This is a genomic window from Pantoea graminicola (genome assembly GCF_048452665.1).
Classification (GTDB): domain Bacteria; phylum Pseudomonadota; class Gammaproteobacteria; order Enterobacterales; family Enterobacteriaceae; genus Pantoea.
Genome location: NZ_JBLWSJ010000009.1, coordinates 170,055 through 226,269 on the forward strand (window position 1 = coordinate 170,055; position 56,215 = coordinate 226,269).

The 56,215-nt window shown below is 59.3% G+C and carries 49 protein-coding genes, 1 tRNA gene and 1 riboswitch (1 of these 51 running past the window's edge); of the genes, 20 read left to right on the plus strand and 30 right to left on the minus strand.

Annotated elements, in window-relative coordinates:
- On the minus strand, window positions 1-867 hold the 5' portion of the coding sequence (locus ACNY69_RS18905; RefSeq protein WP_293773212.1) for a cation:proton antiporter. 480 nt of this gene lie to the left of the window's left edge; the window shows 867 of its 1,347 coding nt (coding positions 1-867); it begins with the start codon at window positions 865-867; its stop codon lies off the left edge, out of view.
- 62 nt (window positions 868-929) lie between these two features.
- A complete protein-coding gene (locus ACNY69_RS18910; RefSeq protein ID WP_418799540.1) occupies window positions 930-2,132 on the minus strand; it encodes an MFS transporter in 1,203 nt (400 codons plus the stop codon).
- Window positions 2,133-2,226: 94 nt separating this feature from the next.
- Between ACNY69_RS18910 and ACNY69_RS18915 the strand changes: the two genes are divergently transcribed.
- Window positions 2,227-3,165, plus strand: coding sequence for a LysR family transcriptional regulator (locus tag ACNY69_RS18915; protein ID WP_367395907.1), 939 nt, complete (start codon window positions 2,227-2,229; stop codon window positions 3,163-3,165).
- Between the two features lie 73 nt (window positions 3,166-3,238).
- On the opposite strand, the gene ACNY69_RS18920 is transcribed toward ACNY69_RS18915, so the two are convergent.
- The 7 genes from ACNY69_RS18920 to ACNY69_RS18950 form a co-directional block, all read right to left on the minus strand.
- On the minus strand, window positions 3,239-3,736 hold the full coding sequence (locus ACNY69_RS18920) for a TIGR00645 family protein (RefSeq protein ID WP_111139303.1): 498 nt from the start codon (window positions 3,734-3,736) through the stop codon (window positions 3,239-3,241).
- Window positions 3,737-3,790: 54 nt separating this feature from the next.
- Window positions 3,791-6,466, minus strand: a complete 2,676-nt coding sequence (kdpD, locus tag ACNY69_RS18925) for a two-component system sensor histidine kinase KdpD (RefSeq protein ID WP_111139304.1) — start codon at window positions 6,464-6,466, stop codon at window positions 3,791-3,793.
- Window positions 6,467-6,482: 16 nt separating this feature from the next.
- Window positions 6,483-7,049: a potassium-transporting ATPase subunit KdpC gene (gene kdpC, locus ACNY69_RS18930; RefSeq protein ID WP_293773199.1), complete on the minus strand. Its 567-nt coding sequence runs from the start codon at window positions 7,047-7,049 to the stop codon at window positions 6,483-6,485.
- 10 nt (window positions 7,050-7,059) lie between these two features.
- A complete protein-coding gene (gene kdpB / locus ACNY69_RS18935) occupies window positions 7,060-9,108 on the minus strand; it encodes a potassium-transporting ATPase subunit KdpB (protein WP_111139306.1) in 2,049 nt (682 codons plus the stop codon).
- A complete protein-coding gene (gene kdpA / locus ACNY69_RS18940; protein ID WP_111139307.1) occupies window positions 9,105-10,793 on the minus strand; it encodes a potassium-transporting ATPase subunit KdpA in 1,689 nt (562 codons plus the stop codon). Before kdpA ends, kdpB begins: the two co-directional genes overlap by 4 nt.
- The gene (kdpF, locus tag ACNY69_RS18945) at window positions 10,793-10,882 is read right to left on the minus strand and encodes a K(+)-transporting ATPase subunit F (protein WP_010253443.1); all 90 of its coding nucleotides are present in this window, start codon (window positions 10,880-10,882) and stop codon (window positions 10,793-10,795) included. The genes kdpA and kdpF overlap by 1 nt, the downstream gene beginning before the upstream one ends.
- A 108-nt stretch (window positions 10,883-10,990) precedes the next feature.
- Window positions 10,991-12,157: an HD-GYP domain-containing protein gene (locus ACNY69_RS18950; RefSeq protein ID WP_111139308.1), complete on the minus strand. Its 1,167-nt coding sequence runs from the start codon at window positions 12,155-12,157 to the stop codon at window positions 10,991-10,993.
- Between the two features lie 253 nt (window positions 12,158-12,410).
- Between ACNY69_RS18950 and ACNY69_RS18955 the strand changes: the two genes are divergently transcribed.
- Entirely contained in the window at window positions 12,411-13,421 is a 1,011-nt protein-coding gene (locus ACNY69_RS18955) for a hypothetical protein (protein ID WP_418799546.1), read from the plus strand.
- 499 nt (window positions 13,422-13,920) lie between these two features.
- Here the strand turns inward: ACNY69_RS18955 and ACNY69_RS18960 are convergent, their stop codons facing one another.
- Window positions 13,921-14,421 carry a GNAT family N-acetyltransferase gene (locus tag ACNY69_RS18960; protein WP_111139310.1) on the minus strand — a complete coding sequence of 167 codons (501 nt, stop codon included), beginning with the start codon at window positions 14,419-14,421 and terminating at the stop codon, window positions 13,921-13,923.
- A 72-nt stretch (window positions 14,422-14,493) separates the two neighbouring features.
- Here ACNY69_RS18960 and ACNY69_RS18965 point away from each other — a divergent pair, with 72 nt between their 5' ends.
- Complete coding sequence (locus ACNY69_RS18965; protein ID WP_367395911.1) at window positions 14,494-16,326, plus strand: ABC transporter ATP-binding protein; 1,833 nt, start codon at window positions 14,494-14,496, stop codon at window positions 16,324-16,326.
- On the opposite strand, the gene ACNY69_RS18970 is transcribed toward ACNY69_RS18965, so the two are convergent.
- Window positions 16,323-17,447, minus strand: coding sequence for a GNAT family N-acetyltransferase (locus ACNY69_RS18970; RefSeq protein ID WP_293773182.1), 1,125 nt, complete (start codon window positions 17,445-17,447; stop codon window positions 16,323-16,325). The genes ACNY69_RS18965 and ACNY69_RS18970 overlap by 4 nt on opposite strands.
- Before the next feature lie 141 nt (window positions 17,448-17,588).
- Between ACNY69_RS18970 and ACNY69_RS18975 the strand changes: the two genes are divergently transcribed.
- The 3 genes from ACNY69_RS18975 to ACNY69_RS18985 all read left to right on the plus strand — a co-directional run bounded on the left by ACNY69_RS18975 (window position 17,589) and on the right by ACNY69_RS18985 (window position 20,150).
- Window positions 17,589-18,494 carry a LysR family transcriptional regulator gene (locus tag ACNY69_RS18975; protein WP_111139313.1) on the plus strand — a complete coding sequence of 302 codons (906 nt, stop codon included), beginning with the start codon at window positions 17,589-17,591 and terminating at the stop codon, window positions 18,492-18,494.
- 98 nt (window positions 18,495-18,592) lie between these two features.
- Window positions 18,593-19,534, plus strand: coding sequence for a glutathione S-transferase family protein (locus ACNY69_RS18980; protein ID WP_418799551.1), 942 nt, complete (start codon window positions 18,593-18,595; stop codon window positions 19,532-19,534).
- Between the two features lie 10 nt (window positions 19,535-19,544).
- Window positions 19,545-20,150 (plus strand): alpha/beta hydrolase, encoded by a 606-nt coding sequence (locus tag ACNY69_RS18985; RefSeq protein ID WP_293773178.1) that lies wholly within the window; start codon window positions 19,545-19,547, stop codon window positions 20,148-20,150.
- On the opposite strand, the gene ACNY69_RS18990 is transcribed toward ACNY69_RS18985, so the two are convergent.
- Together ACNY69_RS18990 and crcB are read right to left on the minus strand one after the other, a co-directional pair.
- The gene (locus ACNY69_RS18990; protein ID WP_418799554.1) at window positions 20,147-20,962 is read right to left on the minus strand and encodes a sugar phosphate isomerase/epimerase family protein; all 816 of its coding nucleotides are present in this window, start codon (window positions 20,960-20,962) and stop codon (window positions 20,147-20,149) included. The two genes, ACNY69_RS18985 and ACNY69_RS18990, sit on opposite strands and share 4 nt — an antisense overlap.
- Window positions 20,963-21,070: 108 nt before the next feature.
- Complete coding sequence (gene crcB, locus ACNY69_RS18995) at window positions 21,071-21,448, minus strand: fluoride efflux transporter CrcB (RefSeq protein ID WP_111142119.1); 378 nt, start codon at window positions 21,446-21,448, stop codon at window positions 21,071-21,073.
- Between the two features lie 87 nt (window positions 21,449-21,535).
- Window positions 21,536-21,611, minus strand: a riboswitch (Fluoride riboswitch).
- Window positions 21,612-21,728: 117 nt separating this feature from the next.
- Between crcB and ACNY69_RS19000 the strand changes: the two genes are divergently transcribed.
- Window positions 21,729-22,643 (plus strand): nucleoside hydrolase, encoded by a 915-nt coding sequence (locus ACNY69_RS19000; protein WP_418799557.1) that lies wholly within the window; start codon window positions 21,729-21,731, stop codon window positions 22,641-22,643.
- 6 nt (window positions 22,644-22,649) lie between these two features.
- On the opposite strand, the gene ACNY69_RS19005 is transcribed toward ACNY69_RS19000, so the two are convergent.
- Window positions 22,650-23,678: a zinc-binding alcohol dehydrogenase family protein gene (locus ACNY69_RS19005; protein WP_111142121.1), complete on the minus strand. Its 1,029-nt coding sequence runs from the start codon at window positions 23,676-23,678 to the stop codon at window positions 22,650-22,652.
- Window positions 23,679-23,815: 137 nt separating this feature from the next.
- On the opposite strand from ACNY69_RS19005, the gene ACNY69_RS19010 reads away from it, so the two are divergent.
- Complete coding sequence (locus ACNY69_RS19010) at window positions 23,816-24,718, plus strand: GntR family transcriptional regulator (protein ID WP_418799560.1); 903 nt, start codon at window positions 23,816-23,818, stop codon at window positions 24,716-24,718.
- 169 nt (window positions 24,719-24,887) lie between these two features.
- Window positions 24,888-26,240 (plus strand): MFS transporter, encoded by a 1,353-nt coding sequence (locus tag ACNY69_RS19015; protein ID WP_111142123.1) that lies wholly within the window; start codon window positions 24,888-24,890, stop codon window positions 26,238-26,240.
- Window positions 26,241-26,260: 20 nt separating this feature from the next.
- Here the strand turns inward: ACNY69_RS19015 and ACNY69_RS19020 are convergent, their stop codons facing one another.
- From ACNY69_RS19020 to mntP, 4 genes are all read right to left on the minus strand, one after another.
- Complete coding sequence (locus ACNY69_RS19020) at window positions 26,261-27,652, minus strand: hypothetical protein (protein WP_111142124.1); 1,392 nt, start codon at window positions 27,650-27,652, stop codon at window positions 26,261-26,263.
- Window positions 27,645-28,556 carry an alpha/beta fold hydrolase gene (locus ACNY69_RS19025; RefSeq protein ID WP_418799564.1) on the minus strand — a complete coding sequence of 304 codons (912 nt, stop codon included), beginning with the start codon at window positions 28,554-28,556 and terminating at the stop codon, window positions 27,645-27,647. The genes ACNY69_RS19020 and ACNY69_RS19025 overlap by 8 nt, the downstream gene beginning before the upstream one ends.
- Window positions 28,557-28,981: 425 nt before the next feature.
- The gene (azuC, locus tag ACNY69_RS19030) at window positions 28,982-29,059 is read right to left on the minus strand and encodes a stress response protein AzuC (protein WP_367396309.1); all 78 of its coding nucleotides are present in this window, start codon (window positions 29,057-29,059) and stop codon (window positions 28,982-28,984) included.
- Window positions 29,060-29,174: 115 nt separating this feature from the next.
- Window positions 29,175-29,750 carry a manganese efflux pump MntP gene (gene mntP, locus ACNY69_RS19035; protein WP_111142258.1) on the minus strand — a complete coding sequence of 192 codons (576 nt, stop codon included), beginning with the start codon at window positions 29,748-29,750 and terminating at the stop codon, window positions 29,175-29,177.
- A 315-nt stretch (window positions 29,751-30,065) separates the two neighbouring features.
- Here mntP and ACNY69_RS19040 point away from each other — a divergent pair, with 315 nt between their 5' ends.
- From ACNY69_RS19040 to ACNY69_RS19050, 3 genes are all read left to right on the plus strand, one after another.
- Window positions 30,066-30,308 carry a DUF1158 domain-containing protein gene (locus tag ACNY69_RS19040; RefSeq protein ID WP_111142257.1) on the plus strand — a complete coding sequence of 81 codons (243 nt, stop codon included), beginning with the start codon at window positions 30,066-30,068 and terminating at the stop codon, window positions 30,306-30,308.
- Window positions 30,309-31,056: 748 nt separating this feature from the next.
- Complete coding sequence (mqo, locus tag ACNY69_RS19045) at window positions 31,057-32,670, plus strand: malate dehydrogenase (quinone) (protein ID WP_111141126.1); 1,614 nt, start codon at window positions 31,057-31,059, stop codon at window positions 32,668-32,670.
- A gap of 126 nt (window positions 32,671-32,796) precedes the next feature.
- The gene (locus ACNY69_RS19050) at window positions 32,797-35,181 is read left to right on the plus strand and encodes a phosphoketolase family protein (RefSeq protein ID WP_418799568.1); all 2,385 of its coding nucleotides are present in this window, start codon (window positions 32,797-32,799) and stop codon (window positions 35,179-35,181) included.
- Here ACNY69_RS19050 and ACNY69_RS19055 read toward each other — a convergent pair.
- Window positions 35,178-35,765, minus strand: a complete 588-nt coding sequence (locus ACNY69_RS19055; protein WP_418799570.1) for a LysE family translocator — start codon at window positions 35,763-35,765, stop codon at window positions 35,178-35,180. The two genes, ACNY69_RS19050 and ACNY69_RS19055, sit on opposite strands and share 4 nt — an antisense overlap.
- 135 nt (window positions 35,766-35,900) lie before the next feature.
- On the opposite strand from ACNY69_RS19055, the gene ACNY69_RS19060 reads away from it, so the two are divergent.
- On the plus strand, window positions 35,901-37,388 hold the full coding sequence (locus ACNY69_RS19060; protein WP_111141120.1) for an aminotransferase-like domain-containing protein: 1,488 nt from the start codon (window positions 35,901-35,903) through the stop codon (window positions 37,386-37,388).
- Here the strand turns inward: ACNY69_RS19060 and ACNY69_RS19065 are convergent.
- Window positions 37,355-37,978 (minus strand): glutathione S-transferase family protein, encoded by a 624-nt coding sequence (locus ACNY69_RS19065; RefSeq protein ID WP_111141119.1) that lies wholly within the window; start codon window positions 37,976-37,978, stop codon window positions 37,355-37,357. The two genes, ACNY69_RS19060 and ACNY69_RS19065, sit on opposite strands and share 34 nt — an antisense overlap.
- A gap of 106 nt (window positions 37,979-38,084) precedes the next feature.
- Between ACNY69_RS19065 and ACNY69_RS19070 the strand changes: the two genes are divergently transcribed.
- Complete coding sequence (locus ACNY69_RS19070) at window positions 38,085-38,933, plus strand: PhzF family phenazine biosynthesis protein (protein ID WP_111141117.1); 849 nt, start codon at window positions 38,085-38,087, stop codon at window positions 38,931-38,933.
- A 45-nt stretch (window positions 38,934-38,978) separates the two neighbouring features.
- Here ACNY69_RS19070 and ACNY69_RS19075 read toward each other — a convergent pair whose 3' ends face one another.
- Entirely contained in the window at window positions 38,979-39,737 is a 759-nt protein-coding gene (locus ACNY69_RS19075; protein WP_418799574.1) for an SDR family NAD(P)-dependent oxidoreductase, read from the minus strand.
- Window positions 39,738-39,852: 115 nt separating this feature from the next.
- On the opposite strand from ACNY69_RS19075, the gene ACNY69_RS19080 reads away from it, so the two are divergent.
- From ACNY69_RS19080 to ACNY69_RS19090, 3 genes are all read left to right on the plus strand, one after another.
- On the plus strand, window positions 39,853-40,752 hold the full coding sequence (locus ACNY69_RS19080) for a LysR family transcriptional regulator (RefSeq protein ID WP_111141113.1): 900 nt from the start codon (window positions 39,853-39,855) through the stop codon (window positions 40,750-40,752).
- 45 nt (window positions 40,753-40,797) lie between these two features.
- Window positions 40,798-41,814 (plus strand): inner membrane protein YhjD, encoded by a 1,017-nt coding sequence (gene yhjD / locus ACNY69_RS19085; RefSeq protein WP_111141111.1) that lies wholly within the window; start codon window positions 40,798-40,800, stop codon window positions 41,812-41,814.
- Between the two features lie 272 nt (window positions 41,815-42,086).
- Window positions 42,087-43,418 (plus strand): MFS transporter, encoded by a 1,332-nt coding sequence (locus tag ACNY69_RS19090; protein WP_111141109.1) that lies wholly within the window; start codon window positions 42,087-42,089, stop codon window positions 43,416-43,418.
- Window positions 43,419-43,775: 357 nt separating this feature from the next.
- Here ACNY69_RS19090 and ilvC read toward each other — a convergent pair whose 3' ends face one another.
- Window positions 43,776-45,251, minus strand: coding sequence for a ketol-acid reductoisomerase (gene ilvC, locus ACNY69_RS19095; protein WP_111141107.1), 1,476 nt, complete (start codon window positions 45,249-45,251; stop codon window positions 43,776-43,778).
- A 162-nt stretch (window positions 45,252-45,413) separates the two neighbouring features.
- Between ilvC and ilvY the strand changes: the two genes are divergently transcribed.
- On the plus strand, window positions 45,414-46,295 hold the full coding sequence (gene ilvY / locus ACNY69_RS19100; RefSeq protein ID WP_111141105.1) for an HTH-type transcriptional activator IlvY: 882 nt from the start codon (window positions 45,414-45,416) through the stop codon (window positions 46,293-46,295).
- On the opposite strand, the gene ilvA is transcribed toward ilvY, so the two are convergent.
- The 6 genes from ilvA to ilvL form a co-directional block, all read right to left on the minus strand.
- The gene (ilvA, locus tag ACNY69_RS19105) at window positions 46,296-47,843 is read right to left on the minus strand and encodes a threonine ammonia-lyase, biosynthetic (protein WP_111141103.1); all 1,548 of its coding nucleotides are present in this window, start codon (window positions 47,841-47,843) and stop codon (window positions 46,296-46,298) included. It abuts the gene before it with no gap.
- 2 nt (window positions 47,844-47,845) lie between these two features.
- Window positions 47,846-49,696, minus strand: coding sequence for a dihydroxy-acid dehydratase (ilvD, locus tag ACNY69_RS19110; RefSeq protein WP_111141101.1), 1,851 nt, complete (start codon window positions 49,694-49,696; stop codon window positions 47,846-47,848).
- Between the two features lie 60 nt (window positions 49,697-49,756).
- Complete coding sequence (locus tag ACNY69_RS19115) at window positions 49,757-50,686, minus strand: branched-chain amino acid transaminase (protein WP_111141100.1); 930 nt, start codon at window positions 50,684-50,686, stop codon at window positions 49,757-49,759.
- 18 nt (window positions 50,687-50,704) lie between these two features.
- A complete protein-coding gene (gene ilvM, locus ACNY69_RS19120; RefSeq protein ID WP_008926359.1) occupies window positions 50,705-50,962 on the minus strand; it encodes an acetolactate synthase 2 small subunit in 258 nt (85 codons plus the stop codon).
- Window positions 50,959-52,605, minus strand: a complete 1,647-nt coding sequence (gene ilvG, locus ACNY69_RS19125; RefSeq protein ID WP_418799581.1) for an acetolactate synthase 2 catalytic subunit — start codon at window positions 52,603-52,605, stop codon at window positions 50,959-50,961. The genes ilvM and ilvG overlap by 4 nt, the downstream gene beginning before the upstream one ends.
- Before the next feature lie 150 nt (window positions 52,606-52,755).
- A complete protein-coding gene (gene ilvL / locus ACNY69_RS19130; RefSeq protein WP_072101316.1) occupies window positions 52,756-52,854 on the minus strand; it encodes an ilv operon leader peptide in 99 nt (32 codons plus the stop codon).
- A gap of 330 nt (window positions 52,855-53,184) precedes the next feature.
- On the opposite strand from ilvL, the gene ACNY69_RS19135 reads away from it, so the two are divergent.
- Window positions 53,185-54,705 (plus strand): YifB family Mg chelatase-like AAA ATPase, encoded by a 1,521-nt coding sequence (locus ACNY69_RS19135; protein WP_418799584.1) that lies wholly within the window; start codon window positions 53,185-53,187, stop codon window positions 54,703-54,705.
- 25 nt (window positions 54,706-54,730) lie between these two features.
- Here the strand turns inward: ACNY69_RS19135 and ACNY69_RS19140 are convergent, their stop codons facing one another.
- Window positions 54,731-55,069, minus strand: coding sequence for a MaoP family protein (locus ACNY69_RS19140; protein WP_111141094.1), 339 nt, complete (start codon window positions 55,067-55,069; stop codon window positions 54,731-54,733).
- Window positions 55,070-55,189: 120 nt separating this feature from the next.
- Here ACNY69_RS19140 and hdfR point away from each other — a divergent pair, with 120 nt between their 5' ends.
- Window positions 55,190-56,023, plus strand: a complete 834-nt coding sequence (gene hdfR / locus ACNY69_RS19145) for an HTH-type transcriptional regulator HdfR (protein WP_111141092.1) — start codon at window positions 55,190-55,192, stop codon at window positions 56,021-56,023.
- A gap of 110 nt (window positions 56,024-56,133) precedes the next feature.
- Here hdfR and ACNY69_RS19150 read toward each other — a convergent pair.
- Window positions 56,134-56,209: transfer RNA gene (locus ACNY69_RS19150), tRNA-Trp, on the minus strand.
- Window positions 56,210-56,215: the final 6 nt, after the last annotated feature.

Genomic DNA, 56,215 nt, shown 5'->3' on the forward strand with positions numbered 1-56,215 from the left:
CTCAGAGGGGAGCACCCGCTCGTCGTCGGAGAGATCGTCGGGCTGATGACGCCGGAAAACGCCCAGCTCCGCCCGGCGCAGCCCCAGCCCGGCGGCAAAGGCGGCCAGGAAGCCGGAGGCACCCAGCCACTCCACCAACGAATAGCTCAGCGCGATCAGCGCCAGCGCCAGGAAATCGTTGGGGGCGACATCGCCATTGGCATTGCGCAGACGGGTCGCCAGCACGCCAATCAACTGCCCCAGCACAAACCCGATGATCAGCCCGCCGCCAATCGCCCAGATCACCTCGACCGCGCCCCAGTGCGCCAGCATCGCGCCGCTCAGGCTCTCGCCATTGAACAGCAGCAGCGCCAGCATCAGCAGCGGCAGCGCGGAGCCATCATTCATGCCCGCTTCGCTGGAGATCGCCACCCGCAGCGAATCATCATCCTGCGCATCATTCACCGAGATTAAGCTCGCCAGCACCGGATCGGTGGGCGCGACGATCGCCCCAAATGCCAGCGCAATCGGCCACGCTAATCCCACCACGTAGTGCGCCAGCAGGGTCATCGCCGCCACCGTCAGCAGCATGGCGGGAAATGCCAGCTTCAGTCCGGTGTGCCAGCAGTGATTCTGCAGCGGCAGGCGCAGCTTAAGGCCAGTAATGAACAGCGAGGCGGCCATGGTGATCTCGGTGATGTGCGCCACGGCTTCAGAGTGGGTAACGATATCGATATGGATAAGGTCAAAGCCCCACGGCCCGCAGAGTATCCCGGCGATAAGAAACAGGCCAAATGAGGTCACGGGTCCCCGGTGAATCCATCCGGAAGCCAGTGACATCAGCAGCAGAAGGCCGCCCGTCGCTGCTGTCCAGGCTAAAAAGTTCATAACACTCCAGATTATTTCGGGTTTATGAATAAGCCTGGCACATTTTTTGACGGGCGAGACGATCAGTTTTTCAGGTGGCGACTGGCGAAACGCACCGCCAGACTGGCGGCGCCGGCCAGGGTGGCGAGCGCAACCACTCCATTCCAGCCCCCGTGCGCCAGCGCCAGACTCCCGAGCGCGGCACCGCTGGCCATCCCGATAAACACTACGGTAAACAGCAGCGCGTTGAGACGGCTGCGTGCCTCAGGCGCCAGACCATAGACCAGCGTCTGATGTGCCACCAGCGTAGCCTGCACCCCTAAATCAAACCCGATGGCCGACAGGACGATCAGCGCCAGTTGCGCCGGCACCGGCAGCAGCGGCAGCAGAAACATCAGCGCAAAGGAGAGCGTCACCAGCCCTGCACCCACCAGCGTCACCCGCGCCGGGCCGATGCGGTCAGCGACACTGCCCGCCAGCGGTGCCGCCATTGCACCTGCTGCGCCCGCCAGGCCAAAGGCTCCGGCGATGGCACTGTCGAGATGAAAACGGTCGCTGAGCATCAGCGCCAGCGTCGACCAGAAGGCGCTGAAGGCGACGGAGAGCAGCCCCTGCGCCAGTGCGGCCCGGCGCAGCGTCTGGTGGTGACGCCAGAGATGCACCAGCGACAGCAGCAGACGCGGATAGCTCACCTGGGTGCCCGGCGCGAAGCGTGGCAGAATCCGCCGCAGCGTCAGCGTGATCAGCAGCACCGACAGCGCGGCGATCATATAGAGGGTGCGCCAGCCGAAATACTCCGCCACCACGCCGCTGACGACCCGCGACAGCAGGATCCCCACCAGCAGCCCGGTCATCACCGTACCGACTGTTTTCCCCCGGCTGCGTTCCGGTGCCAGCGCCGCCGAGGCGGGCACGATATCCTGTGCCACGGTGGCGGTCAGGCCGGTCACAAAGCTGGCGATCAGCAGCGCGCTGAGTCCGCCGGAAAAGCCGCACAGCAGCAGCGCCGCCACCAGCAGCAACCCCTTGATGAAGATGATGGTGCGCCGGTCATGACGGTCGCCCAGCGGGGCCAGCAGCAGAATACCCAGCGCATAGCCCGCCTGGGTCAGCATCGGCACCATGCCAACCGCGCCGATCCCCGCATTAAACTGCCGGCTGATGATCTCCAGCATCGGCTGGCTGTAGTAGATCGACGCGACGCTGAGTCCGGCCCCGGCGGCCAGGGTAAACACCAGCGGCGTGGCGAGCGGTTCATTGTGGGAGTGGGTCTGTATTGCTGACATGGTTCTGTTCCTCGCGATTTTCAGCCGCCATTAGAGCGCATCGCGTTTATACGCGGTAGACTGACATCAGGCAAAACCGTTATGCGTGGAGCGTATGAACAACCCGAACAGCAGCGATCGCATCGATCTGATGCAGACCTTTATCCGTATCGTCGAGAGCGGCAGCTTATCCGCCGCCGCCGCCCAGCTCGGCACTACGCAACCCACCGTCAGTCGTCGGCTGCAGTCCCTGGAGCAGCGGCTCGGCCTGAAGCTGATCCTGCGCACCACCCATGCCCTGAAGCTCACCGACGATGGCGAACGCTGCTACGCGCAGGCGCGGGAGCTGCTGGCAACCTGGCATGCGCTGGAGGATGCGCTGACCGATGCCAGTGCCGATCCGGTCGGAACGCTGCGGGTGCGCGCGCCGCACGCCTTTGGTCAGGATCAGCTGATCGCCCCACTGGTGGATTACCTGAATCGCTATCCCCGGCTCAATATCGAGTGGATGCTGAATGACCGGACGCCGGACTTTATCGCGGAGAACGTTGACTGCGCGATTCAGGTGGGCGCACCAACCGATCCCTCCGTGGTGGCGATTCTGCTGGCCGAGGTGCCGCGCATCGTGGTGGCGGCCCCCTCGCTGCTGGCCCGACAGCCGCCGGTTGAAGCGGTCGGACAGCTGCGCGATCTGCCGTGGCTGGCCCTGACCAGTTTTTACCGCAATGAGGTGGCGCTACAGAGGATTGACGACGGCCAGCCGGTGAACCTGCCGATTACGCCCCGCCTCGCCAGCGACAGCCTCTATGCGGTGCGCAAAGCGGCGCTGGCGGGGATGGGTGCGGCAATTGTCTCCTCCTGGGCGGTGCAGGCGGATCTGGCGGCGGGCAGCCTGGTACAGCTGGTCCCCGCCTGGCAGGCTCCGCCGCTGCCGGTGTGGCTGACCTATCCCTGGGCGAGTTACTACCCGGCCAGGCTGCAGCACTTTTTTACCATGATCAAAGAGGTGATGCCGCAGCTGGCCGGCACACGCCCGGCTTCGCCAGCGGGGTAATCAGAAAGGCAGGAAAACAGGGAGAGGCGGATAAAACAGGTGCCCGCGTCAGCGGGCTACCGGAGGCGTGAGGCTACTTTTTGTCGCTACGCGACAGCTTATCCAGCCAGCCCATCACAAAGGCGGAGAGCACAAAGGTCAGATGGATAATCACGTACCACATCAGCTTGCCGTTATCGACATTGCGCGCTTCCATAAACACCCGCAGCAGGTGAATCGAGGAGATCGCGACGATAGAGGCGGCCACTTTGTTCTTCAGCGAGCCGGAGTCCATCTTGCCCAGCCAGCTCAGCTTCTCTTTATCTTCGTCGATGTCGAGCTTAGAGATGAAGTTCTCATAGCCTGACAGCATCACCATCACCAGCAGGCCGCCCACCAGCGTCATATCCACCAGCGACAGCAGCAACAGGATCAGATCGTTTTCCGCAATGCTGAAAATGTTGGGCAGCAGGTGAAAAATTTCCTGGAAAAATTTAATGGTCAGCGCCAGCAATCCCAGCGAAAGTCCAATGTAAACCGGAGCCAGCAACCAGCGCGATGCATACATCAGGTTTTCGGTAAAACGTTCCATACAATCCCACACGTAATCAGACAGGTCCGGGAGTATAACCGATTCACTGTGAAGTTATTTCAGCCCTTCTTCAGAAATTTCAGGCGCGGGCGGCAGGGGCAGTGAGAGGCGGAAAGCCGCGCCGCCTTCGGCCCGGTTTTCCGCCCAGATCTGCCCGCCGTGGCTTTCGATAATGGTCTTACAGATCGCCAGCCCCAGGCCCACGCCCGGCACCGCCGACTCTTTATCACCGCGTGAGAACTTATCGAATATCCGGCTGAGATCCCCTTCCGCAATGCCCGGTCCGCCGTCCCAGACCGAAATCTCCAGCCGGGTGGCGGCGCGCCAGGCGCGGATACCACGCGGCGCGCAGTTACCGGCATACTTCAGACTGTTCTCGATCAGATTGGTAAAGACGCGCTCCAGCAGCGTGCTGTCGCCCTTAATCAGCACAATGTCATCCGGCAGGTCGAGCTGAACCTCATGCCCTTTCAGCGACGGCGCCATACTGCTCAGCGCGCCGCCGATCACCTCCTCCAGCGCCAGCCACTCTTCCCGCAGATTCAGCCCGCCCGACTGAATGCGGGCCATATCCAGCATGTTGCTGACCAGCCGGATCGTGCTCAGCGTCTGTTCGCGGATCTGACTCGCCTGCGGCACATACTTTGAGTTGTCACCGGCAAGGTCGAGCATCAGCATCTCCGCCTGACCAAACAGCACGGTCAGCGGCGTGCGCAGGTCGTGTGACAGCGCCGACAGCAGGGCGTTACGCAGCTGCTCCCGCTCGGCCGCAAGCCGGGAGGCCGCCTCGCTGTGCGACAGCGCCATCCGCTCCAGGGCGTTGGCGATCAGCACCGTGAAGGTCTCCACCAGCCGCTGCTGCTCGGGGATCATCAGCTGCCGCAGGTTCTGCGGCTCCACCACCAGCAGGCCACGGCAGTGCGCGCCGCTTTTCAGCGGCAGGATCTGATAAGGCACCGCCGGTAAGGTATCGGTGCCCGCACCCGCCGGCTGGCCTTTGCTGTAGCTCCATTTGGCAATTGCCCGATCCGGCTCGCTGGTCGGCAGTGCCTCGCCCACCGGCTGCAGCTCACCCTGCTCATCCGGCAGCAGCAGCAGGCAGCGCGCCTGCAGCGTGGCGTCAAGCACCCGCTGGCTGGTGGCAGCAATATCCTGCGGCGTTAACGCGCTGCCCAGCGATTTCGCCATCTCATAGAGCTGACGCGCCCGCTGCTCACGGTAACGGGCGACTCGTGCCTGATAGCGCACGCCCGCCGTCAGATTACCGACGATCACCCCCACCGCCAGCATCACACCGAAGGTCACCAGATATTGCAGGTCGGAAACCGCCACCGTGCCGGTAGGCGCGACAAAGAAGAGGTCAAAGGCGACGATATTCATCACCGTGGCGATCACCGAGGGCCAGCGGCCATAGCGCAGCGCCACGATCACCACCGCCAGCAGATAGATCATCACACAGTTGGCGGGATCGAAGTTGATCAGGACGGATTGCCCGGCGGCGGTAACGACGATGCAGAGCACCAGTGCCATCATCACGCCGCGCAGCTGCACCCGCCATTTTTCGCTGGTGGCACGGCCATCCGGCAGCGGATGCGGCGCATCCTTAAGCGGCTCATCCAGCGCCACCACCAGCAGATCGAGATCCGGCCCCAGCTGACCCAGCCGTTCGGCAAAACTGTCACGCCGCCAGCGCCGCAGCGGACGACGGCCGGTGACAATTTTGCCCAGGTTGTGCTCGCGGGCGTAGCCCAGCACCGCCTCCGCCTCATCCGGCTCCGAGAGCGTGGCGGTTTCCGCGCCCAGCTCCTGCGCCAGCTGCAGGGTGCGCAGAATGGCCCGTCGCCGGGCTTCCGGCAGCCGGTGCAGCCGGGGCGTTTCGACGTAGACCGCGTGCCACTCGCTGCCGAGTCGGGCGGCCAGCCGGGCAGCGGTGCGCACCAGCTTTTCACTGCCGCTGTCGTCGCCAATGCAGAGCAGGATCGCGTCGCGGGTGTGCCAGACGCGATCCCGGCCCTGCTGGTCGCGCCAGGCACGCATCTGATCGTCCACCCGATCGGCCGTGCGGCGCAGGGCCAGCTCACGCAGGGCGAACAGGTTGCCTTTGCGGAAGAAGTTTTCGATGGCGCGTTCCGCGCGGTCGCCAATATAGACCTTGCCCTCTTTCAGCCGCTGACGCAGATCGTCGGGCGGCAGATCGACCAGCACCACCTCATCGGCGCTGTCGAAGAAAGGATCGGGCACGGTTTCACGCACCTGAATGCCGGTCACGCCGCCGACCACATCGTTGAGGCTTTCCAGATGCTGCACGTTCACGGTGGTCAGGACGTCGATGCCCGCTTCCAGCAGCTCTTCTATATCCTGCCAGCGTTTGGGATGGCGCGATCCCTGAACGTTGGTGTGCGCCAGCTCATCCATCAGGATTACGGCCGGATGGCGGGCCAGCGCGGCATCCAGATCGAACTCCGCATGGCGTGAACGCCCGGTCGCACGACGCGGCAGCAGGGTTAACCCTGTCAGCAGCTGGGCGGTTTCCGGTCGCTCATGGGTCTCAACCACCCCGATCAGGACATCCAGCCCCTGCGCACGCAGCCGCTGTGCCTCCTGCAGCATGGCGTAGGTTTTGCCCACGCCCGCACAGGCACCAAAGTAGATTTTCAGCCGTCCGCGATGCGTTTCGCGGTTAGCCTGCAGCAGCGCGTCAGGATCGGGACGCTGAGGTTCGTGGTTCATCGCTTTCTTAACACCCTTACAGTTCGTTGAGCGCCATATTCAGCTGCAATACGTTGACGGTCGGCGTCCCCAGGAAGGGCATCAGCGGACGGTGCGTCATCTTCTCAATCAGCGCCTCCACCTGCGGCAATGGCAGCTGGCGGCTGGCGGCGACACGGGGTGCCTGCCACAGGGCAGCCTGCGCCGAAATGTCGGGGTCCAGGCCGCTGGCGGAGGCGGTGACCAGCTCAACCGGCACCGCCGCAGACGCCTGCGGATTGGCGGCCCGCAGTGCTGCAACGCGCTCCGCCACCGCTTTATCCAGCGCCGGATTGCTGGCGGCCAGATTGCTGCCGCCGGAGGAGAGCGGGTTATAGGGCTTATCGCTGGTGGCGGAAGGACGGCCCCAGAAATCGCCGGGCCGGGTAAAGTTCTGGCCAATCAGCGCTGACCCGCGGGCGGCCCCCTCCTCTTCCAGCAGCGAGCCGCCAGCCTGGAAGGGAAACAGCCACTGCGCCAGTCCGGTAGTGAGGAAAGGATAAACCACACCGGTAACCAGTGTAAGCAGCAACAGCAGTAAAACGGCCGGACGTAACTGACTCATTTCTCTCTCCTCAGGCCATGCCTGATAACACTAACAGCAGATCGATCGCTTTGATGCCGACGAACGGCACCAGCAGACCACCCAGACCGTAAATCAGCAGATTGCGGCGCAACAGAGCGGCGGCGCTGAGCGGGCGATAGCTCACGCCTTTCAGGGCCAGCGGGATCAGGAAAACAATCACCAGCGCGTTAAAGATCACCGCCGACAGAATGGCGCTGGCGGGCGAGTGCAGCTGCATCACGTTGAGCATGTTGAGCTGCGGATAGGTCGCCGCAAAGGCCGCCGGAATAATGGCGAAATATTTCGCCACGTCATTGGCGATACTGAAGGTGGTCAGCGAACCGCGCGTCATCAGCATCTGTTTACCGATGTGCACCACCTCCAGCAGCTTGGTCGGGTTCGAGTCGAGATCAACCATGTTGCCCGCCTCTTTTGCCGCCTGCGTACCTGAGTTCATCGCCACCGCCACATCCGCCTGCGCCAGGGCTGGCGCATCGTTGGTGCCGTCACCGGTCATCGCCACTAACCGTCCCTCTGACTGATACTGACGAATCAGCGCCAGCTTCGCTTCCGGCGTCGCCTCAGAGAGAAAATCATCCACGCCCGCTTCTGCAGCAATCGCGGCGGCGGTCAGCGGGTTATCGCCGGTGATCATTACCGTTTTAATGCCCATTTTGCGCAGCTCGGCAAAGCGCTCTTTGATGCCGCCTTTCACAATATCTTTCAGCGCCACCACGCCCAGCACATTCGCGCCCTCGGCCACCACCAGCGGCGTTCCGCCGGTACGGGCGACCTCTTCCACCTGAGCGTTAACCTCGGCAGGGAAGCGGCCCTGATTCGCTTCGATGTGGCGACGCACCGCATCCACCGCGCCCTTGCGGATCAGGCGATCCTGCACGTTGACGCCGCTCATGCGGGTCTGGGCGGAGAACGGAATAAAGCTGGCCCCCATGCTGCTGAGATCGCGCTCGCGCAGATTAAACTGCTGTTTCGCCAGCACCACGATGCTGCGGCCTTCCGGCGTCTCATCGGCCAGCGAGGCGAGCTGCGCGGCGTCGGCCAGCTGCTCTTCGCTGACGCCCGGCGCGGGCAGGAACTGCGTTGCCTGACGGTTGCCGAGCGTGATGGTGCCGGTTTTATCCAGCATCAGAACATCCACATCCCCTGCGGCTTCGACCGCGCGGCCACTGGTGGCGATCACGTTGGCCCCCAGCATCCGGCTCATGCCCGCCACGCCAATCGCCGACAGCAGGCCCCCGATGGTGGTCGGGATCAGGCAGACCAGCAGCGCCACCAGCACCGTCACGCTGACCGGCGTGCCGCCCCAGGCTGAGAATGGCCAGAGCGTCACGGTCGCCAGCAGGAACACGATGGTCAGTGAGACCAGCAGAATGGTCAGGGCGATCTCATTGGGTGTTTTACGGCGTTTCGCGCCCTCGACCATCGCGATCATCCGGTCAAGGAAGGTTTCGCCCGGGTTGGCGCTACAGGTGATCACCAGCCAGTCTGAGAGAATACGGGTCCCGCCGGTGACGGAGGCGAAGTCCCCGCCCGATTCACGGATCACCGGTGCAGACTCACCGGTAATGGCGCTCTCATCCACCGAGGCGCCGCCCTCCACGACTTCACCGTCGCAGGGGATGATATCGCCCGCTTCCACCAGCACCGCGTCGCCTTTACGCAGCTGGTCGGCACCCACCTGCTGCCACTCAGCGCCATAGCGCGCCGCCGCAAGTTTTTTAGCAAAGCTGGTCTTTTTTACCCCTTTCAGGCTGCTGGCCTGGGCCTTACTGCGCCCTTCGGCCAGCGCCTCCGCCAGGTTGGCGAACAGCACGGTAAACCAGAGCCAGAGCGCGATCGCGCCGGTAAAGCTGGCGCTGCCGCCGACACGGCCAGCCAGCATCGCCAGCGCCAGCAGCGAGGTCAGAATGCTGCCGAGGTAGACCACAAACATCACCGGGTTACGAAACTGTACCCGCGGATCGAGCTTTTTCACCGCATCCCAGGCCGAGGTGCGCAGCAGGGCTGCGTCAAATAATGCCTGTTGTTGACGACTCATGAGGATTGTCCCTGAACAAGTTGCAGATGCTCAGCCACCGGGCCGAGGGCCAGAGCAGGAATAAAGGTCAGTGCACCCACCAGCAGAACGGTGCCGATCAGCAGCGCAATAAACAGCGGGCCGTGCGTCGGCAGCGTGCCGTTACCCACCGGCTGCACTTTTTTCACCGCCATCGCCCCGGCAATCGCCATCACCGGGATGATGATGCCGAAGCGGCCCAGCAGCATGCAGACGGCCAGTAACAGGTTCCAGAATGGGGTGTTAGCACTCAGTCCGGCAAAGGCACTGCCGTTGTTGTTGGCCGCCGAGGAGACCGCGTAGAGCACCTCGCTGAAGCCGTGAATGCCAGGATTCGCCATGGCGCTGCGTCCGGCGTCCGTCATCATCGCCAGCGCGGTGCCGATCAGCACCAGCGCCGGAGTGACCAGAATCGCCAGCGCGGTCATCTTCATCTCCCACACATCGACTTTTTTGCCCAGGAACTCCGGGGTTCGGCCAATCATCAGCCCGGCGATAAACACCGCCAGCAGCACAAACAGCAGCATCCCGTAGAGGCCCGCACCGACACCGCCAAATACCACCTCGCCCAGCTGCATCAGCCACATCGGCACCATCCCGCCCAGCGCGGTAAAGGAGTCGTGCATGGCGTTCACCGCGCCGCAGGAAGCTGCCGTCGTAATCACTGCAAACAGGCTGCTGTTGAGGATGCCGAAGCGCGTCTCTTTGCCTTCCATGTTGGCGGCGCTGTCTGCGCCCATCTGCAGGAAGTGCGGATTGCCCTGCAGTTCAGCCCACATCACCACCGCCACGGCCGCGACAAACATCAGCGTCATCGCCCAGAGCAGCATGTGGCCCTGACGGCGGTCACGCACGCTTTCACCGAACGCGAAGCAGAGCGCCGCCGGGATCAGAAAGATGCTGAGCATCTGCACCAGGTTAGTCAGCACGGTCGGGTTCTCAAACGGATGGGCAGAGTTGGCGTTGAAGAAGCCTCCTCCGTTGGTGCCCAGCATTTTGATCGCCTCCTGCGATGCCACCGGCCCCATCGACAGCGTCTGCTGCACCCCTTCCAGCGTGGTGAAGTTGTGGTAGGGCGCAAAGTTCTGAATGCTGCCCTGGCTGACAAAGAACAGCGCCATCAGCAGGCTGATGGGCAGTAAGACGTAGAGCGTGATGCGCGTCAGGTCGCGCCAGGCGTTACCCAGCGAAGCCGAGCTGCGATTCGCGAAGCCGCGGATCAGGGCAAACGCCACGGCGATACCGGTCGCGGCAGAGAGGAAGTTCTGCACCGTCAGGCCCACCATCTGACTGAAATAGCTCAGGGTGCTTTCGCCGCTGTAGGACTGCCAGTTGGTGTTGGTCACGAAGCTCACAGCGGTGTTCAGCGCCAGATGCCAGCTCAGGCCCGGCAGCTGCTGGGGATTCAGCGGCAGCGAACCCTGCATCAGCAGGATAGCCAGCAGCAGCACAAAGCCCAGCGCATTGAACAGCAGGATCGCCAGCAGATAGTGCGGCCAGCGCATCTCCGACTGCTGCGCGCCCAGCAGTCGCCACAGTGGCGCTTCCAGACGGGCAAAGAGCGGTTTGTCCGCCACCAGGGATGCCAGCCCCCGACCCAGCGGTTGCGCCAGCAGCATCAGCAGCACCAGATAGAATGCGATGAGTAAGAAAGCATTGGCCGCCATCAGAAGGCCTCCGCATTTAACAGGGCATAGATCAGATAGCCCAGTAACAACACCACCAGCACGATGCCGGTTATTACGCCCACGCTCACAGGAACCTCCAGAGGATTGGATTTATGGCTTAGCTTGCGCGGCGGCGTATAAAGAAGGGGTTAAAATGCAGCGGGCGGGCGTAAAAATAGTGTAAAAATGGCGAAAAATCAGGCGACTTCCAGCGCCCAGATGCGGTTCAGATCGACGTTGCTCCAGAGCGTGCTGTCTTCAGCGCCCACAATGCTGTCGGTGCAGAAACTGTCACCCAGGTCGAGCTCCTCTGGTTTCACCTCACGCTGAGCATGCAGCGACCAGAAGACATGCACACAGGGACGCATCAGCGACTTTTCACCCGCTTTCACCACCAGCGCCACCCGGCCGGAGGCCAGACGCACCAGCGAGCCCACCGGATAGATGCCGATAGTGCGGATAAAGGTGTGCAGCAGGCCCGGATCGAAGTGGCCACGCCAGCTCAGCATCTGATGCATCGCCTCTGCCGGTGTCCAGCCGTTACGGTAGGCGCGGGTCGAGGTCACGGCATCATAGACGTCACACACCGCCGACATGCGGGCGTAGAGCGAAATCGCCTCACCTTTCAGCCCATGCGGATAGCCGCTGCCATCATATTTTTCATGATGATGCAGGGCGATATCGATCAGATCGCTGTCGGCGTCGCACTCGATCAGGATCTGCGCGCCCACCACCGGATGCTGACGCATCACTCTCAGCTCCTCTTCCTCCAGCCTGCCGGCTTTATTCAGGATCGCCAGCGGCACGGCGGCTTTACCGACGTCATGCAGTAAACCGCCCATGCCAACCCGGCGCAATGCACGCTCCTCCAGACCCAGTTTTTTACCCAGCGCAATCATGAGTCCGCAGACCGCCATCGAATGCAGATAGGTATAGTCATCATGATTTTTAAGCCGTGCCACGCTGAGCATGGCGGAGGGTTCACGCGTAATGGAACCGGCGATCTCATCCACCAGCTCCATCATGTAATCCAGCTTCAGGCTGTTGCCCAGCCGGGCCTCATTGAACATCGCCTGTATTTTGGGTTTGCCCTGCTGAAAGATCTGCTGTGCCTGATCCAGCTCCTGAAAAAATGGCGTCCGGGCGACAGGTTTCGTGGCGTTCGGGGTCGCGATCGGCGCCTGCACCGATCGATCGAGATCGATCCAGAGCTGACGGATCCCTTCATTGCGTAACAGGTCAATTTGTCGTGGATCGGCGATCAGCATCTGATTATGAATGCGCTGGTCTTTTATCCACCAGACTTCCAGCTTGTGGATAAACATACCCGGACGCAGTTCATCGATAGTAATCAGCTTTATCACGCTATCACTCCTTACTCTCTGCGGGTGGTAAGGTGATATCGGCAGCTGGACAAATTTTCTTCAGGCTGTTTTATGCGAAGCAGGTGGCCGGTTGTGTGGTCAGAGGAGCGCGCGGCGACGGCGCTGCTTATAGCGGGCGATTTTTTTGCCAGGCACTCCGGAATTACTTATATTTGTCAGCAGGACGTTTACTAAACAGTGGTACTGAAAAGTCTGCCCTTATCCACTGTTTTCAACGATGGAGAAAGGAATCATGGCGCAGCCTTCAGCTCCCGGATATTGCATTGTAGAACGCCCCGGAACACTGGAATATCAGGCGCGGGAATTGTTCAGAAATACCCGTTCACCGGCCACCAGCCTGTTTATGACACTGAATGCGGATACACCCTATCTCAAACCAGGGCAAATCCTTATTGTGGCAGATCCTGAAGCACCAGACTCGCTTAACAGACAGCTCCTGATGAATCTCAGACAGGCAAAGAGTAAAACTAATGCAGCATTGGTTGGCGTGAACGGCGATGACGCAGGCTTTATGCAAAAACATTATGGAATGATTGCGGCATTAACGGGGGCCGGAGATAAAATTTTTAGCACAGCAGGCGATGCCGGTGAAAAATATTTTAATGCCATTGAGCAAATCCTGAGAAAAATTGAAGCCAGCTACCAGAATCAGTTTCGCACACAGGGGGCCCTGATCGGCCAGCAGTTTTATACAGAACGCAATCAGCTACTGCATCAACTAAAAGAACTGGTCAATAAGCCGCTATTAAAATCCCTTGCGCGGCATACTGCCAAATTCAAACAGTATGACAATATGAAGCGGGCATTAAATCTCTCCTCCCGTTCGATTGTTCATGAGTGGTCCACTTCTGGAATAGGCGGTATTCCGGGATATTCATACTATGTCGGCAATGCGGCCAGAGCCGCGCGTTATTTAAAACGGGGTGGATTGATCGGGATTGGTTTCTCCTTTGCAGCAACGACTAATGATGTGATGCAGGCCTGCAGCAAAGGGCGCGAGGAAGAGTGTGAAAAAATTGCTGTCAGAAGCTATTCAAAATTCGCCATTACCACTGGCGGTGGAATGCTGGGGGGTGTATGGGGTAGCTCTGCTGCATTAGCTGGCTGTGCAGCAATTGGCATAGCAACAGCGGGCGCTGGCGGGGTTGCATGTGCAGTTGTAGGATCTGTTGCCGGTGGATATGCTGTCAGCTCAGGTGTCGATGCTATACTTAATAAAGTCTTAGAATATTATGATCAATAATAAATTTCTGGCCGATACATCGTTATTTTTTGGTGGATTAGGCTGCTGCCTTTTACTGCTGTCACTTGTAATTTATTTATTTAAGAGGCAGGATTATTATAATCTGGTCTCCTCTTACAGAGAGAAACACACTTTACCAGGTCCATGCGCCTTTTATTATATGACAGGCTTCTTTGGCGTTTTTCCGCTCTTACAATTCTTCATAAAATTGAGCAAAAAAAAGAAAATAAAATTCGTCGCTCGCACCGATCCCGGTTACGATTTCTTTGACGAAGAAAAAAACAAGATCCATACGTGGATGAAAATTTATTCTTTTCTGTGGTTCGCCGCAACAGTGTGTTATATCCTCTTTGCTGTTTCCGGGCTACTTCTATCTTAAATTCTGTGCAGGCATCAGTAAGAAAGCCTGCACAGATATTTTAAAAAGCCGTTAATCCTGAAAGGTAACTAAAAAAAGCCAGTGGTTTAATGCGGAGCGGCAGCGCCGCCGCTCCGTTTCTCATTTCTCGTGCAGCAGCTTCGCCATGATCACCACATCACGTAACTGACCATCGCGCAGGGCAGCCTCACGCATTACCCCTTCCCGCTCGAAGCCCAGCCGCTCATAGAGCCGCAGCGCCCGGTCGTTATCGTGAAATACCTCCAGCTCCATGCGGGTAATGCCCAGCCAGTTGCGGGCATAGTCGAGCGCGGTGCGGATCAGACGCTCACCAACGCCGCGTCCGGCAAAATCGGGATGCACACCCAGTCCGAAGCTGATGCAGTGACGGGTGCGCGGCTTGTTATTCACAAACAGCGTCAGCTCACCGGCCAGCGCGCCCTCGATCTCTGCAACGAAAGCGATAAACCCTTCGGCATCCATTCTGTCGAATTTTTTCTCCCAGGTGGCCACGCTGGGAAACGGCAGTTGCAGCGTCCAGGGATAGACATCGGGATGACTGTATAGCCGTTGATAGGCCGCTGCGTCCTGCGGTTCCCGTGCCCGAATGGTGATTTCCATATTTTCTCCTTTTAGCTCAACTGGGTTCATGCACTAAGCTGTAGCTCTTTACCGGACGGAAAGAGTATCGCTATGTTGTATCGCCGTTTTGAACGCTTTATCAATATTTTTCATGACGCGCCTACCGATTCGCCCCCTTCAACGGTCTGGTCGTTCTACTTCTACTATCTGCGGCAGGTCTGGCCGAGCTTTGCGGCCCTGCTGGTGGTGGGCCTGGCGTCAGCCCTGATCGAAGTGTCGCTGTTCAGCTATCTGAGCCGCATTATCGATATGGTCAATCACTCCACGCCCGCGACCCTGTTCCGGGATAACTGGCCGCTGCTGCTGTGGATGGCGGCGGTGGCGCTGATCCTGCGGCCGCTGTTTATCGGTCTGCATGACATGCTGGTTCACCAGAGCATCAGCCCCGGCATGACCAGCATGATCCGCTGGCAGCATCATAATTACGTGCTGCGCCAGAGCCTCAACTTCTTCCAGAGCGACTTTGCCGGGCGTATTGCGCAGCGCATTATGCAGACCGGTAATTCACTGCGCGACTCGGCGGTGCAGCTGGTGGACGCCATCTGGCATGTTCTGATCTACGCCGTCACCTCGCTGGTCCTCTTTGCCGGTGCCGACTGGCGACTGATGATCCCGCTGATTCTGTGGATGGTCGCCTACAGCGCCTCGCTGCGCTTCTTTGTGCCGCGCGTCAAGGCGCGCTCGGTGATCTCCTCGGAGGCCCGTTCCAGGCTAATGGGGACGATCGTGGATGGCTACACCAATATCGCCACCATCAAACTGTTTGCGCACAGCGACCTGGAACGTCAGTACGCCCGCCAGGCGATTCAGGAGCAGACCGATAAAACCCAGTACGCCAGCCGCATGGTCACCAGCATGGATCTGACGCTCTCGGCCCTGAACGGGCTGCTGATTGTCTCCACCTCCGGGCTGGCGCTGTGGCTGTGGAGCCAGTCGTTAATCAGCGTCGGCGCGATTGCGCTGGCAACCGGCCTGGTGATCCGCCTGGTCAACATGTCCGGCTGGATTATGTGGGTGGTCAATGGCATCTTCGAGAATATCGGCATGGTGCAGGATGGGCTGGAGACCATCGCGCAGCCGCTGAGCGTGCAGGATGCGCCACAGGCGACACAGCTTAAGGTCACGCGCGGCAATATCCGTTTTGAGGATGTGCGCTTCGATTATGGCGGCGGCCGTCAGGTAATCGACGGGTTTAACCTCGACATTAAACCTGGCGAGAAGATCGGTCTGATCGGGCCGTCGGGCGCCGGGAAATCGACGCTGGTTAACCTGCTGCTGCGGCTCTATGACCTGAACAGCGGGCGCATTGTGATCGACGATCAGGACATCGCCTCCGTGACGCAGGAGAGCCTGCGCAGTCAGATTGGCATGATCACCCAGGACACCTCGCTGCTGCACCGCTCCATCCGCGAAAACCTGCTCTACGGACGTCCTGACGCCAGCGATGAGGCGCTGCAACTGGCGATGAAACGCGCCCGCGCCGATGAGTTTATTCCGTTGCTCTCCGACTCGCAGGGCCGCACCGGGCTGGACGCGCACGTCGGCGAACGCGGCGTGAAACTGTCAGGCGGTCAGCGTCAGCGCGTGGCGATAGCCCGTGTGCTGCTGAAGGATGCGCCGATTCTGATCATGGACGAAGCGACCTCGGCGCTCGACTCTGAAGTGGAAGCGGCCATTCAGGAGAGCCTGGAGTCGTTAATGCAGGGCAAAACCGTGATCGCCATTGCACACCGCCTCTCCACCATTGCGAAGATGGATCGGCTGGTGGTGCTGGATAAAGGCGGCATTGCCGAGATGGGCAGCCATCACGAACTGCTGGCAAAAAACGGCCTCTACGCCCGGCTCTGGCAGCATCAGACCGGAGGATTTGTCGGCGTCGATTAATCGCCGCGTCGATAGGGCAAGGCGTCGCGGGCTTCTTCCGCCCAGCCGCGCACGCCTTCCCGCTCCTGCACCAGAAAATCAGCGACAGCATCACGCAGGCCGGGATGCAGCAGATAGTGCCAGGAGCGAGTGATCTGCGGCTCAAAGCCGCGCACCAGCTTGTGTTCACCCTGCGCACCCGCATCGAACCGCGTCAGCCCTTCCTCAATCGCCAGCTCCATTCCCTGATAGAAACAGGTTTCGAAGTGCAGCCGGTCAAACTCCGCCAGGCAGCCCCAGTAGCGGCCGTAGAGCGTCTCGCTGTCCCGCAGATAAAAAGCCATCGCCGCCGGTTGCTGCTGTAAGCGGGCAATGACTACCACTATGTTCTGCGGCATCCGTTCCGCCAGCAGGCTGAAAAAGTCGCGCGTCAGATAGGGCCGCTGACCACGCACTGCATAGGTGTTGGCGTAACAGGTGTAGACAAAATCCCACTGATCTTCGCGTAACTGGTCGCCGCGATAGCGGTCAAACACAAAGCCGCTCTGCGCCACCTGTTCGCGCTCTTTTCGCAGCTGTTTGCGCTTGCGCGACATCAGCGTATCCAGGAAATCCTGAAAATCGCGGTAGCCGCGATTGTGCCAGTGATACTGACAGCCGAGCCGCGACAGCCAGTCGGGCTGATCGGCCAGCAGCTGGTCAGCCTGTGCATCGGTGAAGTTGATATGCGCCCCGCTCAGGCCATGCTGCAGCAGGCTTGCCGGCAGGGCCGACAGCAGTTGTGCGGCGGCCGCAGGCTCCCCCAGCAGGCGCGCGCCGCTGACCGGGCTGAAGGGGATCGCCCCCAGCCATTTCGGGTAGTAGCGGATACCGGCGCGCTGGCTGGCATCCGCCCAGGCGTGATCGAAGACATACTCACCCTGCGAATGGTATTTCTGGTAGCCCGGCAGCGCGGCGCGGGTGACGCCCTTTTCCTGCCACAGCAGATGATCGGGCTGCCAGCCTGACTCAGGCCGGACGCTGCCGCTCTGCTCTAAGGTGAGCAGAAAGGCGTGGCGCAAAAAGGGCTGGTCATCGGGCAACAGTGCATCCCACTCGGCGGCCGGGATGGCTGCCAGTGACGTCAGGTGAATCAGCGACATGAAATACTCCAGACAGCGTCGGGCAGAGCGTCAGTCAAGCAGGTTTTCCGCCGCGGCGAAAGGGTTAAGGCACACAAAGTGAAGGCTGCATCCCCTGCACACAGCCTTTATACTGCGACTTTACCTCTACAGGGCTTCGCGATGGATCGACTCGATTGTGACCGGATGTTTGTCACGGTGCTGGAAACCGGCAGCTTTTCAGCGGCGGCGCTGCGTCTTGGCACCAGCAGCAGTCAGGCCTCCAAGCTGGTATCGAAGCTGGAGCAGCAGCTCGGTGTGCAGCTGTTCAAGCGCAGCACGCGCGCCCTGTCGCCGACCGATGTTGGCCGCAGCTACTATGAGCGGGTAAAACACCTGCTGGATGCCTTTGAGACGCTGGATGCCAGCGTGCGCGAAAGTGCCACCACCCCCACCGGCAGGCTGAAGATCAGCGCCCCCGGCTCCTTCGGCACGGCGGTGCTCTCGCAGGTGCTGGTCGCCTTTGCGCGGCGCTATCCGCTGATTGAACTGGATGTCAGCTTTTCCGATCGGGCGGTCAACATCGTCGATGAGGGCTTCGATATGGCGATCCGGATCGGCAACCTCAGCGACAGCAGCCTGGTGGCCCGCAAGCTGGGCGAGGTGCATGTGCGCATCGCCGCCTCGCCGGTCTATCTTGAACAGTTCGGCACCCCGCAGCACTGGCGTGACATGGCGCAGCACCAGTGCGTTATCGACACCAATTTTCGCGATCCCTGGCACTGGCCGTTCAGCGGCGGTGATGACAACCGCGAGATCGTCACGGTGCCGGTCCGGGGCCGTCTGCGCTTCGCCAATACGGAGGCCTGCCTGCAGGCGGCGGTCGCGGGTCTGGGGATTGCGCGCCTGCCCGGTTTTATCGCGGCCCCTGCGCTGCAGCGTGGCGAAATTGTCCGCCTGCTGGAGAACTTCGACACCCCGCCATTGGGCCTGTTTGCGGTCTATCCACCCGCCCGCCATCTGGCCCATCGGGCGCGCCTGCTCATCGACTTCCTGGTCACCCACTTCACCCGCCATCCGCCCGCGTGATTTCTTCCATAATGGAATAAATGATTGTCTTTGTGACCGGATTATCAGCCGTTTAGTCATCAGTTAAGCTGCGGCTCAAATCACAGAGGAGTCGCGCGATGTTAGTAGAAGGCAAATGGAGTAGTGACTGGCATCCGGTGCAGGCTACCGATAACCAGGGCGGTTTTGTTCATCAGGCGTCCGGTTTCCGGCACTTTATCAGCAGCGATGGCTCCACGGAATTTGCTGCCGAACCCGACCGCTACCATCTCTATGTGGCACTGATCTGCCCGTGGGCGTCACGCGCCCTGATCGCCCGTAAACTCAAAGGGCTGGCGTCGCTGATTAGCGTCACCGTCGTCGAGCCACAGCTCGGCGCGCAGGGCTGGCGCTTCGGCAACTATACTGGCGCACAGCCCGATCCGCTGAATAACGCGCAATACCTGCATGAGATCTACACCCGCGCTGCGCCCGATTACACAGGCCGCGCCACCGTGCCGGTGCTGTGGGACAAGAAAACCGGCACCATCGTCAGCAACGAATCGGCGGACATTGTGCGCATGTTTAACAGCGGCTTTGGCGATCTGGCCGACAACCGCATCGACCTCTATCCGGCGGCGCTGCGTGCGGAGATTGATGCGCTGAACGAGAGCCTCTATCCGCGTCTCAACAATGGTGTTTACCGTGCGGGCTTTGCCACCACGCCGGTGAGCTATCAGGCGGCGTTCAGTGACGTCTTCAGCCAGCTCGATGAACTGGAAGCCCTGCTGAGCGATGGTCGCACCTTCCTGCTGGGTGAGCGGCTGACGGAAACCGATATCCGGCTGTTCGTCACCCTGATCCGCTTTGACGCAGCCTATCATGGCCTGTTCAAATGCAATCTGCGGCGGATACGCGACTACACGCTGCTGAATCGCTATCTTAAGAGCGTGCTGTCGGTTTCTGGCATACGCGAAACGGTCAATATCGACCATATCAAACAGGGTTACTATTCAATCAAGGCGCTGAATCCGAACGGGATTGTTCCGGCAGGCCCCGATCTGAGTGAATACGGTTTTTAAAGGAGCAACGATGGCAAAGGCACTGGTGATTTTTCTGCATGGCGTGGGCAGCAACGGCGACGATCTGGCGCCGATTGGCCGTCACTGGGCGACGCTGTTGCCGGATGTGGTGTTTGCCTCACCCGATGCCCCGGAACCTTTTCCCGTTGGCCTGGGTTATCAATGGTTCAGCCTGACGGACGTGACGCCGGAGAACCGGCCGGGCCGGGTGCGGGCGGCACGGGCGGCGTTTGACGCGACGCTGAGCAGGGTTATGGCGCAGCACGGCTTTGCCGACCGCTGGCAGGATGTGGTGCTGGTGGGCTTCTCCCAGGGGTCGATTATGGCGCTGGATGCGCTGGCCTCCGGCCGTTATCCGCTGGCGGGCGTGGTCGCCTTTTCCGGCCGTCTGGCGGTTGACGGCGAACTGACGCCGCAGGCTCATCTGCCTGCGCTGCTGATCCACGGTCAGGCCGATGAGGTGATCCCGTGGCAGGAGAGCGAATCCGCCGCTGCCCGGCTCCGGGCCGCCGCGGTGCCGGTCGAGGCGCGTTTTGAACCCGCGACCGGCCACACCATCTCCGCCCAGGGCGCGATGCACGCCGCCGCGTTTATCGCGCAGTGCTTACAGGATTAACCCCAGCAGCGGGTTAACGCCTGCCAGGCCCTGCTGGCCGCGACGTCGGGCGGCAGGCGTTTCAGGGCATCATTAAAGACTTCAATGCCTACCGGCCCCTGATAGCCCGCGCTTTTCAGCTTATCCACGAAGCATTCAACGTCGATAATCCCCTCGCCGGGCAGCAGGCGCTGGTGCTTCGCCATCGCCATCAGGCTCTGCTTATCCTGCGCGGGAACGGCGGCCATATCGCAGAGCTGCACTTCATAGATGCGATCGGCGGGAATACCGTCGAGCTGCGATGCGTCACCACCCCGCGCGCAGATATGAAAGAGATCGACCACCAGCCCGATATTGGGCTGCTCGAGCCGCTGCAGCCGCTGCCAGGCCAGCGGCAGCGTGTTATCTACGCTGCACCAGGCCATGGGTTCATACATGATGCGCATATTGTGACGCGCAGCTTCCGACGCCATCCAGCGCAGGTCATCATCAATCTGATCGGCGCAGCAATCTTCGCGGGTCGTGGCTGGCGCCTGAATGGTGTCGCAGCCCAGCGCCTGAGCCATCTGAATAAACTGACGCAGCTCTTCGCGCTTCTGCGCGCGCAGTTCACCGGGCGCACCACTGAAATCACGCAGCACCTGAAGATTGGTAAAACCTGGCCCCTGCCGGGCGGCGATCTCCGCCAGCGCCGCCGCGCCGCCACTGCACGCCTCAACATCTTCGCGCCAGATCTCAACCTGATCGAAACCGGCGTTTCGCGCCGCCTGCAGCTTCTGACTGGGTTCACCGCTCAACAGCACCAGGTTAAGGAAGGTCGGTTGGGTTCGCATGGCTCTGCTCCTTCGTCCGGAATAATCGGCGAGTTCAGGTGACGCGCAACCTGCGCGTCACCTGAATCCTTCCCGATCTCTGGCGCGTCGCGGCCCGCTGACCTGCGGTCAGCTCAGCAGCGTCACCAGCGCAAAACCGGCAAACGCCATCAGCAGCGAGCCAATCACATGCACCAGCGCACTGGCCATCGCCCAGAGATACTTCCCTGATTGTAGCAAGCCCATTAATTCTGCCGTGAAAGAGGAGAAAGTCGTCAGCCCGCCGCACAGGCCGGTGACGATCAGCAGTTTCCAGACCGGGTCGATATCGGGATGGCGGACAAACCAGGCCATCGCCCCGCCGATCACCAGACCGCCGATCAGATTCACCAGCAGGGTGCCGGGCGGCAGATTAGGGAAGAGCGCATTAAAGCGCACCGAGAAGAACCAGCGCAGCACACAGCCAGCCGAGCCGCCGATCATCACAGCCAGTAAAGGTTTCAACATATTCTGCTCCTGATTGCAGATTCACGCCGGGCTGAGGGGAAAGGCAAAGTTAAACAGCGCCTGACACCTCAGCTCCCGCGAAAGGATTGAGTGTCAGGCGTCATCAGCCGGTGTTTAGCTCACCGGCGGTTGGGAAAGGTGGCACGCCATCACCTTGCGCCGCTGATAATACGACGCCCGTCTGCGGCTGGCAAGCGGGCGCTCTGGACGGCTGAATCACTTGACGCCTGCGCGTCTGACGGGGTAATGCTGATGCTTTACAGCCTGTTGCGGAGACCCCATGCGTACCCTGATTTTTGACACTGATATCGGCGTGGATGACGCCTTTGCGCTGGCTTACGCGGCGCGGACGCAGCATCTGCTGGGAATTACCACGGTATTCGGTAATGTGCCGGTGGGTCAGGCGGTGAAAAACGCCCGGCTGTTCTGCGGGAAAATGGCGATTGAGGCGGAGGTTTACCGCGGCTGTTCACGACCGCTGGCACCCTCTGCCCCCGCCGCACTGCACGGTCAGGACGGGCTGGGCGATGCCTTTGAAAATGAGTACAGCGATCGGGCACCGGGCGCGGTGCAGTTTATTATCGACAGCGTTCGGGCGCAGCCGCATCAGATCACACTGGTGGCGATAGGGCCGCTGACCAATATCGCCACGGCCATCAATCAGGCGCCGGATATCATTCCGCTGGTGAAGGAGCTGGTGATTATGGGCGGTGCCTTTGGCACCGATGGCCACAGCGGCAACGTGACCCCCTTCAGTGAATTTAATATCTGGAAAGATCCGCACGCCGCCGATCAGGTGCTGACGTCGGCGCTGAAGGTGGTGGTGATCCCGCTGGATGTCACGCATAAGGTGTTAATCAGCGGTGAAGAGGTGCAGCGCCTGAATCAGCCGGTGCTGAGTGCGATCTGTCGCCCTTATCTGGCTTACAGCCTGGCGAAAGAGGGCTTCAGCGGCATGGCGCTGCACGATACCCTGGCGGTGGCGTGGCTGACACTGCCCCAGGCCTTCACCCTCACCGACAGCCCGCTGCGGGTCATCACGGAGGGGATCGCCTGCGGCCAGACGGTGCGTAAACTGAGCGCGCTGGCCTCGCGCCAGGATCCGTTTGCCGGTCTGCCCGCCCAGCGTGTCGCGCTCGGGGTGGATGCTGACGCGGTGCGGGCGCACTTCTTTGCGACCCTGACCGCGCCCTGAAGTCCGTTAGCGATCGAAATGAATCACGCCTTTAATCAGTTCGCGGTTGTTAATCACCTGCGCTTCAAAGGTCTGATCCAGCGTGGAGAAGGCCAGATGGTGATTGAGCATCATGTCGGCGCGTAACTGGCCACTGGCCATCAGCGCACACACCCGGTCGAAATCCTCGCGGGTGGCGTTGCGGCTGCCCATCAGTGTGGTCTCTTTCTTGTGAAACTCACTGTCCGGGATCACCAGATCGCCTTTATGCAGGCCGACATAGACGATGGTGCCGCCGTGCCGCATCAGGTTAACCGCATTGTTCATCGCGGCCGGATTGCCGGTAGCGTCGATCACCTTCAGCGCCAGCCGGCCGCCAAACTGGTCGCGCAGCGCCGTGGTAAAGGTCACCTCAGCCGGATCGAGTGCGGCCAGGCCAAGTCGATCGGCGACATGCTGACGACGAAATGCGCTGGTGTCGGCTACCACTACCTGTGCGCCGCTGGCGGCCGCAATCGCGGCAACGCCCAGTCCGATCGGCCCGGCACCGACTACCAGCACCTGCTCATCCGCCGCCACCGCCGCACGCCGCACCGCATGGGCGCTGATAGCAAACGGCTCAATCAGTGCGGCCGCCTCCGGTGCCACCTCATCCACCGCCAGTAATGTACTGACCGGCACGCTCAGGTAGTCGCAGAAGCCGCCATCCTGATGCACGCCTATCACGGAAATCTGCTCACAGCAGTTGGTCCGGCCGCTCTGGCAGGCGTCACACTGCAGGCAGGAGATATAGGGCATGAGCGCCACCCGCTGGCCTGGCTGAACACCCTCTGCGTCACTGCCCAGCGCCACCACTTCCGCACAGATTTCGTGACCCAGCACGCGGGGATAGCTGAAAAATGGCTGATTGCCGGACCAGGCATGAATATCCGTGCCGCAGATCCCGGCGGTCAGGATCTTAATCAGCGCCTCGCCTGCGGCGGGTGTCGGCAGGTCGCGGCTGGCCCATACCATTCTGCGGGGTTCTGCGATGAGCAGTGCTTTCATTGTTGTCATGATGATTCTCCGGTTGTCCTGCAGGCAGTTAGGGCGAATCCGTCAGGCCGCGCAGCGTTGATCGGCGGGAACTGTGAAGCACGACGATTTTTTTGGGCTTTGAATGGTTTTTAATGCATAAAAAACCGGAGGGTGCGATGAGCCGCAGCCAGAATTTGCGTCAGAACGTCATTAACCAGATGCTTGAGAGCATTGCGCAGCATCACATCCGTTCTCCCCTGCCACCGCAGGCGGCGCTGGCCGAAATGTTCAATATCAGCCGGACCACAGTGCGCCATACCCTGCACTATCTGCATCAGCGTGGCGTACTCGACAAGGTGGATCAGACTTATGTGATCGTACGCGAACCGCGCGAAGATGACCGCTTCAGCGCCTTAACGCCGCCGATTGAGCAGCAGGCCAGCCACGTCGAGCAGATGTTTTTTAACCTGATTAACCAGCGGCAACTGGTGCCCGGCGATACCTTCAGCGAGCTGCAACTGGCGCAGCAGGTCAACGTCAGTCCGGTGGTCGTTCGCGAGTTTCTGCTGCGTTTTATGCGCTATGACCTGCTGGAACCGGTCCGGCGGGGTCAGTGGCGGATGAAAAAATTCACTCAGGATTACGCCGAGAAGCTGTTTGAACTGCGCGAGATGCTGGAAACCCACGCCCTGAGCCGCTTCCTGAATCTGCCCGCCGGCGATGAGCGCTGGGTGCAGGCGCGGGATCTGCTGGATCGTCATCGATCGATGCGCGACACCATCGCCAGCAACTACCGCCACTTTGCCGCGCTCGATCGGCAGATGCACTCGCTGATCCTGTCTGCCGCCAGCAACCCGTTTTTCAACCAGTCGCTGGAGATTATCTCGGTAATCTTTCACTCGCATTATCAGTGGGATGAGAGCGATCTGAAGCAGCGCAACATCGTGGCGCTGGAGGAGCATATGGCGATTCTGACCGCGCTGATTGGCCGTCAGGATATCGACGCGCTCTGTGCCTTACACAGCCATCTGGCGACCGCCAAGACCTCTATGGTGCGCTCCATCAGTCAGTACAATTAAAAACCGATTAAAAACCGCAAAGCATTAGCTTCCGCACGGTTCAGAAACATCTTTGCAACATCCTTATCCCTTTGCTCTTAGTCTCGACTGCAACGTCACGGCGGCCTTTTGCCGCTGCGCGCAACCCCTTCTCACCATAACGATAAGTACCCAGTTTCGGGAGAGTGCAATGGAAAAGACCTCAGTAACCGGCCGCGACAGCGCATCCGGTGAGATGACACCAGACCAGGATTTTGTGCCGATGCGCAGCGACGTGGTACGTTCTCCGCGTATCCGCAAGGTGCAGATAACGGCGATGCTGCTGCTGCTGTTCGCGGCCATCATCAACTATCTGGATCGCAGCTCGCTCTCCGTGGCGAACATGACGATTCGCGATGAGATGGGACTGAGCGCCACCGAAATCGGCGTGCTGCTCTCCGCTTTTTCGCTGGCCTATGGCCTGGCGCAGCTGCCGTGCGGCGCGCTGCTGGATCGCAAAGGGCCGCGCATTATGCTCGGCATCGGCATGTTTATCTGGTCGCTGTTCCAGGCGGCCTCCGGCCTGGTGCATAACTTCACCCAGTTCGTGCTGGTGCGCATCGGACTTGGCATTGGTGAAGCGCCGATGAACCCGTGCGGCGTGAAAGTGATTAATGACTGGTTCAACATCAAAGATCGCGGTATGCCGATGGGGATGTTTAATGCGGCGTCGATGATTGGGCTGTCGGTGGCGCCGCCGATCCTGGCAGCGATGATGCTGGTGATGGGCTGGCGGGGCATGTTTGTCACTATCGGTATCCTCGGCATGTTCCTCGCCATCGGCTGGTACATGATCTACCGCGACCGCGACAACAACACGCTGAGCGCCGAAGAGATCCACTATCTGCAGGCGGGCAGCGTGGCGTCACGTAAAGAGCCGATCAGCTTCAGAGAGTGGTGCGGCCTGTTTAAGCAGCGCACCATGTGGGGCATGATGATTGGCTTCAGCGGCATCAACTACACCGCGTGGCTCTATATCGCCTGGCTGCCGGGTTATCTGCAATCCACCTATCACCTCGATCTGAAAAGCACCGGTCTGCTGGCGGCGATTCCGTTTCTGTTTGGTGCGGCGGGGATGCTGCTGAATGGCTATGTGGTGGATTCGCTGGTGCGTCGCGGCTTTAACGCGGTGAAAACCCGTAAAGTCTGCATCGTCAGCGGGATGCTGCTCTCGGCCGGATTCACCGCTGTGGTGACCCGCGCCACCGACACCACCAGCGCCGTGACGCTGATCGGGATGGCGCTATTCTGCATCCACTTCGCTGGTACGTCGTGCTGGGGGCTGATCCACGCCAACGTCACCGCCCGTATGACCGCGTCGGTCGGCAGCATCCAGAACTTCGCCAGCTTTATCTTCGCCTCGTTCGCACCGGTGATCACCGGCTGGGTGCTTGACACCACCCAATCCTTCAGCCTGGCGCTGATGATTTGCGCCTGCGTGACGCTGGTGGGCGCACTCGCCTACCTGCTGCTGGTGCGCCAGCCGATTACCGACGGCGAATAATCGCCGCTGACGGCGCGGCGCTACGTCAGCGCCGTCAGGGTCACGCCATATTTCGCCCCGTAGCGTTTAATCCCGGCCATCACCTTCTCCGTGCTGAGCGGCGGCGGCGGTGGCAACAGCGCGGCCCGTTCACGCAGCGCCGAGTCGAAGCGGGAGAAGGTCGCGAAATCACGCGGGAACCGCTCTTCATCCACTCCGATAAAGACCCCCTCGTCGCGGGCATGGGCGAGCAGCGCCCGCCAGCGGTCAATCTCCGCCAGCCCGATGCTCTCCGTGCCGTGAGAAAAGAGCATCATGTCGATATTGCGGAACGGTGGCTGTTTTTCGAGGAAACGTTGCAGCGCCGCGGCGGAAGGTTCAGTGCAGAACACCAGCCAGAACGGGATCGCCTGCTGCTGCTGCGTACACCACGGGTCCATCAACAGGAAGCTGTCCACCGTCAGCCGGGTCGGTAAAATGCCTGCCGCCAGATACCAGTCGCGGTAGATCTCCGCTACCACATAACTCATCGCTTCCGGGTCGTCGTAACGGATCTCCATCAACGTCCAGCTCTGCGCCGCCGCCAGTTTTTTCAGCGGCGAGATGAGGTAGCCATCCAGTCCCCACTCCGCTTCCGGTACATGATCGGTGATGGCGGGCGGCGTCCAGCGTTCCCGGTCAACGCCATAACGCGCCAGATATTCCGCCACTCTCGGCCCGCCCTGCAGATACTCTTTTTCGCTGGCGCCGCCCAGCGCGCCAAACTGGAAGAACGAGCGATCGCTGGTGCGCGTCACCGGCCACTGACGGGTGCAGTGATTGATAAACAGCGTTGACCCGGCAGGCAGGCTGCCCATCAGAAACTCGTTGAAGGCCAGCGGCAGGTCGCGCAATTTCAGCCGGAAATAGCGCATCTGGTCCAGCATCAGGCGATCCTGATTCGGGTCGTGCATATGGTGAACGGCCAGGCGCGGCCAGGCGGCCAGCAGGGCAGCGGCAATCTCTTTGCCCTGCTCAAAACTCGCCATTGCATCATCGGGATCGCTGCCGGTCGCCCGGACCGGACAGAGAAAGGTCTGCGGCAGCCAGGGGACGCCCATCGCCGACGCCAGATGCACCAGCGCCCCGTTCGACGAACCGATAAAGGCTGCCGGATACGCCTGCTGCGGGTACTCACTCACCATCCACTCGGCGATCCCTTCCACATCCAGTTCGCCCGCCTGACGCAGGCTGATCCCCTCCGCCAGGCCGCCCAGCGCATAGCCCCACTCGCGTAGCCCGGTGGGCAGCCGGTTCAGCGAAGGCAGCAGGCGGTCCAGCGTCGGTGACTGGCTGGGACTGGTAAAAGGACGATCGTGAAGCGCGTTGGCCAGCGCCAGCAGCATGGCGGCCGCAGAGTCAAAACGGGCAATGCCTTTAGGCGGTTTACTCATGCTGATTCTCCTGCTGGATCCGCGCCAGGAAGGGGCGGATGGCGTTGCAGAAACTCCACGGATAGACGTAGTGCAACGTGTGGGTGCCGTCGCGCAGCGTCAGACGTTCACTGCGCGGCATCAGTGCGGCGAGTTCATCCAGCCAGCGCGCCGGACAGATCGGATCGCGTGAGCCGCGCAGCAGCAGCGTGGGGGCGCTGATGTAGGTAAGGCGATGCTCAATATGATCCCGCATCATAGCGCGCATTGTGCCAAAGGCACGCCACAGCCCCGCTTTTGCATAATCGATGCGGGCCAGCGGCCCCGGCGGCCGGCGCGTTTCCAGCCGGCCATTACGCCAGCTACGCCAGAGCTGGCGCGGCAGGCTGCGGGCGTGACGATCGACCGTCGGCCCCTGCAGCACCAGCCCCGCCACCGCCTGCGGATGTTTTACCGCCAGCGCCGCCAGAATCTGGCAGCCAGACGAATTACCGATCCAGATGGCACGCTGAAAGCCGTTGTGCTGCAGCCAGAGCCAGAGCACATCGGCCTGCTGATCCACCGACATTATCGGGGCTGAGGCTGGCAGCGCACTGGCCCCGAAACCCGGCAGATCCGGCACCAGTACGTGATAGTCGCGAGCCAGCGCCAGTGCCAGCGGCTCCATAGCCCGGCCCGACATCACCAGACCATGAATCAGCACCACCGGCAGGCCCTGATCGTCGTTTGGCGTGACGCGGGTAAACATGCGCCAGTCGCCCACCTGCTGGAAGTAACCGGCCAGTCCGGCATGATGACTGCGCGGCGACACCGGCGGCGTCTGCTTCAGCGCCTGCCAGCGTTTCATGCCCCACAGCGTCGCCGCCACACCCAATCCCACGCCTGCCACAATCGCTGCCTGTTTTCGTCGATGCTTCTGGATCATCCGCTGCTCCTGATTTGGGGAGAATAATTCAGTGTAGGACGGTATCAGGCTGGAGGCGGGTTAATGGTGAGATGGTGAACTATTTGGACGGCGTGTCAGTCCCACAGGAGAGAGCGTGATGGGTATTAGACACTGGTAAGCAGAAGCGTTGGTGTCGGTGGCTTCAGGTAATCACAACTTCAGACGATGAAAATCTGCAATGAGCGATAAGCGGACATCGTGCTTTCTCATAACGATCACCGCAAAAAGCAAAAACTTCGTTCATCCTTTCTGACAGCTAAAACATGATAATAAGCGTGGCAGCAGCAGACCGGATGCCCACGGGGCACAAACAGGCAGATCTAAACAGCGGGAAGTAAAAAGCGGAAGGTGATAATCACCGGTCTGTCCCTGACCGCGATTATCGAGGGTTTCCTGCGGGGTGTTTAGTTCATGGCACCCGGCGGGACGTGTCTGAACGTCTCAACATAAGCGCGGAACACGTATTTAAATATGCGTTTCATGCAGCACCTGATTCAAATTTCGTTGAAGATATACTGAAAAAGTATAGCTGCTGCGCGTTTTAACAGCAAATAAATTTGAACCAGATCACAAAATTGCCACTTTGGCGCGGGCGCCTCAGGCTATATAGCCGAGGTGCTCTAACAGGATGGTAGAGCCGATAGCGATCAGCACCACGCCGCCCAGCACCTCCGCCCATTTGCCCAGAACCGGACCGATGAAGCGTCCCACCAGCACCCCGGTCGTCGCCATCACGGTAGTCGCGGCGCCGATGGTCAGTGCGGTGGTAATGATGTTCACCTGCAGGAAGGCCAGGCCGACGCCGACAGCCAGCGCATCCAGGCTGGTCGCGACAGCGGTGGTCGCCAGCACCATAAAGCCGTGGCTTTGCGGGGCTTCGCAGGGCTCTGCAACGGCAGTCTGCCGTAAACCTTCCAGCATCATACGCCCACCAAGGAACGCCAGCAGGCTGAAGGCCACCCAGTGATCCCACGCCATAATGTAACGGCTGGCGGCCAGGCCAAGCGCCCAGCCAATCAGCGGAGTCAGTGCTTCAATAGAGCCGAAAATCAGACCGGTACGCAGTGCTTCCTTAAAACCGGGACGATGCAGAGTCGCACCTTTGCCCAGGGCAGCAGCAAACGCGTCCATCGACATGCCAAGCGCAAGAATCAGAGTAGCAATAAAGGTCATGATTTATTCACCTGGGGCGAAAAAGCGGCAATTCACGCTGAATTCACCACACAAAGTGTTCAGTTATGAAAAAGTGGGCGCAGTCTACCATGCAAACCGGAAGATAAAAAGACAGTAAAATCATGGATTTAAGTATAGCAAAGGCTATAACTCTTATCATTCGCTATATATGCCGCTAAGTCGATGGCAGCAAAGCCTTTTCTGATCTTCCTCTGCCTGCTGTGACCCGCCTGTGGCGCTGATCCGCTACGCCGCCATTGAACCGCGTCGACGATTGCCGGAAAATGCCGGGCTGATAAATATGGGATACCGGTTATGAATAACCCTTTTGAGACGTTGATCGTGCCGGGTGGCATTTTGCTGCTGGGCTTTCTTTCGGCACTGCTGCTGCCTGCGCCCGCTTTCAGCCTGGCGGTGGCACAGCATCTGTTGCAACTGTTCCATCTGCAGGATCTGAATCAGCTCTACACGGTAGTGTTTTGCGTCTGGTTTTTACTGCTCGGGGCACTGGAGTTTTTTGTGATCCGTTTTGTCTGGCGTCGCTGGTTCAGGGTCTGATGACCCGGGCATCGACCAGCGTCCTGAGCCGTCCGGCGCTGCGCGCTTAACCCTCTAGCAACAGTTTCTCCACCTGGCAGCAGACCCGCAACGCGCTGTCGGGTCTGCTATGCCGCACTCGCGCGACGCTCAATGGAACAAGTTCGCCAGTCCGGACATCGCGACCGGGATGATGAACGCCCGAAACGGCATGGCGATAAGTCTGAAAAAGCGCCCTGCCAGCGCGACGCCGTCATAAGTGAAACCGATGCGTGCATTGCTTTACACGCATTTTCAGACTCACAAAAATGTAACATTGTTTTTACACAACCAGCCGATCGGCACCCTCTGCGCCTATTCCCGTTATTCCTTTTTGCATAATAAATCGCTAAATTTCAGCGAATTAAATAATTCCGCACGGTTAGCACGCATACAGGCGTTGCACCAGCATGGGGCTTTTCCGCAACATAGCTTTTCAGTTAACCTACTGACTTAACGATAAAAAATCGCTAATACACCATTGCGCGTGATGATTAATTCTTATGCTGAATCATTTCTGCATTTAAAAAATAAACAAATGTTTAATTCAGATGCGAGAATGTTATATTCAGATGACAAAGCATAACGTGCAGTTAACGCGTTATCACCGCTTTAACCTATACCTGAGACTTAACCTTTGAGAAATAGCGCAACGCGCTCGTCAGAAGCGTGACTATTTCGTCTGCGAAACTGTTGGGCTTCAGGTCAACAGAAGAGGAGATGTCGCCTCATGTGCAATTCAGCTGTAAACCTTGCGCTCGCGATGAGTGCCATGGCAAAGGACACCACTACCGCGCAGGAGCGCAAAGACGTTGACGTGCTGCTGATTGGCGCAGGTGTGATGAGCGCTACTCTTGGCGCATGGCTGCAGGATTTAGAACCGGACTGGTCCATCGAAATGGTGGAGCGGCTGGATAGCGTGGCCGAAGAGTCATCCAACGGCTGGAATAACGCCGGGACCGGTCATGCGGCGCTGGCCGAGCTGAACTATACGCCTCAGCAGGCGGATGGCAGCATCGACATCTCCAAAGCGGTGACGATTAACGAATCGTTCCAGATTTCCCGTCAGTTCTGGGCCTGGCAGGTTCAGAAAGGCAATCTGCGCAACCCGAAAAGTTTCATTCACAGCACGCCACATATGAGCTTTGTCTGGGGCGACGACAACGTCGATTTCCTGCGCAAGCGCTATAAGGCGCTGCAGAAAAGCACCCTGTTCCGCGGTATGGCTTACTCTGAAGATCCGCAGCAGATTGCCCGCTGGATCCCGCTGGTGATGAATGGGCGCGATCGCAACCAGAAAGTGGCCGCGACCTGGACGGAGATGGGCACCGACGTCAACTTCGGTGAAATCACCCGTCAGCTGATCGCCGCCTTAGAGAAGAAAGCGAACTTCCGGCTACGCCTGCGTCAGGAAGTGCGTGAGCTGAAGCAGCTCGCCGACGGGCGCTGGCAGGTGACCCTGCAGTGTCTGAACAGCGGCACACGTCGTACGCTGACCGCAGGCAAAATCTTTATCGGCGCAGGCGGCGCGGCGTTACCGCTGCTGCAGAAGGCCGGTATCCCGGAAGCCCACGGCTACGCCGGTTTCCCGGTGGGAGGTTCCTTCCTCGTTACCGAGAATCCGCAGGTTGTGGCACAGCACATGGCCAAGGTCTACGGCAAAGCCAGCGTCGGTGCGCCACCGATGTCCGTGCCGCACGTCGATACCCGCGTACTGGATGGCAAGCAGGTGCTGCTGTTTGGCCCGTTTGCCACCTTCTCGACCAAATTCCTGAAGCAGGGTTCGCTGATGGATATGTTCACCTCGCTGAACAGCAGCAATATGCTGCCGATGGTGAAAGTGGGCCTGAAAAGTTTTGATCTGGTGAAATACCTGATGGATCAGGTGCTGCAGAGCGATCGCGACCGGATGGACGCCCTGCGCGCCTATGTGCCGCAGGCGAAGCAGGAGGACTGGCGCCTCGTCACGGCCGGTCAGCGTGTGCAGATCATCAAAAAAGATGAGAAAGAGGGCGCGGTATTGCGCCTGGGCACCGAAGTTGTCGCCTCACAGGATGGCACCATCTCCGCCCTGCTGGGTGCCTCACCCGGCGCCTCTACGGCGGCACCGATCATGCTGGAGCTGCTGCATAAGGTCTGTCCTGAGCAGATGAAGACGCCGGAATGGCAGAATAAGATCCGTGCCGTGATCCCCTCCTGGGGACGCAAACTCAACGGCGACGTGGCACTGACCGAGAAAGTGTTAGCCGAAACCAGCCGTATTCTGCAGCTCGACTATTCGCCGGTTACCCCGATGGCGGCCAACGACGAAGGACGGGAAACCGCGTTCGTGGTCGGCAAGTAATTCAGCGCCATCCAGAAAAAGGCTCCGCACTGCGGGGCCTTTTTTATTGGCCGGTTGCCTGGTCGTCCTGACTATTCTCTATTAGGGTTAAGGCATCTTTTAGCTGAACGCTCAAGAGGAAACGGCATGTCTTACTCCCCTGCGTCATCGGAATTTACGCTGCTCGACCGCTACTGGCGGGCGGCGAACTATCTCTCCGTCGGACAGATCTACCTGATGGATAACCCGCTGTTACGCGAGCCGCTCAGACCGGAGCACATCAAACCGCGCCTGCTGGGCCACTGGGGCACCACGCCAGGGCTGAATTTTATCTACGCCCATCTCAATCGCGCGATCCGTAAACACGACCTGGCTATGATCTACCTCTGCGGACCGGGACACGGCGGACCCGGTATGGTGGCCAATACCTGGCTGGAGGGCAGCTACAGCGAGATCTATCCGCAGGTTTCACAGGATGCGGCGGGCATGCAGCGCCTGTTTAAGCAGTTCTCTTTTCCCGGCGGCATCCCCAGCCACGCGGCACCGGAAACACCCGGCTCGATCAACGAAGGCGGTGAGCTGGGCTATTCGCTCTCCCATGCTTTCGGGGCGGCCTTCGACCATCCCGACCTGATCGTGCCATGCGTGATCGGCGACGGCGAGGCGGAAACCGGGCCGCTGGCCTCCAGCTGGCACGGCATCAAATTCCTCAATCCTGAACGTGACGGTGCGGTGCTGCCGATTCTGCATCTTAATGGCTATAAGATTGCCAACCCGACGCTGCTGGGCCGCAGCAGCGACGAGGATCTGCACCAGCTGTTCAGTGGTTACGGCTATGAGCCGCTGTTCGTCTGCGGACATGAACCGGAAAAAATGCATCCGCTGATGGCGGAGACCCTGGATCGGGCGCTGGCGAAAATCGCCGCTTATCAGCGTGAGGCGCGCAGCGGTAAGGCCAGCGCCGAGGTGCCGCGCTGGCCGATGATCATCCTGCGCAGTCCCAAAGGCTGGACCGGCCCCAAAACGGTCGACGGCAAAAAGGTGGAAGATTTCTGGCGGGCCCATCAGGTGCCGGTCGCGGCCTGCCGTGAAGATGAAGGGCATCGCCAGATCCTTGAGAACTGGATGCGCAGCTACCAGCCCGACGATCTGTTTGATGAACAGGGTCGGCTCAGGCCGGAGCTGCAGGCGCTGGCACCCGAGGGCGACAGGCGGATGGGGGCATCACCTTATGCCAACGGCGGCCTGCTGCGCCGTGAGCTGGATACGCCAGCGATCGCAACATTCGCCTGCGAGGTCAGCGAACCTGGCGCGCAGATGGCGCAGGCCACGGAACATCTGGGGCGCTATCTCAGCGCACTGTTCGAACGTAACCGCGATAATTTCCGCCTGTTCGGACCCGATGAAACGGCCTCTAACCGTCTGACGCCGGTCTTCGATGTGACCAGCCGCACCTGGCTGGAACGCACCGAGCCTTATGATGAACAGCTGGCGCGCGATGGTCGGGTCATGGAAATCCTCAGCGAGCATCAGTGTCAGGGCTGGCTGGAGGGCTATCTGCTGACCGGCCGCCACGGGCTGTTCAACTGTTATGAAGCCTTTATCCACATTGTCGATTCGATGTTTAACCAGCACGCCAAATGGCTGAAGGTGTCGCGTAAGCTGGGCTGGCGTAAGCCCATCTCGTCGCTTAACTATCTGCTCTCCTCCCACGTCTGGCGGCAGGACCATAACGGCTACAGCCATCAGGATCCGGGCTTTATGGATCACGTTGCCAACAAGAAAGCGGACATCGTGCGCATCTATCTGCCGCCCGATGCCAACACGCTGTTGTGGGTGGGCGACCACAGCCTGCGCACCTGGGACCGCATCAACGTGATCGTGGCGGGCAAGCAGCCTGCGCCGCAGTGGCTGGATATGAGCAGCGCGGTGACCCATTGCGAAGCGGGCATGGGCGAATGGCGCTGGGCGGGCACCACGCCGGATAATACAGAGCCGGACGTGGTGATGGCCTGCGCCGGTGATGTGCCGACGATGGAGACGCTGGCGGCGGTCGATCTGCTGCGCGGGATGCTGCCTGAACTACGCATCCGCGTGGTCAACGTGGTTGATCTGCTGGCGCTGCAGCCGCAGGACCAGCATCCGCACGGCAAATCGGATGAGGCATTTGACGCGCTCTTTACCCGGGATAAACCGGTGATCTTTGCCTTCCACGGCTATCCGGCGCTGATACATCGCCTGACCTACTCGCGCACCAATCACCGCAACTTCCATGTGCGCGGCTTTAACGAAGAGGGCACGACCACTACGCCGTTTGATATGACAGTGCTGAACGAGCTGGATCGCTATCATCTGGCGCAGGAGGCGATTCTGCGCGTACCGGGGCTGGCTGAGGCCCATCCGGAACTGCTGGAGAATTTACAACAGCGGCTGGCTGAACATCATCGCTATGTCCGTGAACATGGCGAAGATCTGCCGGAGGTGCAGAACTGGAAATGGCCGTCGGCCACTGCGCCGGGTGCGCCCGATTAAGCGGCCAGCAACGCGTCGGTCAGCATCCAGATGGTGGTCGCCACCAGCGACAGGGCCATCAGGCTGTTGAAGAGCTGACGCTTCCAGGCAATCTGCAGATGGCTGCGCAGGCGATCGCCCAGCGCAGCCCAGATCAGGATGCAGGGCAGATTCAGCAGCATAAAGCCAGCCATCACCGTCAGCACCCCACTGCTGGCGCTGTAGAGCAGTGCGACGTTGGTCGCCATCAGCCAGGCCTTGGGGTTGATCGCCTGGAAACAGGCACCGCCCACCAGCGTCATCGGCTGCGGCCGGTTTCGCACTTCGGGTGCCACGGCGCGAAAAATTTTCCAGGAGAGCCACAACAGATAGGTGCAGCCTGCCAGCGTCAGCGGCAGGCGAACCGCCGCCATCCCCTGCAGCAGCAGCTCCAGCGCCATCCCGGCAATCAGCGTCTGAAGTGCGCAACCGACTAAAATGCCGAAGACCATCGGCAGGGTTCGCCGCATACCAAAATTGACGCCGGAGGTCGCCAGCAGCAGATTGTTCGGACCTGGCGTAATAGACATCACGGTGACGTAACTGAAGAAAGAGGGATCAAGCATTATGGCGCTCCTGAAAAACAGACAGAGCCTTATGCTACGGCGGGAAAAGAGATGGTAACAGTGACACAAAATCACTATTGTTATGGTTACAGTTCCTGTTAATCACAATTGTACCCATCACATCCGGAGGCGACTGTGTCCCTTGTTCCCCCATCCGATCGGCCCCTTTATCAGCAGCTTGCCGAGAGCTTCGCCGGGGCCATTCATCAGGGCACGCTGAAACCCGGCAGACGCCTGCCCGCGATCCGGCGCGTGGCCCAGTCCCATCAGGTGAGCGTCAATACGGTGCTGAATGCCTGGCAGATGCTGGAAGATCGCGGGCTGATTGAGGCGCGGCCGCAGTCGGGCTATTACGTGCGCGGGGTCCTGCCCGCCGTGATCCGGCATGGCGAACACAAAACCCGGGTGCGCGATCCCGGCAGCGGCAAGCTCGACCTGATCGATAAGGTCTTTGCGGCCCAGAATCATCCTGACTACATCAACATCTCCCTGGCCTGTCCGCAGGACAGCGAACTCTTTCCTGCTGCGCGCCTCGCCCGGATTACCGCCTCATTGCTGCGTCGCCAGCCCGGCATCATTGGACGCTATGCGCTTCCGCCCGGTAGTGAGCGCTTACGGGAGGAGATCGCCCGACGGGCACTGCACGCCGGGCAGACCCTGACAGCCGATGAGATCACCCTGACCCACGGCTGTATGGAGGCGCTGCAGCTGGCCCTGCGGGCGGTGACCCAGCCGGGTGACTGCGTCGGGCTGGAGTCACCCACCTACTTCTTCCTGTTTCCCCTGCTGGCCTCGCTGGGCCTCCGGGCGCTGGAAATCCCCACCGACCCGCAGCAGGGGCTGTCGCTGGACGCGCTGGAGATGCTGCTTCAGGAGCAGCGCATCCAGGCGCTGATTGCCATGCCAGGCGTGCAGAATCCGCTGGGCTGCGGCCTGTCGCTGGAGAATAAGAAGCGACTCGCGAAGTTAGTGAATACTTACAACGTCCCGCTGATTGAAGATGGGCTGTATGACGAACTGCAGTTCGACTGGCCGCTCTCGCCGCCCGTTAAAGCGTTCGATCGCGATGGCTGGGTCATTTACTGCACCAGCTTTACCAAAACCGTCGCGCCCGATTTTCGCGTTGGCTGGACTGCCGCAGGCCGCTTTCATGATGCGATCGCCCGCCTGAAAGCGGTGTCGTCGATGGCCGAATCCGCCCTGCTCTCGGAAACCCTGGCAGAGTTTCTGGCCTCCGGCGGTTACGACCACCATCTGCGCACCCTGCGTCGCCGCTACGCGGCTAATCTGGATGAGGCACGCGGATTGATCGCCCGCTATTTTCCGGCGGGCACCCGCGCGACGCTGCCGCGCGGCGGCTTCGTTTTCTGGGTTGAGCTGCCGGGTAGTGTGAATACCACCGGGATGTTTGACCGGCTGCTGCAGGAGAAGATTTGCGTCACGCCCGGCGCGCTCTACTCCCTGAGCGAGCGCTATAACCATGCGCTGCGCCTCTCCTGCTGCTATCCGTTCGACGAACGTTACACCCAGGCGATTAAGCGCGCGGGCGAGATCGCCTGTGAGCTGGCGGGACTGCCAGCCGGCGGGGATCAGGGCGTGCCGTTGCGCCCCCAGACGGTATAGCCGCGGCGTTCAGTCAGGCGTTCATAATAGGTGCGCACCGCCGGATAGTCGGGGTGGTCGAGCGGGGTCTCAAACCAGCGGTTGACCGCCAGGCCGATGGGAATATCCGCCAGAGTGAAATTTCGTCCGGCCACATAGCGCCCGGTTTTTTCCAGCTGCTGGTTGAGAATGTTCATGGTATGCGCCCAGCCTTTGCAGGCGGCGGCCAGCAGACGCGGGTCCTGATGAGCCGGAGAGTTTCGCACCAGCGACATAAAGGCGTAGCGCCAGGAGGTGTTGAGTTCGGTGGATTGCCAGTCCATCCACTGATCAACAGGCGCGCGAGTCTGCGGATGAAGAGAATAGAGCCACTCGCCGCCATAGGCATTCGCCAGATAGCGCAGGATGGCATTGGACTCCCACATCACGAAATCATCATCCTTCAGGACCGGCACCATCGCATTCGGATTCAGCGCCATGAATTCCGGCAGGTGCGTGGAGCGGAAACCATCGCCCCACTCTTCGCGCTCATAATCCAGATCCAGCTCGTCACACAGCCATAACAGTTTGCGCACGTTGATTGAGGAGGCGCGTCCCAGGATCGTTAGCATTCACAGTCTCCGACAAAACCTTTAACTTATTGATAACGCTGTTGGCGGTGATAAGCAATCTTCCGGCAGAGAAAAGGCCACACTGAACCCAGAGCAAGGAGTCACCATGCAGGTCGCGTTTAAGCAAGTCGATGTGTTTACCTCATCTGCCTTTAACGGCAATCCGCTGGCGGTGATTATGGATGCGCAGGGGCTAAGCGACAGCCAGCTGGCAGCGATCGCCCGCTGGACAAATCTGTCGGAAACCACCTTTGTCCTGCCGCCGCAGCACGAAGAAGCGGACTACCGGGTGCGTATTTTTACCGTGGAAGGTGAGCTGCCTTTTGCCGGACATCCGACGCTGGGCACGGCGCACGCCCTGCTGGAGGCGGGCTGGCCGACCCGGACGCCGGGGGTCATCGTGCAGGAGTGCGGTGTCGGTAACGTGACGGTAAAGAGTAACGAATCGGGCGAACTGGCGTTTGCGGCCCCGGCCGCGACCCTGATGCCCTGGCAGGATGCGCTGCTGGGCAGGGCATTAAACAGTGATGCGTTCGATCTGACGCAAAGCCCGACCGTGGTGGATATGGGCATTCGCTGGCTGCTGGTACCGATGGTCAGCGCCGAAGCCGTTCTGGCACTGCAGCCCGGCGTCAGCGATCTTCAGCAGCTGATTCACCAGGCGGGCGTTTCGGGTGTGATGCCCTTTGGACGTCTGCCCGCGGGCGAGTCTGAGCAATATGAAGTGCGGGGGCTGCTGGTCGAGCATGGCAGCCTGACCGAAGATCCGGTGACCGGCAGCGCCAACGCCTGTCTGGCACGCTACCTGGCGATGACGGGGCAGACGACGCCGTATCGCGTTCGTCAGGGCACGGCGCTGCAGCGTGCCGGCCGGGTGAGCGTGACCTTTGCCGGGGAGACGATCTGGATCGGCGGCCATAGTCTGACCGTTATTGACGGCACGATCACGCTGTAAAACATGGCGGCGTCCGCAAAGGGGTCTGCGTGACGCCGCCCGCCGTTAAATTCCCTGCCCGCCTGACGCTTCGATACGCTGCGCGGTGATCCAGCCGGTTTCGTCACTGAGGATCGCACTAATGGCGTCGCCGATATCATCCGGCAGGCCAACGCGGCCCAGCGCCGTCAGCCCGGCGATCTGCTCGTTGATCTCGCGGGTGTCACGAACCCGGCCACCGCCGAAATCGGTCTCTATCGCCCCCGGTGCCAGGATATTGACCCGGATGCGCCGTTCGCCCAGCTCTTTGGCCTGATAGCGCGTCAGCACCTCCATTGCCCCTTTCATCGACGCATAGGTGGCAGAGCCAGGATAGACCAGCCGGGTCAGCCCGCTGGAGATATTCAGGATGCGTCCTCCGTCAGCGATCAGCGGCAGGAGTTTCTGCGTCAGGAAGTAAGGCCCCCTGAAATGGACATTCATCAGCGCATCAAATTCAGCCTCGGTGGTGTCGGTAAAGGGTTTATAGTGTCCATGTCCGGCATTGTTCACTAAATAGTCAAAGGTGTGACGCTGCCACTGCTGTTGCAGCACCGTTTTCACCTTGCCGGCAAAGCGATCGAACTGCCCGATTTCGCCGACATCCAGCGCCAGCGCGACCGCACGCCTGCCCAGCGCCTCAATATCTCTCACCACCGCCTGCGCTTCATCCGCGTGGCTGCGGTAGGTCAGAATGATATCGGTGCCTCTGGCGGCCAGTTTTAACGCGCCATTACGGCCTAAGCCACGGTTTGCACCGGTAATTAATGCGACTTTTTGATTCATCTCTCATACCTGTTGAAAAATTGAACACGATTTAAGGATATTCATCCGTCGCTGATCTATAAACAGGGTTAAGCGCGCATCACTGTTTCAATAAAAACAACAATCGGTGAACAACATGGACAAAATTCACGCAATGCAGGTGTTTGTGCGGGTGGCCGAAATGGGCAGTTTTACCCGTGCAGCGGAAAGTCTGGGCATCCCCAAAGGCAGCGTGTCACGCCAGATCCAGGCGCTGGAGAACCAAATGGCAACACGTTTGCTGCATCGCACTACACGCCGGGTGCAACTCACGCAGGATGGGCTGGTCTATTACGATCGCTGCCTCGACCTGCTGTCGATGATTGATGATATGGACAGCCTGTTCCAGCATGAGCCCGCCTCGCTCAGCGGCAAGCTTCGGGTGGATATGTCGGTGGCGATGGCGACCGGTTTTATCCTGCCGCGGCTGCCTGAGTTTTTGCAGCACTACCCCGGCATTGAGATTGAGCTGAGCAGCAGCGACCGCCAGGTGGATGTGATCCGGGAAGGTTTTGACTGCGTGATTCGGGTCGGCGAACTCAAAGACTCCGGGCTGATTGCGCGAAAAATTGGTACCCATACCTTGATCAACTGCGCCAGCCCTGGCTACCTTTCGCGTTTCGGTATGCCGACCCGGCTGGAAGAGCTGTCGCAGCATGCGATGGTGCACTACAGTCAGCAGCTCGGCCAGGCCTCGCCCGGTTTTGAATATTATGATGGCCGCCAGTGCCACTATGTTCACACCGGTGGCGTAGTGACCGTGAACAGTACGGAGACCTATCGCGCCGCCTGCCTGGCCGGTCTGGGGATTATTCAGGTGCCCGCCGCCGGGATTCAGCCATTACTGGAGAGCGGTGAGCTGGTGGAGGTGCTGCATCGCTTCCCCGCCCGGCCCATGCCGATTCATCTGCTCTATCCGCACCGGCGCAATGTGGCGCGTCGCGTACGGGTTTTTATGGAGTGGCTGAGTCAGGTGTTACAGGAGTACGTCACCTGAGCGGCTATACTTTGATTTTAATGATAAACAGGACAGTGAAGGTCTATGACAGACAAGCAGGAAAACCCACAGGAAACGTCGCCGGAAAAGCCGCTTATCGACTTCAAAACCGGTAATCACACCGTGGATAAATCGATCGTTCGCGTGTCGCGTTTCGTCAGCTGGTTTCAGTCTATTCCGGCCGTGGCGCACTTTATCCGTGCTCTCGATCGCTTCAACGACCGGCTCGGCAGCCAGTTTGGCGCGGCCATTACCTATTTCTCTTTTTTATCGCTGATCCCGATCCTGATGGTGTCGTTCGCAGCCGTAGGTTTTGTGCTGGCATCGAATCAGGATCTGCTGACCGATATCATCAACAAAATCGTCAGCAGCATCAGCGACCCGACGCTGGCCACCACGCTGAAGAATACGGTGAACACTGCGATTCAGCAGCGCGCCACGGTGGGGATTACCGGTTTGCTGCTGGCGCTCTACTCCGGTCTGAACTGGATGGGGAATCTGCGTGAAGCGATTCGCGCGCAGTCGCGCGACGTCTGGGAGCGGCAGCCGGATGACAAAGAGAAGATCTGGAAACGCTATATCCGCGACTTTCTGTCGCTGACCGGCCTGATGCTGGCGCTGGTGATTACGCTGTCGCTGACCTCGGTGGCTGGCTCTGCGCAGGCGACCATCGTGAGCGCACTGGGGCTGGATGGCATCGACTGGCTGCGGCCTGCCCTGACCATTATCGCCACCTCGATTTCCGTCATGGCTAACTACCTTCTGTTCCTCTGGATTTTCTGGATACTGCCGCGTCATAAGCCGCGCAGGAAGGCGCTGTTTCGCGGCACCCTGCTGGCAGCCATCGGTTTTGAGGTGATTAAGTTTGTGATGACGCTGACGCTGCCGAAGCTGGCGACCTCGCCTTCAGGGGCGGCATTTGGTTCAGTGCTGGGCCTGATGGCGTTTTTCTACTTCTTCGCCCGTCTGACGCTCTTCTGTGCCGCCTGGATCGCCACGGCTAAATATAAAGACGATCCGCAGATGCCTCAGGCGGGCAGCGCAAAACAGAAAGCATCGTAATCGGTTAACAACAGCGGAAAATGTCTCCCCTCAGCTACTTTTTAATCAGATAACAGGATGAATAGCTGAGGGATCACTTTTATTTAGCCCTTTCTCAGAGTATCCCGCCAGATATCACCCGGTTTTCCCCGGTATCGCCCGGCATTCGTCGCACCACAGAAATTATCCTCTTTTTGCCCGCTGAAGCCAGACGTGGCGCGGGTTTTCATCATTGAATGCACCCTGGCAGATGCGTAAGATTCTTTGTCTGTATTTACAAATAAGAAACAGTTATGCAAGCCTCCCTCACAGACACACTCGACAAACAGCAGGACCCCACACCCGTTAACTCACGCAGTAAAGTGGTGATTGCGTCGCTGGTCGGAACGGCCATCGAATTCTTCGACTTTTACATTTACGCCACGGCTGCGGTCATTGTTTTCCCGCACATTTTCTTCCCGCAAGGGGATGCCACGGTCGCTACGCTCCAGTCGCTGGCTACGTTCGCTATCGCCTTTGTGGCGCGTCCGATTGGCTCGGCGGTGTTCGGCCACTTCGGTGATCGCGTAGGGCGCAAGGCCACGCTGGTGGCATCGCTGCTGACCATGGGGATCTCTACCGTGGTGATTGGCCTGCTGCCGGGCTATGAAACCATCGGCGTGATGGCGCCACTGCTGCTGGCGCTGGCGCGTTTCGGTCAGGGGCTGGGGCTGGGCGGTGAATGGGGCGGTGCGGCGCTGCTGGCTACCGAGAATGCGCCCGCGAAGAAGCGTGCGCTTTATGGCTCCTTCCCTCAGCTGGGTGCGCCGATTGGCTTTTTCTTCGCAAACGGGACCTTTCTGCTGCTCTCCTGGCTGCTGACCGACGAGCAGTTTATGCAGTGGGGCTGGCGCGTGCCCTTTATCCTCTCCGCCGTGCTGGTGCTGATTGGCCTCTATGTGCGCGTGTCGCTGCATGAGAGTCCGGTGTTCGCCAAAGTGCAGAAAGAGAAGAAGCAGGTCCGGGTGCCGATTGCCGCGCTGCTGCGTCAGCATCTGACCGCCACTATTCTCGGCACCTTTATTATGCTGGCGACCTATACGCTGTTCTACATCATGACTGTCTACTCAATGAGCTACGGGACCACACCCGCACCTGCCGGTCTGGGTATACCGCGTAACAGTATGCTGTGGATGCTGATGCTGGCGGTGATTGGCTTTGGGGTGATGGTGCCGATTGCCGGGCTGCTGGCGGATCGCTTTGGTCGTCGCAAGACCATGATCACCATTACGCTGATGATTATCGCGTTTTCGTTCCTGTTCCCGGCGATGCTCGGTTCCGGTTCACAGGCGCTGGTAATGGTGTTCCTGCTGCTGGGGCTGAGTATTATGGGCCTGACGTTTGGCCCGATGGGCGCGCTGCTGCCGGAGCTGTTCCCGACGGAAGTGCGTTACACCGGTGCTTCGTTCTCCTATAACCTCTCCTCCATTCTGGGTGCCTCGGTAGCGCCTTATATCGCGACCTGGCTGAATGCGCACTATGGCCTGCAGGCAGTGGGATTCTATCTGGCGTCGATGGCGGTGCTGACGCTGATTGCACTGCTCGCCTGTAAAGAGACGCGTCATCAGACGCTGTATGACGTGTAATCCCGCGGGATGAAGGTCAGCGAAACCCGGCAGCCGCCGGGTTTTTTTATGGGTTTCGCGCAGCGCCCGGGTGATCAGATGAACACGGCGGAGCGGGGAGTACGGGAACGGCATCCGCTCTGAACATCGCCCGGCGATCGGGCGAGAGGCGCAGGAAGCGTTGCTGAACAACGCAACGCGTTGGCCCGCCGCTCAGGGATGAGGGGCGTAATCGCGCGAGCCGGGTGGACAGGGAGTGGCTTAAGCGCCTTTCCGGACTGACCGTACTCCCCTGGCAGGCACGGTCAGGTACTGTTTACAAATAAAAAAACCCCGGCAAGCCGGGGTCTGTTTTGCTGAAAAGGGTGTTGCCGGTGATTAGCCCGCGACAGCGATACGCTTCATATCGGTCATGTAGCCACGCAGCTTGCGGCCCACGGTTTCAATCGGATGCTGACGAACGGCTTCGTTGACGTCACGCAGCTGCGCGTTGTCGACCTGTGTGCCTTCAATCGCTTTACCCAGATCGCCAGGCTGCAGCGTGGTCATGAACTCTTTCAGCAGCGGCACCGCCGCGAAGGAGAACAGGTAGTTACCATATTCAGCGGTGTCGGAGATCACCACGTTCATCTCATACAGGCGTTTACGGGCAATGGTGTTTGCGATCAGCGGCAGCTCATGCAGCGACTCATAGTAAGCTGACTCTTCGATGATGCCTGCGTCAACCATGGTTTCAAACGCCAGCTCAACGCCCGCTTTAACCATCGCAACCATCACCACGCCTTTGTCGTAGTACTCCTGCTCTTCGATTTTGCCTTCGTACTGAGAGGCCGTTTCGAACGCGGTCTGGCCGGTCTCTTCACGCCAGGTCAGCAGTTTTTTATCATCGTTGGCCCAGTCTGCCATCATGCCGGAGGAGAATTCGCCGGAGATGATGTCATCCATGTGCTTCTGGAACAGCGGCGCCATGATGGTTTTCAGCTGCTCTGACAGCGCATAGGCGCGCAGTTTCGCCGGGTTAGAGAGGCGATCCATCATCAGGGTGATGCCACCAAACTTCAGCGACTCGGTGATGGTTTCCCAGCCGAACTGGATCAGTTTCTCTGCGTAAGCCGGGTCGGTGCCTTCCGCCACCAGCTTGTCGAAGCAGAGCAGTGAACCGGCCTGCAACATGCCGCACAGGATGGTCTGCTCGCCCATCAGGTCAGATTTCACTTCGGCAACAAACGAAGATTCCAGTACGCCAGCGCGGTCGCCACCGGTCGCAGCAGCCCAGGCTTTGGCAATCGCCATGCCTTCGCCTTTTGGATCGTTTTCCGGGTGAACCGCGATCAGGGTCGGCACGCCGAAGCCACGCTTATACTCTTCACGGACTTCCGTACCCGGGCACTTCGGTGCCACCATGACGACGGTGATATCTTTACGGATGCTTTCGCCCACTTCGACGATGTTGAAGCCGTGAGAGTAGCCCAGTGCAGCACCATCTTTCATCAGCGGCTGAACAGCCTGAACCACAGCAGAGTGCTGCTTGTCCGGCGTCAGGTTGACCACCAGGTCCGCCTGCGGGATCAGATCTTCGTAGGTGCCCACTTTGAAACCGTTATCGGTCGCTTTACGCCAGGAAGGACGTTTTTCCGCAATCGCTTCAGCACGCAGTGCATAGGCAACATCCAGACCGGAATCGCGCATGTTCAGACCCTGGTTCAGGCCCTGTGCGCCACAGCCAACGATAACGACTTTTTTGCCTTTCAGGAAACTGGCACCGTCTGCAAATTCGTCGCGAGCCATGAAGCGGCATTTACCTAATTGCGCTAACTGGTTGCGCAGATTCAATGTGTTGAAATAGTTAGCCATGGGAACTCCGGTAAGGTTGTGTTTGCTTTTTTTGTTCAGGAACGGCGTGTCATGCAACGCCGCGAATGACCCCATCATATGACAGGAATTCTGTTGCTTAAATTGATATATTAACAACGTCACATTGCAATAAATGCAACACCACTCAGAGGCGACGCGCGCATGGATTTACGGGATCTGAAACTGTTTCTTCATCTGGCAGAAAGCTGCCACTTCGGGCGCAGCGCGCGGGCGATGCATGTCAGCCCCTCCACGTTGTCGCGCCAGATTCAGCGGCTGGAGGAGGATGTCGGTCATGCGCTGTTCCTGCGCGATAACCGCACCGTGACGCTGACGGAGGCGGGTGAACGCCTGCGCCAGTTTGCCCAGCAGACGCTGTTGCAGTATCAGCAGCTGCGCCATGTGATGGATCTGAATGGCCCGTCGCTGAGCGGCGAGCTGCGCCTGTTCTGCTCGGTGACGGCGGCCTACAGCCATCTGCCGCCTATCCTCGACCGCTTTCGTGCGGAACATCCGCAGGTCGAGATCAAACTGGATACCGGCGATGCCGCAGATGCGGTGGAAAAAGTGCACTCCGGCGATGCCGATTTAGCGATAGCGGGTCGCCCTGAAACCCTGCCCGCCAGCATCGATTTTATGCCCCTGGGGCTGATTCCGCTGGTGCTGATCGCGCCCGCTCTGCCCTGCGCCGTGCGCACCCAGGCCACGCAGCCACAGCCCGACTGGTCAAAAATTCCCTTTATCCTGCCCGTGCAGGGCCCGGCGCGGCGGCGTATCGACCTCTGGTTCCGCCGTCATCGCATCCCGAATCCGTTAATTTACGCCACGGTGTCGGGGCATGAAGCGATTGTCTCGATGGTAGCGCTGGGCTGCGGCATTGCGCTACTGCCAGATGTGGTGCTGGAAAACAGCCCGGAACCGGTGCGTAACCGCGTGCTGATGCTGGAGAATGTGGAGTCTGTCGCGCCGTTTGAGCTGGGCATCTGCGTACAAAAAAAGCGGCTCGGTGAGCCGCTTATCAGTGCGTTCTGGAGCCAGCTGTAATCAGCTGCCTGACAGGAAGAAGCGGAATGCCGGGTTCTGGCTTTCGTCGTGAAAGTCGTAACCCAGATCGGTGAGGTGCTCTTCAAACCGTGGCTCATCGCTGCCAAGTTCAAACGCGGCCAGCACCCGGCCATAATCGGTGCCGTGGCTGCGGTAGTGGAACAGCGAGATATTCCAGTGGGTGCCGAGCGTCTGCAGGAACTTCAGCAACGCGCCCGGCGCTTCCGGGAATTCAAAACTGAAAAGCCGTTCACGCAGCGGTTTGGTCGGACGGCCGCCGACCATGTAGCGCACATGCAGTTTCGCCATCTCATCATCGGAGAGATCGACCACCTGATAACCGCCACGGGTCAGCTCGCCGATGATTTCGCTGCGCTCTTCCATACCCCGGGTCAGTCGCACACCCACAAAGATGCAGGCTTTGTCCGCATCGGCGTAGCGATAGTTGAACTCAGTGATAGACCGTCCGCCCAGCGTCTGGCAGAAACGCAGGAAACTGCCCTGCTGTTCCGGAATGGTGACGGCCAGCAGTGCTTCACGCTGTTCGCCCAGCTCGCAGCGCTCAGAGACGTAACGCAGCCCGTGGAAATTGACGTTGGCACCGGATAACACATGCGCCAGCCGCTCGCCTTTGATCTCATGCTGCTGGATATACTTTTTCATGCCCGCCAGCGCCAGCGCACCCGACGGCTCCGCCACAGCACGAACATCTTCAAACAGATCTTTCATGGCCGCACAGATCGCATCGCTGTCGACCGTGATGACTTCGTCGATGTAAGCCTGACAGAGCCGGAAGGTTTCGCTGCCAATCCGTTTAACCGCAACGCCCTCAGCAAACAGCCCGACGCGCGGCAGGTCGACCGGATGACCCGCCTCCAGCGCCGCTTTCAGACAGGCGGAGTCCTCTGACTCCACCGCGATCACTTTGATCTGCGGCATCAGCTGCTTGATCAGCACCGCAACGCCGGCCGCCAGGCCACCGCCGCCCACCGGGACAAAGACCCGGTCAAGGTGCGCATCCTGCTGCAGCAGCTCCATGCCCAGCGTGCCCTGCCCGGCAATGACGGCCGGATGGTCAAACGGCGGAACGAAGGTATAGCCGCGCTGTTCAGAGAGTTCAATCGCTTTGGCTTTCGCCTCGTCAAAGTTGGCCCCGAACAGGAAAGCCTCACCGCCAAATGCGCGTACCGCATCAACCTTGATGTCTGCGGTTGCCAGCGGCATCACAATCAGTGATTTGATGCCCAGTTTCGTGGCTGAGAGCGCCACGCCCTGCGCGTGATTTCCGGCTGACGCCGTTACCACGCCGCGCGCTTTCTGCTCTTCATTGAGGCCGGCAATCATCGCGTAAGCCCCGCGCAGCTTGAAGCTGTGCACCGGCTGACGATCTTCCCGCTTCACCAGAATGGTGTTGCCGAGACGCGATGAGATTTTTTCCATAACCTGCAGCGGCGTCACCTGTGCCACTTCATACACCGGTGAACGCAGTACTGCGCGCAAATACTCCGCGCCGCCTGGCGCGTCGGGTAGCGGTTGAGACTCGGCCACGGTTAGCCTCCCAGCTTGCTCTTATCGCGGACCGCACCTTTGTCGGCGCTGGTCGCGAGTGATGCGTAAGCACGCAGCGCAAAGGAGACTTCACGCTGACGATTGACCGGCGTATAGGCCGCATCGCCACGCGCCTGCTGCTCTTCACGACGGGCGTGCAGTTCGTTGTCCGGCACGGCGAGTTTAATGCCGCGATTAGGGATATCGATCTCGATGGTGTCACCATCCTTGACCAGCGCAATGGTGCCGCCGTTGGCCGCTTCCGGCGAGGCGTGACCGATTGAGAGGCCGGACGTGCCACCCGAGAAGCGACCGTCGGTGATCAGGGCACAGCTTTTGCCCAGGCCCATCGATTTCAGGTAGGTAGTCGGATAGAGCATCTCCTGCATACCCGGCCCCCCTTTTGGCCCTTCGTAGCGGATAACGACCACGTCGCCCGCCACCACTTTGCCGCCCAGAATCGCTTCTACCGCGTCATCCTGGCTTTCATAGACTTTGGCCGGGCCGGTAAAGGTGAGGATCTCTTTATCTACGCCTGCGGTTTTCACGATGCAGCCATCTTCCGCAATGTTGCCGTAGAGCACGGCCAGACCGCCATCCTGCGAATAAGCGTTTTCGCGGGTGCGGATGCAGCCTTCAGCACGATCGTCATCAAGCGTATCCCAGCGGCAGCTCTGCGAGAACGCCTGGGTGGTACGGATACCGGCAGGGCCCGCGCGGAACATATCTTTTACCGCCTGATCCTGAGTCAGCATGATGTCGTACTGATCCAGCGTTTCACGCATGGTCTGCTGCAGGATGTTGCGGGCGCTGCTGTCAAACAGGCCAGCGCGATCCAGCTCGCCGAGAATCGCATAGACGCCACCCGCACGGTGCACATCTTCCATGTGGTATTTCGGGGTGCTGGGTGCCACTTTACAGAGCTGAGGCACTTTGCGTGACAGGCGGTCGATGTCAGAGATGTTGAAGTCGATATCGCCCTCCTGCGCCGCCGCCAGCAGGTGCAGGACGGTATTGGTGGAGCCGCCCATCGCGATATCCAGCGTCATCGCATTTTCAAACGCCGCCTTACTGGCGATATTTCGCGGCAGGACGTTTTCGTCATCCTGCTCGTAGTAACGTTTGGTCAGGCTGACGATACGCTTACCGGCATTGATGAACAGCTCTTTACGGTCGGCGTGGGTGGCCAGCAGCGAGCCGTTGCCCGGCTGCGACAGGCCGAGAGCTTCGGTCAGGCAGTTCATGGAGTTAGCGGTGAACATACCAGAGCAGGAGCCGCAGGTCGGACAGGCAGAGCGTTCGATCTGCTCGCTGTCGGCATCGCTGACGTTGGGGTTCGCCCCCTGAATCATCGCATCCACCAGATCCAGTTTGATGATCTGGTCGGACAGTTTGGTTTTACCGGCCTCCATCGGGCCGCCGGAGACGAAGATCACCGGGATGTTCAGGCGCAGTGACGCCATCAGCATTCCCGGCGTGATCTTGTCGCAGTTCGAGATGCAGACCATGGCATCGGCACAGTGTGCGTTGACCATGTACTCGACAGAGTCAGCGATCAGCTCACGCGAAGGCAGGGAATAGAGCATGCCGCCATGGCCCATGGCAATACCGTCATCCACCGCGATCGTGTTGAACTCTTTGGCTACGCCACCTGCCGCTTCAATCTGCTCAGCAACCAGCTTACCCAGATCGCGCAGATGGACGTGGCCCGGCACAAACTGGGTGAAGGAGTTGACGACGGCGATAATCGGTTTGCCGAAATCGTCGTCGGTCATTCCTGTTGCGCGCCAGAGGGCACGGGCACCCGCCATGTTGCGGCCGTGGGTGGTGGTAGCGGAACGGTACTTAGGCATGCTCTTTACTCCAGTGAAAATAAGTTCGCGGACATCCAGCGATATCCGCGCAAGGTCTGGTTACGCGTTAACCGGGTCCAGCCAGCCCCATTTGTCTTCGGTCTCGCCGGTGAACAGGCCAAAGAATGCCTGCTGAATGCGTTTGGTGACCGGGCCGCATTTGCCTTCGCCGACCTGAATACGGTCCACGCTGCGCACAGGGGTGATTTCTGCTGCAGTACCGGACATGAAGACTTCGTCGGCCAGGTAGAGAGATTCACGCGACAGCGTCTGTTCGCGCACTTCGATACCCATATCACGCGCCAGCGTGATGATCGCATCGCGGGTGATGCCCGGCAGTGCCGAAGAGGTAAATGGCGGGGTAAAGAGCACGCCATCTTTGACTTCAAACAGGTTTTCGCCTGCGCCTTCTGAAATCAGACCATTGGTATCCAGCGCGATCCCTTCCTGATAGCCGTGACGACGGGCTTCGCTGCCCACCAGCAGTGAGGAGAGATAGTTTCCGCCCGCTTTCGCGGCGGTCGGCAGAGTATTTGGCGCAACGCGGTTCCATGAGGAGACCATCGCATCAATTCCGTTCTCCAGGGCTTCAGCGCCCAGGTATGCGCCCCACGGGAATGCGGCGATAATCACATCGGTGGTGAAACCGTCTGGCGGGTTTACGCCCAGGCCTACATCGCCGACAAAGGCCAGCGGACGGATATAAGCACTTTTCAGTTTGTTTACGCGGATGACTTCGCGGCACGCTTCCATCAGCTCATCAACGCTGCTTTTAATCGGGAAACGGTAGATTTTGGCGGAGTCGTGCAGACGTTGCATGTGTTCACGATGACGGAACACAACCGGTCCTTTGTGAGAGTCGTAGCAGCGCACGCCTTCAAATACCGACGTACCGTAGTGCAACGCGTGGGACATAACGCTGACCTTCGCCTCTTCCCACTTAACCATCTCGCCATTGAACCAAATAAAGTCTGCTTTCTTCGTGCTCATTGTTATTCCCTCTCGCGGCTACGCGCGAATTTGTTGTGTTGTCTGTTGTTGAATCTGAACGCATGCGACGTCGATCAATTTGCTTAACTGCGAAGACAGTAAATCGACGGAACGCTGGCTGGCAACGGTCATTTCAATATTAATATTTTCTGCATTGGCGACGGAGGCCATGTTCATGGAACAGACCTGAAAACCGCGATGACGCACGACACGCAGAATGCGCTCCAATATTTCAGGACGGAATCGGGCTTCGATAGACAATTGATGCTGGTTCATACGGTTTTCTCCATCATGTTTGCATTGCTGGCACCCGGCGGTACCAGTGGCCAGACGTTTTCATGCTCATCAATTGCAACATGCAGGAAGTAAGGACCTTCGCTGTTCAGCAGAGCATCAAGGGCGGCGTCGACCTGATCTTTACGGGTAATACGCTGGCCGGGAATATCAAACGCACTGGCCAGCGTGAGGAAGTCGGGGTTGTCAGAGAGATTGGTTTCGCTATAGCGACCGTCGAAAAAGAGCTGCTGCCACTGGCGCACCATGCCCAGACGCTGGTTATCCAGCAGCAGGATCTTCACTGGCAGCCTGCCACGCTTGATGGTGCCCAGCTCCTGAATATTCATCATAATGGAGCCGTCACCTGAAACGCAGATGACGGTGTCTTCCGGGCGGGCCACCTGAGCGCCGATGGCGGCGGGTAAGCCAAAGCCCATGGTGCCTAAACCGCTGGAGGTGATGAAGTTCTCAGGTGCGCTGAAAGCCATGTGCTGCGCGGTCCACATCTGGTGCTGTCCAACATCGGTGGTCACTACGGCATCGGCGGATTTGCGATCCGAGAGCTGCTTCAGCAGCAGCGGGGCATAGATCGCCTCGCCCGGATGGTCATAGCGCCAGGCGTGGCTGGCTTTCATCGCCTTCACTTCGTCACGCCAGGCGTCGATTTGCAGCGGCTGACTCAGCGCGGGCAGCAGATCGTTAAGATCGCCCTGCAGTGAGACATGCGCGCGACGCAGTTTGTTTAATTCTGCCGGATCGATGTCGAGATGAATGACGCTGGCGTCCGGGGCAAAGGTGTCCAGCTTGCCGGTCACACGGTCATCGAAACGGGCACCGACTGCAATCAGCAGGTCACACGCCTGTACGGCGAAGTTGGCGGCTTTGGTACCGTGCATCCCCAGCATACCGAGATAAACCTCGCTGTGAGGATCCACGCTGCCCAGCCCCTTTAAGGTTGCGACGGCCGGAATACCGGTCTCTTCTGCCAGCGCACGCAGTGCCGGCACAGCCTGCGCCAGACCCACGCCGCCGCCGATATACAGCATCGGTTTTTTAGCCTGCGCCATCAGGGCTCGTGCCTCGTGGATCGCCTGATGTGGCAGAGTGTTGTCCTCTTCAACCGACACCAGATGCGGAGCAGGTTCACCCTGTGCAACCTGAATATCTTTCGGGATATCAACCAGTACCGGACCCGGGCGACCCGACTGTGCCAGCGCAAACGCCTCGGCCATGATGGCGGGCAGCTCATCCAGCGACTCTACCAGGAAGCTATGTTTAGTGCAGGCCAGCGAAAGGCCGAGCACATCGATCTCCTGAAATGCATCAGTGCCGATGAAGGCAGAGTTGACCTGCCCCGTTATCGCCACAACCGGGACGGAATCCATCATCGCATCCGCCAGACCCGTGATCAGGTTGGTCGCGCCAGGACCCGATGTCGCGATGCAGACGCCGGTTTTGCCGGTAGAGCGCGCATAACCAATCGCCGCCATCACCGCGCCCTGCTCATGACGACACAGAAGGTGTTCCACGCCGCCATCATAGAGCGCGTCGTATACCGGCATGATTGCGCCGCCCGGGTAACCAAATACGGTATTCACACCCTGCGCGCGTAAAGCCTGAACTACCCACTGTGCACCTGTCATCGCTATTCTCCTGTGTCCTGACCGGAACAACAGAATTTTATGCTACTGTTCATTGTTTGTTCCTTGTGGATTTGCTGATATTTCCTCGGCTCGAAAAAAAACCCCCGGACCTTTCGGTGCGGGGGTTTTTTCGGATTCGAGGCTTGATTTTTAAGCCTTTCTTTCTCCAAGCGTTGCCCCGCACGGTAGGTTAATAACCACCACCACGCTAATCACGACCAGGCTAATCACTTGTAGAAGGGCTTTCATGTATTGTTCAATTCTTTTACGTGTTCGAAGTAATGCCTACAGAGTTATCATAGTCAGGGGTAATGATACAACTTTTTTTGCAGCTTTTTTTTCGTGCCTGCGGGCGGAGTCGCACCTATCAATCTGTAATACAAGAAATAATTACGTGATGATAATTATTCATCACTTTAGTGACGTAATGATATTCTGGTGAATTTGCGTACAGCTTCGCAGCGTTCTGATACAGCATTGAAACAGGGCTGACAGGTTGTGCATTGCTCCGAAGCATGAAAATGCTGCCCTCGCTTTCCTGTTATGTCGTGCTCAGAATGACGGCCATAAGGAGCGACTATGTCATTATCAAAAGTTCTGACCCGGGCAGCGTTGGGAGTGGAAGCCCCGCTGGTGACCATTGAAGCCCATATCAGTAATGGCCTGCCCGCCTTAACGCTGGTAGGGCTGCCTGAAACCACTGTGAAAGAAGCGCGCGAGCGGGTGCGTAGCGCCATTATCAACAGCGGATTCACCTTCCCGGCAAAGCGTCTCACCATCAATCTTGCCCCGGCAGATCTGCCCAAAGAGGGCGGGCGGTATGACCTGCCGATGGCCATCGCTATTCTGGTCGCCTCTGAACAGCTTCCGGCCGATAAACTGGCGCACTATGAGTTTCTGGGTGAACTGGCGCTTGACGGTGCGCTGTGCGGGGTACAGGGCGCGATTCCGGCAGCAATGGTAGCGATTCAGGCAGGACGACAACTGGTTCTCTCGGCGGAAAATCAGGACGATGCCGGGTTAATCCGTCAGGGCGCATCCCTCGTCGCCTCACACCTCAGCGAGGTATGCGCTTTTTTGCGCGATGCGATCACTTTGCCCGTGGCCCGCGCCCCTGAACATCAGGAATACACGCCGTCTGAAGATCTCGCGGATATGATTGGTCAGGAACAGGGGCGCAGAGCTTTGGAGATCACGGCCGCAGGCGGACACAACCTGTTGCTGATTGGGCCTCCCGGCACCGGTAAGACCATGCTGGCCACCCGGCTTCCCGGTATCATGCCTGCACTGAGCGATCGGGAAGCGCTGGAGTGTGCGGCGATTGCCAGCCTGGTCAACAGCAGCGCCCTGCACCGCCAGTGGCGTACCCGGCCATTCAGGTCACCTCATCACAGCGCCTCGCTTTACGCCCTGATTGGCGGCGGATCCCTGCCGCGTCCCGGCGAGATCTCGCTGGCTCATAATGGTGTGCTCTTCCTGGATGAACTGCCGGAATTTGACCGCAGGGTGCTTGATTCTCTGCGCGAACCGCTGGAGTCTGGCTGCATCGCCATTTCACGCGCCCGCGCTAAAGTCACCTATCCGGCACGCTTTCAGCTGGTTGCGGCGATGAACCCAAGCCCGACAGGACATTATCAGGGACAGCATAACCGCTGCTCTCCTCAACAGGTGCTGCGTTATCTCAGCAAGCTATCGGGCCCTTTTCTGGATCGCTTTGATCTTTCGCTGGAGATACCGCTGCTGCCCGGCGGCATGCTCAGTGGGCAGCGCCCTGCTGCGGAAGCCTCTGAGCGGGTTCGTCAACGGGTTATCGCCGCGCGGGACGTGCAACTTGTCCGCGCCGGAAAGATTAATGCCCATCTGAATAACGCCGAGATCGTACGCTGGTGCCAGCCCGTTAAAGAGGATGCAGCGTGGCTGGAATCTGTGCTGGAGAAGCTGGGTTTATCTGTACGGGCCTGGCAGCGGATCCTGAAAGTGGCGCGCACGGTGGCCGATCTGGCCGGCGAGCGGGAGATTACCCGACTTCATCTGCAGGAGGCCGTCAGTTACCGGACGATTGACCGGTTAATGATTCATCTGCACAACAGCCTGCAATAAAAAAGGGGCTTTCGCCCCTTTTCTGTTAATCGTCGCTGTCGCTAAAGTCTTCAACGGTATCCATCTGCGGTTTACCGCCAGACAGCGTATGGAAACGCTTGGGACGCTTAATGCGGGTCATGTATTTGGACCAGACGCGTTCTGCTTCCGTCTGCGGTTCACGCACACCACGACATACTTCAATAAACAAACGCTCTTCTTCGGTTACAGGCTCACGCTTTGATAAATCCAGCTCATTAAAGGCAAAACCGTGGCGTTCAAGAAGCTGAGCTTCTTTAATAGTAAAGTCACCGTGACGTGAGAAACCACGCGGGTAATGTTTGTTATCAAAGAAACGATTCTCTGTTGAGAAGCTTTCCGCCATGTTACACGCTCCTGATTTTCTAATGCCGTGCTGTTAATGGCGCGGAGTATTAGATAGGCTTGACAGAGTGTAAAACAAAACATTTAAATCTATACGACAAACATTTTTTGGGAGAAGGCTGTGGATACGGAATTACTGAAAACTTTCCTGGAAGTGAGCAGAACACGCCATTTCGGGCGTGCTGCAGAAGCCCTTTATCTCACGCAATCTGCCGTCAGTTTTCGCATCCGTCAGTTAGAAAATCAGCTTGGTGTGAATCTTTTTACACGCCATCGCAACAACATCCGTCTGACGGCGGCCGGAGAGCGGTTACTCCCTTACGCTGAGAGTCTGATGAGCACCTGGATGATGGCGAAGAAAGAGGTCTCTCACACACAGCAGCACCATGAGCTCTCCATAGGGGCCAGCGCTTCGCTATGGGAGGCTTATCTGACGCCATGGCTACAGACGTTGTACGAGAACCGCGAGAGCCTGCATCTGGAAGCACGCGTAGCGCAGCGGCATCTGCTGGTTAAGCAGCTTCATGAGCGCCAGCTGGATCTGTTGATCACAACCGAAGCGCCTAAGATGGATGAGTTAACCAGTCAGCAGATTGGGCATATCTCGCTGGCGCTGTTCTGCGCCCGCCAGAGTGAGAAGCGCGAACATTACGACTATATCAAGCTGGAGTGGGGAGCAGACTTTCATCAGCATCAGAGTTATCTTTCCGGCGCTGACGATGTGCCGGTCCTGACAACAACCTCTGCGCATGTCACCCGCGAACTGCTGCATACCACCGGAGCGTGCGCGTTTCTGCCCGACTTCTGGCAGAGTCTCTACAGCGAATTAATGGTCATTCCGGATACTCCGGTGGCCGTTCGTCCCCTCTATGCGGTCTGGTTGCAGAACAGCGATCAACAGGCACATATCCGTCAGCTGCTGAAATTCCCGATTCTGGTAAGGCAAAATAGCTGAAATCAGGGGAAAAAACAGGCGGGAGAAATAAGAGACCAGTTAGTGTTAACTGGTTTTTTGCTTTTTTAAAGGCAAAAAAAAATCCTTTGCCGAAGCAAAGGATCGTTTTCTGGCAGGGGCGGAGGGACTCGAACCCCCAACACCCGGTTTTGGAGACCGGTGCTCTACCAATTGAACTACGCCCCTAAAAGG

What these genes read in the sequence shown, in the direction of transcription:
- ACNY69_RS19140 (WP_111141094.1), bottom strand. Translation starts at nt 55,069, where the DNA reads ATGGCGGAAAGCTTCTCAACAGAGAATCGTTTCTTTGATAACAAACAT.
- ilvC (WP_111141107.1), bottom strand. Translation starts at nt 45,251, where the DNA reads ATGGCTAACTATTTCAACACATTGAATCTGCGCAACCAGTTAGCGCAA.
- crcB (WP_111142119.1), bottom strand. Translation starts at nt 21,448, where the DNA reads ATGTTGAAACCTTTACTGGCTGTGATGATCGGCGGCTCGGCTGGCTGT.
- ilvD (WP_111141101.1), bottom strand. Translation starts at nt 49,696, where the DNA reads ATGCCTAAGTACCGTTCCGCTACCACCACCCACGGCCGCAACATGGCG.
- ACNY69_RS19015 (WP_111142123.1), top strand. Translation starts at nt 24,888, where the DNA reads ATGGAAAAGACCTCAGTAACCGGCCGCGACAGCGCATCCGGTGAGATG.
- mqo (WP_111141126.1), top strand. Translation starts at nt 31,057, where the DNA reads ATGTGCAATTCAGCTGTAAACCTTGCGCTCGCGATGAGTGCCATGGCA.
- ACNY69_RS18985 (WP_293773178.1), top strand. Translation starts at nt 19,545, where the DNA reads ATGGCAAAGGCACTGGTGATTTTTCTGCATGGCGTGGGCAGCAACGGC.
- ACNY69_RS19070 (WP_111141117.1), top strand. Translation starts at nt 38,085, where the DNA reads ATGCAGGTCGCGTTTAAGCAAGTCGATGTGTTTACCTCATCTGCCTTT.
- ACNY69_RS19050 (WP_418799568.1), top strand. Translation starts at nt 32,797, where the DNA reads ATGTCTTACTCCCCTGCGTCATCGGAATTTACGCTGCTCGACCGCTAC.
- ACNY69_RS19090 (WP_111141109.1), top strand. Translation starts at nt 42,087, where the DNA reads ATGCAAGCCTCCCTCACAGACACACTCGACAAACAGCAGGACCCCACA.
- ACNY69_RS19040 (WP_111142257.1), top strand. Translation starts at nt 30,066, where the DNA reads ATGAATAACCCTTTTGAGACGTTGATCGTGCCGGGTGGCATTTTGCTG.
- ACNY69_RS19075 (WP_418799574.1), bottom strand. Translation starts at nt 39,737, where the DNA reads ATGAATCAAAAAGTCGCATTAATTACCGGTGCAAACCGTGGCTTAGGC.
- ilvM (WP_008926359.1), bottom strand. Translation starts at nt 50,962, where the DNA reads ATGAACCAGCATCAATTGTCTATCGAAGCCCGATTCCGTCCTGAAATA.
- ilvY (WP_111141105.1), top strand. Translation starts at nt 45,414, where the DNA reads ATGGATTTACGGGATCTGAAACTGTTTCTTCATCTGGCAGAAAGCTGC.
- ACNY69_RS19005 (WP_111142121.1), bottom strand. Translation starts at nt 23,678, where the DNA reads ATGACAACAATGAAAGCACTGCTCATCGCAGAACCCCGCAGAATGGTA.
- ACNY69_RS18980 (WP_418799551.1), top strand. Translation starts at nt 18,593, where the DNA reads ATGTTAGTAGAAGGCAAATGGAGTAGTGACTGGCATCCGGTGCAGGCT.
- ACNY69_RS19020 (WP_111142124.1), bottom strand. Translation starts at nt 27,652, where the DNA reads ATGAGTAAACCGCCTAAAGGCATTGCCCGTTTTGACTCTGCGGCCGCC.
- ACNY69_RS18965 (WP_367395911.1), top strand. Translation starts at nt 14,494, where the DNA reads ATGTTGTATCGCCGTTTTGAACGCTTTATCAATATTTTTCATGACGCG.
- ACNY69_RS18920 (WP_111139303.1), bottom strand. Translation starts at nt 3,736, where the DNA reads ATGGAACGTTTTACCGAAAACCTGATGTATGCATCGCGCTGGTTGCTG.
- ACNY69_RS18990 (WP_418799554.1), bottom strand. Translation starts at nt 20,962, where the DNA reads ATGCGAACCCAACCGACCTTCCTTAACCTGGTGCTGTTGAGCGGTGAA.
- ACNY69_RS18955 (WP_418799546.1), top strand. Translation starts at nt 12,411, where the DNA reads ATGGCGCAGCCTTCAGCTCCCGGATATTGCATTGTAGAACGCCCCGGA.
- ACNY69_RS18975 (WP_111139313.1), top strand. Translation starts at nt 17,589, where the DNA reads ATGGATCGACTCGATTGTGACCGGATGTTTGTCACGGTGCTGGAAACC.
- kdpA (WP_111139307.1), bottom strand. Translation starts at nt 10,793, where the DNA reads ATGGCGGCCAATGCTTTCTTACTCATCGCATTCTATCTGGTGCTGCTG.
- ACNY69_RS19135 (WP_418799584.1), top strand. Translation starts at nt 53,185, where the DNA reads ATGTCATTATCAAAAGTTCTGACCCGGGCAGCGTTGGGAGTGGAAGCC.
- azuC (WP_367396309.1), bottom strand. Translation starts at nt 29,059, where the DNA reads ATGAAACGCATATTTAAATACGTGTTCCGCGCTTATGTTGAGACGTTC.
- ACNY69_RS19000 (WP_418799557.1), top strand. Translation starts at nt 21,729, where the DNA reads ATGCGTACCCTGATTTTTGACACTGATATCGGCGTGGATGACGCCTTT.
- ACNY69_RS18970 (WP_293773182.1), bottom strand. Translation starts at nt 17,447, where the DNA reads ATGTCGCTGATTCACCTGACGTCACTGGCAGCCATCCCGGCCGCCGAG.
- ACNY69_RS19115 (WP_111141100.1), bottom strand. Translation starts at nt 50,686, where the DNA reads ATGAGCACGAAGAAAGCAGACTTTATTTGGTTCAATGGCGAGATGGTT.
- yhjD (WP_111141111.1), top strand. Translation starts at nt 40,798, where the DNA reads ATGACAGACAAGCAGGAAAACCCACAGGAAACGTCGCCGGAAAAGCCG.
- ACNY69_RS18910 (WP_418799540.1), bottom strand. Translation starts at nt 2,132, where the DNA reads ATGTCAGCAATACAGACCCACTCCCACAATGAACCGCTCGCCACGCCG.
- ACNY69_RS19055 (WP_418799570.1), bottom strand. Translation starts at nt 35,765, where the DNA reads ATGCTTGATCCCTCTTTCTTCAGTTACGTCACCGTGATGTCTATTACG.
- ACNY69_RS19065 (WP_111141119.1), bottom strand. Translation starts at nt 37,978, where the DNA reads ATGCTAACGATCCTGGGACGCGCCTCCTCAATCAACGTGCGCAAACTG.
- kdpB (WP_111139306.1), bottom strand. Translation starts at nt 9,108, where the DNA reads ATGAGTCGTCAACAACAGGCATTATTTGACGCAGCCCTGCTGCGCACC.
- ACNY69_RS18960 (WP_111139310.1), bottom strand. Translation starts at nt 14,421, where the DNA reads ATGGAAATCACCATTCGGGCACGGGAACCGCAGGACGCAGCGGCCTAT.
- ACNY69_RS18915 (WP_367395907.1), top strand. Translation starts at nt 2,227, where the DNA reads ATGAACAACCCGAACAGCAGCGATCGCATCGATCTGATGCAGACCTTT.
- ACNY69_RS19080 (WP_111141113.1), top strand. Translation starts at nt 39,853, where the DNA reads ATGGACAAAATTCACGCAATGCAGGTGTTTGTGCGGGTGGCCGAAATG.
- kdpC (WP_293773199.1), bottom strand. Translation starts at nt 7,049, where the DNA reads ATGAGTCAGTTACGTCCGGCCGTTTTACTGCTGTTGCTGCTTACACTG.
- ACNY69_RS19025 (WP_418799564.1), bottom strand. Translation starts at nt 28,556, where the DNA reads ATGATCCAGAAGCATCGACGAAAACAGGCAGCGATTGTGGCAGGCGTG.
- ilvL (WP_072101316.1), bottom strand. Translation starts at nt 52,854, where the DNA reads ATGAAAGCCCTTCTACAAGTGATTAGCCTGGTCGTGATTAGCGTGGTG.
- ACNY69_RS19010 (WP_418799560.1), top strand. Translation starts at nt 23,816, where the DNA reads ATGAGCCGCAGCCAGAATTTGCGTCAGAACGTCATTAACCAGATGCTT.
- ilvG (WP_418799581.1), bottom strand. Translation starts at nt 52,605, where the DNA reads ATGACAGGTGCACAGTGGGTAGTTCAGGCTTTACGCGCGCAGGGTGTG.
- mntP (WP_111142258.1), bottom strand. Translation starts at nt 29,750, where the DNA reads ATGACCTTTATTGCTACTCTGATTCTTGCGCTTGGCATGTCGATGGAC.
- kdpD (WP_111139304.1), bottom strand. Translation starts at nt 6,466, where the DNA reads ATGAACCACGAACCTCAGCGTCCCGATCCTGACGCGCTGCTGCAGGCT.